The organism is Bremerella volcania, from assembly GCF_007748115.1.
In the GTDB taxonomy this organism is placed as follows: Bacteria; Planctomycetota; Planctomycetia; order Pirellulales; family Pirellulaceae; genus Bremerella; species Bremerella volcania.
This window is the reverse complement of sequence record NZ_CP036289.1, coordinates 4,496,457-4,554,127: the sequence shown is the minus strand read 5'-3', so window position 1 is coordinate 4,554,127 and position 57,671 is coordinate 4,496,457. Positions and strand designations below refer to the sequence as shown.

The following is a 57,671-nucleotide window of genomic DNA, read 5'->3' as shown; positions in this document are numbered from 1 at the left end:
GATCGGGGTAGTGAAGGCCGTACGAAGTGGGGCGTTGTTGTTCTCGACCAGCGGCGTCAATTCCAGCCGTTCGCAGACGTCCGGCAGGCAGGCCGTGCACAAGAGACCGCGTCCCTGCGTGATCATGAAATTCACCACTTCGGGGGTCGTTTTTTCTGCCGCGGCGACGAAATCCCCTTCGTTTTCCCGATCTTCCGCATCGACAACAATGATGACTTTGCCAGCTTTGATCGCATCGACAGCCGCTTGCACGGTGGAAAATCGGTGGCTCACGGGAAGCACTCTCCTGAATGACACGGGGCATCGCCGATGGAAAAAGGGATGCCCTGCACGATCCTCGGGGTTAATATTGGGCAACGTCGGCGGAATAACTCATTATAGAACCCGCACCTTTGCGGCATAGTTCACCTTGACGGAGTCCGTAGTGACTGCTTGGAAAACCATAATCGTTGCGTTTTTTGCTTTCGCGGTTTTAGCCGGCCCCGCGGTGGCGGAAACACCCTCCATTCGGAAGGTGCCTGACCTGATCTTCGCTCAGCGGGAAGACAAGACCCTTAAGGCAGATCTGTACCTGCCCCCAGGCGAAGGCCCCTTCCCGGCGATTCTCATGATTCATGGTGGAGCGTGGGCCGGAGGTTCGCGCAGCCACATGACGACGCACGCGATGTACCTTGCCAACAACGGCTATGCGGTTGCGGCAATTACATACCGTTTCGCACCGAATCATATATTTCCTGCTCAACTGGAAGACTGTCAGGCCGCTCTGAATTGGCTTGTCGATAACGCCAACGAGTTCCATATCGACACCGATCGAGTGGGCGGCTGGGGCTACTCGGCCGGTGGCCATTTGGCCTGTCTCGTGGCGGCCGTCGAAGCGGAAAAGGGACCTGGTGCTCCGCAGCTTAAAGCGGTCGTTGCTGGTGGCGCGCCGTGCGATTTCACCCGAGAACCACCCCGCAGCGAGAGGCTGAAGTTCTTCCTCGGTGGCTCGCGCGCCGATGTGCCTGGCACGTATGAAGAGGCCTCGCCGCTGAGCCATGTGACGGCCAAGTGTCCTCCGATTTTCTTTTTTCATGGCACCAACGATAGTGTCGTTCCCATGCGGAATGCCGAGGTCATGCACGACAAGCTTTCCTCGCTTGGCATTCCCACCACCTTCTACAAAGCGGAAGGACGCGGGCACCTGAGCACGTTCATCGATCCTCAAGCCAAGCAAGAGGCATTGAAATTCCTGGACGGACATCTCAAACTCGGGAAGTCATAAGTTTGCCGTTTCCGTCAGGGAGGCGGGTCATCCCGAGCCGAGAAAGTTGTCCGCAGAAGCATGAGTGACGACGCGCAGTCAGCCAACGAGTTGGAAGCCGAGGAATACGTCGAGCAGCGGCACTTCTTTGAAGGCCTTCAGGCAGGGCTGGCCGATAACCGCCCGATGCAAGAGATCTTGAAGTCGGTACGCGACGAGATTCTCGTGACGACCAAGCTGCCGATGGCGATCGACTTCATGGCGGCTGAACTGCGTCACAGCGGTCAGTTTCATCCCGCCATGAAACGTCTGTCGCACTACTTCACGGGCTTTCAAGCGTTTATCATCGAGTCTTCGGAAGACGACCGGGGGCGTTTCGACTTTCAGACAGGCCTCGAAATCTTGAAGTACGAGGTCAAACTGAGGGCCGAACATGCGACCCCGCAAAGCTTGTTTCTCTATCAGTTTGAAACGATCTGTCGTCATCGCCTGAAATACGATGCCGGCTTCACTGCGATGGCCTCGGATCCGATGTACGACGACCACTGGAGACGGTTCCTGGAGGTCAATCGACGGCGGATCGGCTTGATCGACATCGCCGACATGATCTACGTCCGTAGCGAGCATTACATCACGCAGCAGATTCGCCGTGGAGGTAAGCTACCGGGCGCGGACTTCCCACCGCTATTTGGCGAGCGGGAAGGTCGCATTGCGTTGGCCAATCGCAAGCGAGATCCACTCCTGCTGTTTTCTGCGCTGCAGCGGCAGCTTGGTTACCCGAAAGTGCCGTCGAAAAAGAAGATCGACGAAGAGCTGTTCCTGCTGCCGCAGATGATGCGGCGGATGGAACGTCTGGAGGCCCGGATCAAGCTGCTGGAGGAAGAGAATCGAGGAGGAATCGACCTCTCGAAGTTCTACGAAAAAGAGAGCCGCCCTCCGACGTTTGGTGACTTCGACGACTAAGGCAAAAGCTGACGGAATTTCTCGCTTTCTGACGGCGTTGCCATTTTCCTGGTAGGGGGCAGACCCAAAACTGGACAACATTGTCCAGTTTGGAGGTAAATTGCGGTAATTTCTCCCGGTTTTACCCAGGTTTCACAGGCCGGCTTGTTCTACCGATTGGGGGACATTGTTAGACTATATGGAGGTGTGAACCCCGAAAAATCGGCATAACCGGCAAAATTGCCTCATAAAAAGCGGGAACACCGTCGAAATTTCAATTAGTTAGCGCAGTTTTGCGAGGCGATTGGAAGTTCGGAAATCACTAGCGAGATTGAAGGCGGACCGCTGCCACTGATAGCAGCGGTCAATCGGCTTTTGCCATGTTGGCTATGAAGCACGAAGCAAAGTCCGTTCGGCCCAGGCGAGTTGACACGTTGGCAAACCCACGTGCAACCGTCAGCATTCGGCCGTGTTTGGCAGCCCCGATTGCACCCCATCGGTGGAACGCCAGCTTCGTCGACTTCCTTCAGCGAACCCGATTTGCAGTCGACCCCCAGCTGATGGGTTTGAATTTGTCTGCATCGGGAAAACAGCCTCTACTCTGCCAGCTGACTTCCCGTATTGGGAGGAATGCGAGCCCAATTTGCGTGGCAGACATTGATAACATTTGGTTGAGTAGTAAATCACAAAGTTTCGAATCGTTCCCACAGTGTCTGTCATCGCAGTACCAACCTGACTAAAAGTCGCGAGCCCCGCAAGATTTGCCGCAAGGACGCGCTTTCCCATAATTCCCATAGAAACCCTGTTGTTGCTCGGATTGCCCGATAAACCATGTCCACCACTACTGATGAAACCACGGTCGTAAAAGAGATTCAGCCCTTGGAAGAAGCGACGGTACGCTTCTGCGGCGACTCTGGCGACGGTATGCAATTGGCCGGTACGCAGTTCTCGAATACCTCGGCCCTGGCTGGTAACGACATCGCTACCTTCCCCGACTTCCCGGCCGAAATCCGTGCTCCACGTGGAACGCTGGCCGGGGTGAGTGGTTTTCAGATTCACTTTGCGTCGCACGACATCTTCACCCCCGGCGAAACGGTCGATGCGCTCGTGGCGATGAACCCCGCGGCCCTCAAGACCAACCTGGGCGACTTGAAGAAGAACGGCGTGCTGATCCTCAACAGCAACGCATTCGATAAGAAAGCCCTCGGTCAGGCAGGCTACGAAAGCAACCCGATCGAAGACGATTCACTCAGCGGATACCAGGTCTTCTCGGTACCCATGACCAGCATGACCCGCGGTGCTGTGGACGGGCTCGACCTGAGTGTGAAGGAAGCGGATCGTTGCCGTAACTTCTTCGCGATGGGCCTGGTCTTCTGGCTGTATGGCCGCTCGATGGAACCGACCTTGCGATTCATCGAAGCGAAGTTCTCAAAGTTGCCAGCGATCGCGGAAGCGAACCGCCGGGCACTCAAGGCCGGCTACAACTTCGGCGAAACCACCGATGCGTTCCGCAGCAGCTACTCGGTCGAAAAGGCCAAACTGCCGCCAGGCAAGTATCGCAACATGACCGGCAACCAGGCGCTGGCTTGGGGGCTGATCAGTGCGGCCCAGCTGAGCGACAAGAAGCTGTTTCTCGGCTCGTACCCAATCACGCCGGCCAGTGACATTCTGCACGAGCTGAGCAAGTACAAGAACTACAACGTGCTGACCTTCCAGGCCGAAGACGAAATCGCAGCCGTCTGTGCCGCGATTGGTGCGGCCTACGGCGGCGAAATGGCACTCACCACGACCAGCGGTCCCGGTATGGCACTCAAGGGCGAAGCCATGGGGCTGGCGATGATGCTGGAACTGCCGCTGGTAATCGTCGACGTCCAGCGTGGTGGCCCAAGTACCGGTTTGCCAACCAAGACCGAGCAGGCCGATCTGCTGCAGGCCATGTTTGGCCGCAACGGTGAATCGCCTCTGCCGATCATCGCGGCACGCAGCCCAGCCGACTGTTTCGACGTGGCGATCGAAGCATGGCGCATCGCAACCCGATTCATGACCCCGATCGTCATCCTGACCGACGGCTACATTGCCAACGGTAGCGAACCGTGGCGAATCCCCAATATGGCCGATCTTCCGAAGATCGAAGTCACGCATCCCGGTCCACGCAGCGAAGACGATCCTCCGTTTTTGGCCTACCAGCGGAACGAAGAACTGGCTCGTCCGTGGGCGATCCCTGGTACGCCTGGCTTGATGCACCGCGTTGGTGGTCTTGAGAAACAGGATGGTACCGGCAACGTCAGCTACGATCCACAAAACCACCATCACATGGTGCTGACCCGTGCCAAGAAGGTCGCCAACATCGCCGAAGCCGTCCCGCCGCAGGAAGTGATGGGCGCCGAAAGCGGCAAGGTGTTGGTCGTCAGCTGGGGCGGTACCTATGGTTCGTGCCGTACGGCGGTGGCTCGTCTACAAGCCCAAGGCCAGTCGGTCAGCCACGCTCACCTGCGATACCTCAATCCATTCCCGCGAAACCTGGGCCAACTGCTTGGAAGCTTCGACAAAGTCCTGGTTCCCGAACTGAACCTGGGCCAGCTTCGTATGTTGCTTCGTGACAAGTACCTGGTCGACGCGGTTGGACTGAACAAGGTGCAAGGCAAGCCGTTCACCACAACGGAAATTGCCGAAAAGATCGAGTCCATGTTGATGTAGAGTCCCCTCGCGCCTGAGGGGAGAGGGCCGGGGCGAGAGGGAGAACCAAGTACCCGCTTACCCTACCCAGTAAGAAGACAGAAACAAACCTATGGCCTGCTTAAATGGAAAGCAAAGCCGTAGAAAAATCCCTCACCCTAACCCTCTCCCTTCAAGGGAGCGGGGACCTTGGTGAACCCCACACACTTGATTGCCAAACTCCCATGATAGAGAAAAGATCCACCATGGCATCCGCAGAATTGCCTGTACTGAAGCCCGCGGACTACGGCACCGACCAGGACGTGCGTTGGTGCCCTGGATGCGGTGACTATTCGATTTTGGCCCAAATGAAAAAGGTCATGTCGAACCTCAACATGAGTCGCGAAGACACCGTCTTCGTCAGCGGGATCGGTTGCAGCAGCCGCTTTCCGTATTACATGAACACCTACGGCATGCACAGCGTGCACGGTCGTGCTCCGGCGTTCGCTACCGGGCTGAAGTCTTCGCGGCAAGATCTGACCGTCTTCGTCATCACTGGCGACGGCGACGCGCTTTCGATCGGTGGTAACCACCTGATGCACGTGCTGCGTCGCAATGTGAACTTGAACATCATCCTGTTCAACAATCGCATTTATGGTTTGACCAAGGGACAGTACTCGCCGACTTCCGAAAAAGGGAAGATCACCAAGAGTACCCCTATGGGCGCGATCGATAACCCGATTCATCCGCTGTCGGTGGCCATCTCGTGCGAAGCGACTTTCGTGGCTCGTTCGATCGACGTCTACATCAAGCATCTGGCCGACACGCTCGAACGTGCCGTGGCTCACAAGGGTGTTTCCTTTGTCGAGGTTTACCAGAATTGCAACGTGTTCAACGACGGCGCTTACAAATGGGCGACCGACAAGGACACCAAGGCCGACACGGTTCTCGAATTGGAACACGGCAAGCCGCTTATTTTCGGTAAGGATCGCGACAAGGGCATTCGCCTGAACGGCATGACCCCGGAAGTGGTCGAACTTGGCAAGGGGATCAGCGAAGACGATCTTCTCTTCCACGATGAGAAGACGAACGATCCGACGCTGGCCTACCTGCTGACCCGCATGTCGCACCCCGAGTTCCCCGAACCGATCGGTGTGCTGCGCGACGTCGACGCCCCGTGCTACGACGACGCCATCAACTACCAGGTCCAGCAAGCCAAGCAGTCGCGAGGCGAAGCAAGCCTCGACAAGTTGTTCAACTCCGGCGACACCTGGGTCGTCGAATAAGCGAAGCTCACCCCCTTTCCGGTCCCCTCGCCCCCACGGGAAAGAGGTCTAGGATGAGGGGGCGAAGCTGGTTGGATAATCCATACAAGACGCCGCGTGAATCGAATTTCATGCGGCGTTTTTCGTGTCTTGATCCCGATGCAAGAACGCTCTCCCTCAGGCGAGAGGGAACAAAATTTGGGTTATAACGGCTGCGCAGGCACCTTGGTTTTCACGCTAGCGGCACCCCACCTCCTGGCCGATAAGAAGGACAACGAATCGTTCGGGCGTGCAATCACGCCGCGATCTGACGTATTTCAGATCGAAGTGGAAGGCACGGAGGAAAGAAGGAATTTGCCATGTGGCGGTCGCTATTTTTGGCAGTCGGCATCACGTTGATCATCGTTGGGGCAGAGTGCCTGATCGTTGACTCGGCCATGATGGCCGCAGAGGGAGGCCCCAAGCCATTTACGCCTCCCGATTGGGCACCCTGGAGCATGATGTCCAGCGGAGCTATTGTCATTCTATACAGCTTTACCATCCCCAAGCGGATGCACGGCTAGAGCCGGTTTCGTCGCGCTGCCTGGCGTGTAAGGGTGCGCATAAAAAAACGGCGACCAAATCTCGGTCGCCGTCTTTGCTTCTCGCATGTTGCTCAGTGGGCTTATCGTCCTTCACGCACCATGTCGAAGTATTCTTGAGCGTTCTCTTGATGGTCCTTCGAGAGACGCGTTTCGGTCAACGCGTCGCTGCTGAGGGAAGACTCCGACTCCATGGCCGATTTGATTTCAATCAGCGTCTGGCCAGCTCGGTTCTTGCCGTCCACGTAATCGACGATCACGCCACGCCCTGTCTTAGGATCGGCACGAACTTGCGAGTCGTACGCACCGGTCTCGTTTTCCTCTTCCGGGCGATCCCCCTGGCCTTGCCCTTGTCCCAGGCCGTTGCCCGGCTGCTGGCCCATGCGGCCCATTTGTCCCATCTGGCCCATCATTCCGTTCTTTCCGCCCTGGCATGCTTTACACATCTGGTTGCGAGCCATTTCCATCTGGTCCATGGCTTCGTCCAGCATTTCCAGTTCGTCTAGCTGGGCCTGAAGGTCTTGCATCTCGTTGGCCATCTGATTCAACTGATCGGCGGCCTGCTTTTGCTGGCCGTTTTGCAGTGCTTCCGAGGCCTTCGACAGTTGGTTGCCCATCTGTTGCATCCGCTGCATTTGAGCGTCTTGCATGCCCATCTGGTCGAGTTGTTTCTGCAGCCGTTCGGCTTCGGCCTGGTTGCCGGCCTGTTGGGCCTGTTTGATCTGCTGCTGCAGGGCCTTCTTGGCGTCTTCATGGGCTTTGGCGATGTCTTCCATCTTCTTGCCCATCTCTTCCAACTGCTTCGCTAGTGCTTCCCGCTCTTCCTTCGAGAGGTCGCCGTTGTTCAGCTTGTTCTGCAGATCCTTCATCGCGTCCAGGGCCTTTTGCAGGTCTCCCTTCTGCATCGCTTTGGCGAGTTCTTCGGCAAGGCCCCCTTTGAGCATGTCCTTCAGCATCTCGAGCTTCTTTTTGAACTCTTCGCTGGAAGCCAGTTCGTCGCGGCGTTTCTTCAGCTCCTTGGCCAGGTCGTTCAGTTCGAGCAAGGTTTCCTTTTGGTCAACCTTGTCCTTCTTGGCGATATCCTTGGTCCCTTCTTCCAACTTCTTGAAGAGGTCTTCGGCTTCCTTAAGGCCTTTTTCCTCGGCCTTCTCTTTTCGTTCTTTCAGCTCTTTACGCAGTTCGTCGGCCGTCTTCTTCACGACCTTGGTTTGTTCGGGATCAAGCTGGGCTGGGTTCGCTTCGACCGTGTTCGGATCGAGTACGGCATCCGGAACGAACAACGCGATCAGCAGCGCACCAACGATGATGGCCACTGGTGCCAAACCATTCCAGCCGCTGCGTACTGGGAAGCGATCGTTGACGTCGATGCGTTCGACCTGCCGAGTGGCATCTTCCATCAGGGCCTGGCCCCATTGAGTCTGACGCGACTGTTCGTCCATCGAGAGCGAACTGGAAACGCGCTCCTTCAGGCCAAAGCGAATGTCCAATTCAATGGCGGCCGCTAGCGCCGAAGTATGACTCAGGTAGGTCCAAACGATCGTCGTCAGCAGGCCAACCGCAGCCCCGCCGCCGATCCAGCTCCACATCCAGACGCTGCGATCAATGCCCAAAGGCCAGAGCTTTGGCAGAATGACCGCGATGGCGGCCAGCGTCAGGCTCACCGACAGGCAGATGATCAGCCGCCCGACGAATTGCTGTAAGATCATACGCCACTGGGCTTTACGGATGTGCTTCTGGAGAGTTTCCATGGAACCAAGTCCTTTTGAAATCGATGCACGCGCTTGAGGAGCTACACAGGGAATTCGCCGTGTAGATTAGTTCATCGTTAAGTGTACCGGAAATTGCCCCCGAAATACCACTTATTTTCTCGGGAAATTGCAGGATTTGGGTGTCTAAGTTGCAGTGGTATTACACTGGAATTTACGGGTAGTATAGAAACATCGTAGGCTGCCTATGCCTGATATGACGAATTCCCCTTACCGGTGGATTCTTGAGTCAGGCCCACCAGGCAGTCCATAAATGGCAAATCATGAGCATCCCAACGCAAACCCAAGCTCGCAGCGACGAGAAGAGCCTGCCCAGCCCGAAAGATCGGCCCAAGACCGATGTCGTGATTTACGACGGTCACTGTCGAATCTGTACCGGCGGTGTGAGGATTCTTTATTGGCTTGACTTGGGCCGGCGGCTTTCGTTCCTCTCGCTTCACGACGCGAAGGTTGCTGAGGTCGCTCCGAACTTGACGTACGACCAGATGATGGAAGAGATGTGGGTCATCGACACACAAGGACGGCAGCACAGTGGTGCTGGGGCGTTTCGGTATCTCACACGCCGCATTGCGATGCTGTGGCCGGTGATGCCGCTGTTGCATATCCCCGGATCGCTTCCGCTGTGGAGTTGGCTCTATCAAAAAGTTGCCGCGGCAAGGTATCGATTCGGTAAGCGTACCGACGACGACTGCGGCGACGCCTGCGCGATTCATTTTGGGCCGAAAAAGAATTCGGAAACGTAAAACTCAACGCACTTGATCGTTGATTTCAGGAAAAGGAGTCCTGGCAATGTTCGATCTCCGCAAGCACACCGCCCACGGAACTGGGAAACCGAAGTCGATCCGACGCGCCGGCATGCAGAAGCCGCTGGTCGAGAGCTATCTCGAATATCAGATCGAAATCACGCAGCGACCGGCCAGCCCGATCTCGACGCGTATTCTGTTCAGTGTCCGCGTCGACGGCGGCGAACCGCTATTGCAGTCTTACATGACCGGTTTCCTTACCGAGAAATCAGCCCGCGCGGCCGCCCACGCTGAAATCCAGAAGTTGGAATTCAAGTATGGCCAAAACTCTTCCCCCATCGCCAGCATTCTGTCCAGTCTTAAGCGGCAACGAGCGGCGAAGAAGCTGCAAAGGAAGCAAGACTGACTCTTGACATCAAAGGCATGCCCTCTCCGTGGAGGGGTATTTTGCCCGCTGTTGTAGTGGCGGATTCTTTCTCAGGAAAAGTTTGCTTATTTGTCCAAAATTGTCGCATAGGTTATACTTAATGTGTTGATATGCACATCAGCACTCCTTCCTTACACTGAAAACCCCACTCGGTGCATCGACATCCCTCCAAATGCCAATTCTCCGCATTGGCTCCCTACCCCATTTCAAGGAACACCTTGCCATGAAACTTCATCGTGGGAAAGCGCGCGCGTTTACCCTAGTCGAACTGTTGGTTGTGATCGCGATCATCGGTGTATTGATCGCTTTGCTTTTGCCTGCCGTTCAACAGGCGCGCGAAGCAGCCCGTCGAATGCAGTGCACCAACAACTTGAAACAAATGGCGTTGGCGGTTCACAACTATGCTGACATCAACCTGGCCTTCCCGCCCAAAAGAGCTGGTACCACGCAAGGTGCCGACTGTACGGTAAAGAATGGCGCGTTCGGATCTGGCTGGATGCGTCTGTTGCCGTTTTTTGAACAGAATGCCCTCTACGATCAATGGTCGTCCGCATCGACATTCAACAGCACCAACTATCCTGCCTGGGGTCCTTGCCCATGGGATAGTACCGCCGGGAATTACACGCCGTATTCGGTCCAGATCGATTCGTTGAAATGTCCGTCAGACGGCGATGCCAGTTCGGCTACGGGACGTGGCGCGACGAACTATATGTTCAGTGTCGGCGACTCGATCAATAGCGGCGGCACCCGTGGCGTTAACGACGTCAACGAATCGCGTGGTATCTTCGGGAACCTGGGCGCGAAGATCACCTTCGCCAGCATCACCGATGGGACGTCGAACACCGCGATGCTTTCCGAACGTCTCTACGGCGGTACTAACAAGCAGTTGATTGGCCGTGGCGTTGCGTCCCCTGGTTACGACCCGATGACGGCTCCGAACGACTGCTACAACGCCGTTGATCCCAACAATCGCCGACAATTCGTATCTTCGGCAACGGTCACCAATTGGGCAGGCCGCTACGATCACGGTTCGGCTTCGCACATTGGCTTTAACACCGTCCTTCCGCCCAATGCACCAGCGTGTGGCAACGATGGGAACGACAACGCGACCGATGCCGTGCTTCCACCCTCAAGCCAACACCCAGGTGGTGTCTTGGTGGCTTATGGTGACGCCTCGGTGAGCTTTGTGGCCGAAACGATCGATACCGGTAATACCGGGGCCGCTCCGGTCAATAGTGGCCCAAGCCCCTACGGCGTTTGGGGTGCGATCGGTAGCCGCGATGGTGGTGAATCGGTTCAGATCCCATAAGATGATTCAGTCATCCGAAACTAATAAGCAAAAAGGCCTCTCACTAATAGAGAGGCCTTTTTCGTTTGGTCTTTGTGGTCGAAACGTTGACTACTTCACGTCGAAGTCGAAGTGGTTTTCTCCGTCGGCCGTAACCGTGACTTTCAGCGGAGAAGACGTGCTCTTGGTGTATTCTCGTGGCATGAGCTCTTTCGTCTTGGGAGACGGGATAGGGCGTCCCATCTCCTGCATCTTCAGTTTCTCTTCTTCGCTCAGCCCGCTCTCGACTTCCTTCTTACTGATCGTAACGACATAGTCTCCCGGCAAAGCACCATCGCCTGCGACATAGGTCGTCAGCGTGAATGTGCCGTCTGCTTTGGTTTGTCCGATAGCTCCTTGCGAGTTGTTTGCAGCGTGGAATTGGATCCGGGCATCTTCAACGGGTGAGCCCGCTAACGTGACCGTTCCAGTAACCTTCGATCGAGCAGGGCGATCATCCGGCGGTTCGCTGCTGCAGCCGAGAGACACGGCCAGCGTAATGGTGGCAAGAAGCAAAAAAATCTTGGCATGAAGGTGAGATCGCATGAGTTTTACCTCAGGTGTGCAGTAAAGGTGGGAATCTTCGGGAGGGGGTTACTTCCAGTTTACCGTGAACAAGGCAAAAATAGTGCGTTGGAAATAAAAAAAGCGACTTCCTAGGAGTCGCTTTCTTCAAAAAACAGGAAACTCATCGTTACGCGGCCGAACGCTTTTCAGCGGTGTTTCCCGCGTTCTCTGCTTCGTCCTCGACGTACAGCCGGCAGTAGGTGCTGCTAGTCTCGATTAGCTCTTCGTGCGTGCCGGTTGCTTCGATCTGGCCGTGATTCATCACGATGATCCGGTCGGCCAATTGCAGCGTGCTGGCGCGATGCGTGATGAGGATGGCCGTTCGCCCGGCGATGCAGTTTTTCAAACTTTCATGAATCAGACGCTCGCTGTCCAGATCAATCTGGCTGGTCGCTTCGTCCATGATGATGATGTCGGGGTCCCGCAGCAGAGCTCGGGCAATCGAGATTCGCTGCCGCTGTCCGCCCGATAGGTTCGAGCCACTATCGCCACATAGCGTGTTGTACCCATCGCTCATGTGCGTCTGGATGAACTGATCGACGTAAGCAAGCTTGGCCGCGGTGATGACTTCTTCATCGGTCGCGTCCATGCGGCTGTAGCGAATGTTCTCGAGAATGGTCTCGTTGAACAAAACGGTCGATTGGGTAACCAAGGCAATCTGCGATCGCAGGTCACTTTGCTTGAACTGGCGAATATCGGTTCCACCGAGTTCCACCGTACCCAGGTCTGGGTCGTAGAAACGCATGAGCAAGTTGATCAACGTGCTTTTGCCACAACCATTGGGGCCGACAATTGCGACCGTCTCGCCTTGCCGGATCGTCAGATCGAGGTTCTTTAGGACCGGTGTCTTGGGGACATAGCAGAACTGCACTTCGTTGAATTTGATCTCGCGGCCGACGCTATCGATCGGCACAGGACGCTCAGGGTCCTGAATTGGGACTTCTTGCTGCAGCAGGGGATAAACCATTTCCGCGGCGGCAATGCCGGCCTGGATCGAGCCGAACACATCCCCCAACTTCCTCAGTGGGTCGGTGCAGCCGATCAAAAAGGCGTAGAAGGCCAGGATCGAGCCGAGTTCCATCGGCTTATCTGCCAGGGGAATACCAAAAATCTGCGTTTCCTGGTTCAGCACCAGGTAACCACCGGCGATCATCGACAGGCAGACCATGCCCAGGCCCAGCACTTCGTTGTTGACGCGGACCATCGAATTGAAGAACTGGATCTTCACGCGTTCCCAATACGCTTCACGCGACTTGGCCTCGAAGCGTTTGCGTTCGTAATCTTCCGTGCCGTACGCTTTGACAACGTAATAGCCGTTCATAACCTGCAGGAAAAAACCGGTAATCCGGGCCTGAATTTTGATCGACGATTTGCTCAGGTCCTTGATCGTTCGAGCCAGTTTGTATAGGACGAAAGCCGCGATCGGTGCGATCAACAGCGAAAGGATCAGCAGCCGCCAGTTGATATAAGCGGCACCGGCCAGGCAGGCAAACATCTTGACTGGTTCGCGGATGGTCTTGCCGAACAAGATCTCAAGCGCCGCGCCGATCGAGCCGACGTCGCCGTTCATGCGGGTCGTCGAATCACCGGTTGAAATGTTCGTTTTGCCCAGCCGAATGTCGAGTAACTTGTCGAACACCTGGTGCTTCAAGTCGAGCGTGGTCAATTGTGTGGCTCGGGCAACGAGCATCATGCTCATTGAGAGGAACACCCCTTTCACCAGGGTGCCGACCATCAGAAAGCCGACCATCAGCAGCAGCGTATTGAACGGGCTGTTGGGTGCATACGCGTCGATCCACGGCTGAGACTTTTCGATATTCGCAAGCTTGTCTTCCCAGCCGTTCATCGCGCTGTCATCGCGGCGCAACATTCGATTGATTTCGGCCCGCTTGATTGGGTCTTCGGTCCGTGCGATTTCCTCGTCGTAGCCATCGATGTTTTTACGGAGCCGGGCAATCTGCTCCCGGCAATTGACCGTCTCGCGCTCGGCCCACTGGTGCAGACTTTGCCCGTCGAAAATGATTTCGGCGAATGGATAGACGGCGCCGATATTCGCGCCCCATAAGAACCCCACCATCAACGAGCAGATGATGGAGCCGACGATGGACCAGCGGTAGTGGGAAACACAATGGCGAATCGCGAGCAGCAGATACTTCATGCTTCGGGTCGTGCATTCTCGGAAAGCAGTACATCTCGCGGCTTTAACCACAGGGTGTACTCTTGGAAATCTCGCCGTCGCAAACGCACATCCATTGCGCAATAGCGGCACGGCGAATCAGGAACCGAAGAAAGCTACAACGATTCGCGGTTGCCAGCAATATCAGTCGCGTCTGGGAAGCAGATTCCAGCCGATGCTAGCAGCGATTATTCAGGATCGTCGTTGGCGGCGAGCATTTTCATCTGGTTCGCCGCTTCCAAAACCCCCAACGCGAAGGAAGTCCCGAGCATTAGCTGCCCGGTCGTGTCGTAGTGGACGGTGTCTGGTAGCAGCGGCATGCCATCGGTGGGGACGTTCCACACACCGAGAATTGCCAGTTCGGATCCGCTGCGCATGTCGGCATCGGCTTGGGCCTGGCGGATCTCGTTGCGGTGGGTGAAGCGTTCCATCCACGGAATATTAGGAAGGACCTGACCCATGGCCAGTGGTACCGGACCGCTCTGGCAGTCTTCTTCGATTCGCGACTTGAGCAGCGCGATCGACTGGTCGTACTTCGTGGCGGAAATCTCCTGCTTGGCATCCGCTTCCCCCTGCATCCAGGCAATCCCTTTCAGCTGAGGATTCTTCCCGGCCTCTTTCAGCGCGGCAAACGCTTTGGTGAATTGATCGCGCAGTCGTTTGTAATGATTTCCCATGTTCGGGTCTTCCGGCGAGGTGCCGGGATAAAACGTACCGCGGTTGGGGCCTGGCTCTTCACCCATCCACTTGCCTCCGTTAAACCCCGCATGCAGCGGTTGGCCGCTGAGTGCGAACTTGACGATATAGATCGTCTTGGCAGGTGCAAGGGATGCCATCGTCCCGGCGAAACCAACTTCCGGTCCGAATCGCCCGCCCCCGTTGAGGTTCAAAGTCATCGGATCGAAGTCGACAAACTGCTTGCCATCCCAGTATTGCACCGACGGCAGCGGCGTCTTCCACTTTTCGGGAAGCTGCGACTTCGTACCGCTGCCGGCCATGTTCGACTGGCCGGAAAGAATGTAAACGTCGACCGCCTCCTGAGCGGAAGCCAACGACGATGCCACAAGCAGCAGAGCGAAAAGGAGCAGGGCAGGCGTACGAGCGAGCATGGCGGTTCACCGGGGAAGTGTTCAATGGGCGGGACATGGGCCTAATTCCCATCGTACCTGGGAAACGCCTTCGAAACAAAAAACGCCGCGAAACGAGTGGACCTTTGCAGCGTTATTACTTCTAGAGCGGGTGAAGGGAATCGAACCCTCGTAACTAGCTTGGGAAGCTAGGGCTCTACCATTGAGCTACACCCGCACGGGCTTCTTCTAAATATAACGCGGAGAGAATGGCGAGCAAGGATCGGCCGTCGTGAATTTGAATTCTGGCGAAGCGGTCAACTTTTGATCGTTCGCTTGGGCAATGTGATCGGATCATAACGGTTTGCTGGGCTCTGCGGTTTGGGCAATGCCTGCGTGTCGGAAAAATGCGGCGGTATAAGACGCGTGTCGTAAGCCAGCGCGCACAATTGGGAAACTCTCCCGAGAACCAAATCCCGGCCGGTGGCGGTATGCTTCGAATTTGGAAGGAATCTGACCGCGTCCTTTGGATGCTGATTCTGCTTTACCTGGTGATCATGACGGTCGCCGCGCTGCCCACACTGCAGCGCCGGGCCGCGGCCAATCGCCCGGCAACTTTATTGGAAATGGCCTGGGCCGCCGAAGGCAACCTCAGCGAAGCCGATCGAGCCGCCGCCCAACAGCGCTTGACCAGGCACCTGGCTTGGATGGAAAACAATCTTCCTGCGCAGTGGGGACGCTACTCGATCCAAGAGCGGGCCGAGTGGGTCTTTCAGTCGATGCACGAGCACTTGCTGTTCGGCGAGTACGACGAAAACCAGAACACCCTCAGCAAGGCCCTGCTCGAAGGAAACTACAACTGCGTTTCGGCGACCATTCTGTATCAGATTCTGACCGATCGGGCAGGGCTGCCTACCGTGGCGATGCAAACCCGCGGGCATGTCTGGTGCCGCCTGTTGAGTCGTCCGGAGTTGGACGTCGAAACGACCTGTCCGACGTGGTTTCTGCTCGAGCCGCACGATCAAGGTCAATCCCCTGCGATACAAGCCGCGGATGAAGCACGAACGCTTTCGGCGCGTGGACTGGCCGCGAAGATTCCGTACAACAAAGCCAGCCTGGCCGCCGCGCAAGGAGACTACTCTGGCGCGATCGAATACTTGAACTTCGCCCTGTCGCTCGATCCGCAAGACGCGGCGGCGATGCGGAATCGCAGCGCTATTTTGAATAACTGGGCCGTGGCGTGCATCGGGGAGAAGGACTGCCAGACGGCGCTCGATATCCTCGAGCGGATGGAAGCCCAGCGTCCTCATGATCCTGACCTGGAAGGGAACCGCAGTAAGATCGTTGATGCGGTGATCGATCAGTGGTGCCACCAGGGGCGTTACTCCGAGGCATTACGCTTGTTGCAAATGCAGGGCGACCCGTCGCAAAGCCGGCACTCGGTCCGTTCGCTTTACCAGGCCTGGATTCAAGACGCCGCCAGCCGTGGCGATTGGTACGAGGCGAAGAACGCGCTGCGACTGGCCATCTCGGCCCATCAAGACGATCCGTTAACCGTCGCTCAACTTCGACGCCAGTACCGCCAGCTGATTTCCGGCTAAAGCATCCTTGTTTTCGTAATTCTTTTCACTTGCCAATCGTCGAATCGTGACCTATTTATTTCATTAGTTCTGGGGCAAGCGTTGTGAGGAAGGTCCGCGCAGACCGGTTATTCCGAATGCACGGCCAACAACGGCTCTTCTGAACATCCTCCTTATTCGCGTGCACCCTTGCGAGCGGTCTGCTTCGCAAGCCGAATCTCGTCTCCGACTCGTTCCTTATCAGGTTGAACCCATGGCAAGTTGCGCTATGACCACGTCTGAATTTGCATTCACCACGGTTCCCAATTGCTCCGACGAGAGCGATACCAAAGTGCGTGCAACCGTAGGTCAGCTCATCACCAGGATTCTGCCGAAGAAGATCACCAGCGAACGGCGGCGCGACTTTCGCTATCCCTATCCGCACTTGATCTACCTGACGCCGATCGATGCCACCGGCGAGCCGCTCAACGAGTTGTCGACGGTCGTGGTCGGAAAGAATATCACCGAACGCGGAATCGACTTCTTTCATCGCGAACCACTTCCCTATCGGCGCGTGATCCTGACGCTGGAAGCCGAAGATGGAACGCGGGCCTCGCTGGTGACCGACCTGCTATGGACGCGATTCACGCGACAAGGCTGGTACGACAACGGAGGCCGCTTCCTGCATGTGTTGACCCAAAACGGCCCGTGCTAACGATTCGATACCAGAGAAAATACTTAGATTTTCGGGTGGCCCAGAGACAACTCTCTGGGCCACCCCTTGAGTGTCTACTTAAGCATGCGCATCACGGCTGGATACTTCTGGAAGATGTCGATCAATTCCTGACGCGTCACCGTTTTGTCGGCGTTGGTGTCGAGGCGATCGAAGACGTTGTGCCCTTGCTCAGGCACCTCGGATCGAGCCACTTCTCCATCCTGGTTTTCGTCGAACTTGGTGATCAGTTCGTTCGCCTTGTTGAGCACCGCTTCAGGTACTTCGCCAGGCTCGGACTTTTTGGCTAAGGTCTTAGGATCGACCGGAACGGCGACGTCGAAATAACCGATCATCATCTCATCCCAGGTTTGATCTCCCCAGCGGACCGTCTTGGTCGGGTCGGGGTTGAAGAGGTTCTCTTCCGAGTTGTCGTAGTGGGCGATGGCCTGCACGTACGAGCCCTTGGGCATCTTCTTCGGCTCGGCCAGTTCGTAGGCGGTTTGCCAGTTGAAATCGTACGCCGGGATATCGATCAGAATCTCTTCTTTGCCATCGTTGACCCCCACGTACCGAAACGCTTTGCCACGCAGGTGCATGTGCGGCATAAAGCTGAGGATGACGGTGTCGTCACTCGGCGACGGCTTCGACCTGGCTTCGACTTTGAAATTGTTATCCCCCGGTGGAATCGCAAGGCGGTGATTGACCGCGCTGGTCGTTTTCACTTCGTACTTCACGTCCTTCGGGTCCATGAAGTTAAAGCCGATCTGGCTGAGGTCTTCCTGCGGCGATCCAATCGGCGTGTAGTGCATCTGGAAGACGAGCCGCGATCCGGCCGGAATGCGTTTGGCCATCCCTTCCGGGTAGTTTCTGGCCAGCTTGCCGGGAACGTAACCGACCAGGAACCCGCGTGCGCCCCCTCCCAGTTCACGACCGTCGGCACCCGGAGGCAAGGCGAAACAGAGGATGTGGTGAACTACCTGCAGGTTGCCGGCCTTAAGTTCGGCTCCCTTGATCCACTTGTCTTCGGTAAAGCCAGGATCAGTGACGAAGTACTTGTATTTGACTTCTCCTTCGGCCGGAACCTGGTACGGTTCTTTCGTGATGTCGAGGATCAACTCCGGCTTTTCCGGAAGAGTCCAACCTTCGACGTACTTAACCGGCTCTGGCAGTCGCTTGGGATCTCCTTCCGGGGCACCGGCCTCGACCCACTTCAGGATCGTGTCCTTCTCTTCTTTGGTAAGGTGACGATCGTTGGAGAAGTGTCCGTACTTGGGATCGGCGTGCCAGGGAGGCATGCGTTGGTCTTCCACCACTTCGGCGATCATCTCCGCCCAGCCAACCACTTCGTCGTAGTCGGTCAGCGCGAACGGAGCAATCTGACTTTCGCGGTGGCATTCGACGCAGCGCTTCTGGAAGATGCGGGCAATTTGATCAGAGTACGTTACCTGCGAGGTTTCGTCCGCCTCGAGTATGCGCCCGATGTGACAGCCGACCGGGTCGGTCTCGGGCACGCTCACCTTCTTGCCGGCTAAAACTTCCTGGATCGCGATCTTGAGGTCGTCGCGCGTCGCGCCGTCGCGAATGTTGCCAACCAGAAAGTGGTCGTCGATGCGTCCGCGATAGCGAATGGTTCTTTCCTGATCCAGCAGGACGACCTCAGGCGTTCGCTCGGCACCGACTTGGTCGGCCAGGCGATTGGCCAGATCTTTCAGGAAGGGGATCTCCAGCGAGTGAACCCTGGCAAACGAAGCCATCTCGGTGATCGAATCGTGCTGGTTGGCATCGACAGCCAGAATCGAGACCTTCTGATCTTTGAACTGGTCAGCCAACTGCCCAAGCGTGACGGTGTACCGCTTGGCAACGGGGCATTCACAACCAATAAACGCCAGGACGACGACTTCGCTGTCAGCGTAGTCCGAGAGCTTGTGTGTTTTGCCGCGGAAGTCCTTCAGTTCGAACCCTTCGATCTTCTTGCCGATCGGCTGCGGTTCGACTTTCGATTCACGAGCCCAGACCGGCGAAACCAGTAGGCAGCTGAGAGAAAAGATGAGGATGAGGCGGTACACGGCGTAAACACTCCTGAAAACCAAGGCCAGGCGAGAGATTCTCTACCTCATAAACTGTAGTGAACAGCCAGAAGTTTCGCCTACCCTAAAATTTTCAGGTTTTTGCCTGCCAATGAGAACGCTAGCCAGGTAGCTTGTGGTCGTAGCCGATGCCAGAAGTACCGATCGACGCAGATCCGCTCTTAAAAGTTGCTCAGGCGGTTGACGCTGATGTTGACCCCTTGGAAGGGTACCACCCCGTAAATCCCACGTGTGAAGACCAGTTCAATGAACTCGTCGGCCCACAAGACCGGGCTCTTGGGCACGATGACGATGTCGGCATCGCGAATCCAAAGTTCGTCCGACGGGGCAGGGCGTTTGCCGTACAGGGCACCCTTCAGGTCAAGCTTGGTCGCCATCAAACGCCAGTCTTCGGCGCGGCGGAAGACGACCACCTCGCGCAGGTTGGCCCCGACGTTCCAACCGCCAGCCATGGCGATGCTTTGAATGGCGGTCGTCGGACCGGTCAGTTCGTAGCGGCCTGGGTTGGGGACTTCCCCTAGCACGTAGATATACCGTGGAGCTCGGTCGATCAGGACCGGAGTGATTTCGATCCCTTCGATCTCCTGGGCATAACGCTGGTCGATCTCGCGTTTGAGTTCGTCGAGCGTCAACCCCTGGGCAGGCACGTTGCCGATCAGGGGAAGTTGAATGGTCCCTTCCGGCGTCACTCGGCTGCTGCGTCCCTGACCACCGGTGCCGTATCGACTATCGACCGACGCACGCAGGTCTTCCAGCTTGGTGCTCACTTTCAGCGGCGTGACGGTGATTGCGGGAACCTTGTAATACTGTTTGTATTCCTCTTCGAGATAGGTTCGCAGCTCATCGACCGTGCGTCGCGCGGCGTGAACCTGATTGAGCAGCAGCAGAGTAATCGTGCCGTCGGGTTGAATATCCTGCTCACGGTTGATATCAGGATCGGTCAGCGACTCGATGCGGACTTTGTCGCCAACCTCAAAACGGTAAGGGCTTGTCGTCTGTTGCCGCGTAAGTCGATAGACGAAGTCGAGATCGTCCCCCACGCGCAGTCGGTACTCCGGCACATGAGCCGTACGAGCCGGGCCGACGTATTCGCCTTGGGCGAAGACCTGCCAGGGGATCGGACGGCGTGCGTTCCAGTGCGGTTCCCCCTCGCAGACCGGGTCGGTCGAGTCGACGCCAACCAGAACCTGTCGTTCTTGAGGGTTGCACGAAGGGGCCATCATTTGGGCCCACGCCGACGAAGTTGCACAGGCGACGATCAAGCTGCAGAGAGTGAGTTTATAAGTACGCATCAGGTCGAATCCTTGACCAGGCTATCGAGTCGATCGTGAGGGGGAACGGTGACGCTGGGCAACCGGTTGGCTGTTGTCTTCCGGTTGCGACTGCTTGAGGCCGGCATCGGCGCGTCCGTTTTGTGCCATTTGCTCGGGCGAAACCCAACGAACGGCATCCAGTCCGGCGTTCGTCTTGGCGAATTGATGGGCCGCTTCCGCTTCGAGGGAAGCTCGTCGAGCCATCTCGACTTCACCCAACGATTGATGCACCGAAGCCAGGTTTTGCCAGATTTCGGCACGCGGCGAAGCCTTGATTCCTTGCAGCAGGGCCTGCTTGGCGTCTTCCAGTTGTCCATAGCGGGCCAATAGAACGCCCAGTTCGTTGGCGGCTTCGAAGTTCGAGCCATCAACGGCCAGAGCCGTCTGGAAAAAGGCGATCGAACGCGGGCCCACCAGCGTACGGTTGTCGCCGGTCGTGCTATTGAGGTACTGCTGAATGCGTCCCAGTCCAACCAGTGCCCGGGCCGTTTCCGGCATGCCGCCGCAAGCGACGTTCAGACGCTCTTGAGCGTAGGCGAAGTAGGCCTGAGCGGCCGTGAGCGCCGTTTCATATTCCAAGTTTTTGTTTTTGAGGACAGGAGTTCGATGAGCATCCACAACCAAATTCAAATCGACGTTGGCTTCCAGCTGCGCGCCAGCGGGAATGAATTCGCCCGCTTCGTCAAGAGCCGCGATGGCATCGGCCAGCGCGTCGCTGTGGTGATGCGACTTTTCGGCGGTGTCCAGCGTTTGCGTGGCCAGACGCAGGGCCTGAATGAATTCAGCACGTGCCGAGTAGTACGCACCACGCTGAGCCAGAATCAAACCATGATCCACCAGGGTGGCCATGCGTCCACGAACGGCCAACAGGGCATGATCAATCTGGGCCGGGCTTTGCGTAGCCGGCACAAAGCTGGGGGGCATTGAAACCGAGCGTGGCGTGCCGGTGCGCGACGGCAACGGCATGTCGGTGACGTCCACGACGTCCTCCTTGGCTGGGTTCAGCGTAATCCCTTCAGACGGCGCCGTCGGGGCGAGGCTCACGAACCTGGAAGTTGATCCTGCGGGTTGATTGGGTTTCTGCGGCGGCGACTGCTTCTCGACTTGTCGAGGCGAGTTTCCCAGGAAGTTGGGCATCACCGGCGATTGGGGAATCTCACGCATCGCGGGAGCTTTGACCGGTTCGTCTTCGACCTTGGGCAGAAGCTTCAGCTCAGGCTGCGCGCTGACCAGGGGCGCCTTGGCCGGCGGCGGTGGCAGCTTCACTTGAGGTGCCGGAGCGTTTTGCGGCGTTTCGATCTGAGGTGGATTGAGCGCGAGCGGTTCGAGCTGACGACTAGGGGCAACCGGCTGGCTGGGTTCAAGTACCGACCGCATGGTCTCCGGCGTCTTGGCGACGGGCTTATCAGCGATCGGCTTGACGGGTGCAGGCGGTGCGACTTCGGGCTTTTTTGGCGCAGAATTCGTCTCGGCGACATTTTGCTTTGGGCCGGGGATGTGAGTCGGAGGCTCAAGCAGAAGCTCTTCCGGCATCCGCGGCTTTGATGGCGCCGGCTTTGCGGGAGGTTCGACCTGGGGTGACTTTTCCGATGCTTCCGATTTTTCGATTTTCAACGGGAAACGGATCGTTTCGAGCGACGTTGGTTTATCCGCTGGATTGGGCTTGGTGACGGGAGGAAGACGCTTGGGATTGGCGTAGGGATTGTTGACGATGTTCTCGTGGGCTTCGCTGATTTCCAGATGAGCGGCCAACTGAGCCATGGGGCGAACGTCTTCGGGCGCATGAAAGAGATTGGGTGCGCTAGCCGGCGCTTCGGCGTCGTTGGCCACCTTCGAATTGCGCCCACAGCCGACGATCACTAACATCGTCAAACTCAGTGCAATCCCAACTCGGCTGGTTGAGGGCAGAGGTCGATCCATCGGTCCATCCATGAAGTGTCAAGGGATGCGGCGCATTGCCATCCGTGCAACGGCGCATCGATTCCTAAACACGAAATCGACCAATCGATTTCAATGCAATCACTCAAACCGCGCACACGAGTGATGCTCGTCGAGGGGGCGGCACTCATACCTGATACATGCCTCAGGAGGGGAACGTTCCGGATAATCGTTACAGACAAACTTAGCCTGCGTGAGGTTTACCGAAAGTTGAGGGGAAAGGAATATGGTTTTCGTAGTAATTAATCATTAGCACATCGTGAAACGTAATCTAACTTTGGTTGAACTGAAAGAATCAGTGGCTTAGCCCCCAAGCCTTGGAAAGAACGTTATCTTGACCTTCAGCAAAACAAGTCAGCCCGAACTTCCTCCGACTCGCAGCCGGGTATTGGTTGTTGACGACGATAGGCTCATTCGAACTCTCATTCGCGAGTTTCTGACGCGCGAAGGGTACGAAATCGTTACGGTTGAAAACTGCCGGCAGGCCTTGGAAGTGTTGGAAGAGGAAAAGAACGAGTTCAAGTTCCTGGTGACGGACTGGGAATTGCCGGACGGTTCAGGGATCGATCTGATCCGGCACGTGCGACATGTCGTCAGTTCGCATTACATGTACATCGTGATGGCCACGTCTCACGGCAATCGTGAGAACTTGACCCAGGCCCTCAACGCTGGGGCCGACGATTTTTTGGCCAAGCCGATCGATCGTGGTGAACTGGTCGCGCGCATGCGATCGGGTCAGCGAATTCTGGCCTTGGAAACGCGCCTGACGCACCTGGCCAACAGCGACCCGCTGACCAGCCTGCCGACGCGCCGTGTGTTTGAAGAGATGGTTTCCAAGGAATGGAGCCGTTCCAGACGCCATCGATTGCCACTGTCATTCGTGATTTTCGATATCGATTATTTCAAACGAATCAACGACGTCCACGGTCATGTTTCCGGTGACCAGGTCTTGCGGGAAATCGGTCGGATTCTCTCCGATTCGGTTCGCAAGTCGGATATTATCTGCCGCTACGGTGGCGAAGAGTTCTGTGCCGTGTTGCCGGAAACCTCTTCCGCCCAGGCATGCATCTGGGCCGAGAACCTCCGTAAGCGAATCGCCGAAACCGAAATCATCCTCGACTCGGCAGTGGTCAACGTAACGACCAGTTTCGGCATCGTCGAAGCGATGGCCGAAATGGAAGAATTGGACGACCTGATCGAGATCGCCGATCAATGCCTGATCGAAGCTAAACAAAAAGGGCGCAACCAGGTCGTCTCGTTTAATAACCTCCAAAACGCCGTTTGCTGTGGCGATACGGGGCACCTTGACCTGGTGTTCGGTGGAGCCGTCGCGGCGGACGCGATGACTCCGGTGGTCAGCACGGTGACGCCTGATTCAAGTGTTATCGATATCAGCCAGTTTTTCTTGAACTATCGAATTCCGTCCGCACCGGTCGTCGATCACGAAGGTAGCCTGGTCGGGATCGTTTCGGAGAAGGATCTGATGTCGGTCGCCTGTCGGCCGAACCCTCACGAGATCACGATCGCCGAAGTGATGCGAAAAAACCTGATCTGTTATCCACCAAACATCCCCCTGCGGATCGTCTGGGAATTCCTCAACCGTGTTTCCATTCGCACAGTCTTGATTACCGAGAACAGCAAGACGCTGGGCGTCCTCAGCCGACAAAGTATCCTGCGTTGGCTGGCCAACACCACATGGAACCAAAACGGACCGATGGGACATGCTGGTGATGTCAGCAACACATCGTCGCAACGGCTCGAGGTCGCTGCCAAACTGCTGGCCGAAACTTCGCGTCAGTTGACCAACGACGTTGAAGTGCGTACCGAAGACGAACACGCCGCCATGGTGATTGGTACGGTCTCGAAGATGCAAGATCTCATGACCGATCTCCTGGAAGCCGTTCGAGGTGGTTCCGGTTCGGGAGCCATGTCCTTGGGGACCGCGTTCAACACGACCGACTTCTAAAAGGGGCGGCCGCTTCCGACGTTAGCGAACCCAGATTTTGTAAAGCCACTGAATCGTCTTGGGGAAAGGCTCTCCGTCGAGCGATGCGTTCACCTCGAACCCACTCGCCGAGGCAGGGATCTCCGGGGTGGGAAATCGCTCTTGGGGAATCACGTCGACACACACCTCGCTGCCTTTGACGCTCCAAACCCATGGGCCGTCCCGTTCCAGTTTGGGATCGATCATCTCCTCCATCACGCAGCCGTAGTGACTGCAGATCCGCATCGGGTAGTCCTTCATGCGGCAGGCCACCGAGAAGTGAATCCCGCCTGGCTCGGCCATCGGCTCGACGGCGGCCGACCAGTGGCTGTCGCCCGCCATGCCCACCAACAGAGCCACGGTCCCTTCCTGGCGCTGTTCCAGATGGATCTCTTGTAACGGAGGGCTTTCCGGCCACGGCTGCTCGTCGTCTCCTTCGATCGAAACGAACAACGGAATGCACTCGTCCCCCTGGACCAGCGCGATGATGTGGCCGAAGCGGTCCTTCTGCTTCACGAAATTGATGAACAGCCCGACGCCGTCTTCGCGAATCGATTCCACGAAAAAGGCTTCGGCAGGGGATGAGGATGATTCTGACACGAATGAGTTTCCTGGTGGTTAATTCTGCGGCGATTCCTGGCCGACTCGCCAACGCAAGTAGGCGTCGAGAAAGCCTTGGATGTCGCCGTTCATGACGCTATGGAAACTGCCCATATAATAGCCAGTCCGGGCATCCTTCACGCGTTGATCGGGGTGCAGGAAGTAATTGCGAATCTGCGAGCCGAACCCTACCTTGGCTTGGGTCTTGTACTTTTCGGCTTGCTGGCTTTCGCGGCGTTCTTCCTCTACCCGAGCGATCCGCGAACGCAGCATCTTCCAGGCCTGGGCTCGGTTTTTATGCTGGCTGCGTTCCTGTTGACACTGCACGACGATCCCCGTGGGAATGTGCGTCAGGCGAATCGCACTGTCGGTCTTGTTCACGTGCTGACCCCCGGCTCCGCTAGCCCGGAACGTGTCGACGCGGACGTCGTCTTCATCGATATCGACTTCTTCACTGTCGGGAATCTCCGGCGAAACGTCGACCGCGGCGAAGCTCGTCTGACGTTTGCCTTCCGAGTTGAACGGACTGATCCGCACCAGGCGGTGCATGCCGGTTTCTCCTTTCAGGTAGCCGTAGGCCATCGGACCGCGAACGACGAAGGTCGCGTTGTTGATGCCGGCCTCTTCGTTGTCCGTTCGATCGATCAGTTCGACGTCGTACTCGTTTTGATCCGCCCAGCGGCCATACATCGTGAGCATCATTTCCGCCCAGTCGTTGGCATCGGTACCACCGTCACGGGCATTGATCGTCACGATCGCGCCGCAGTTGTCGTATGGCCCGTCGAGAAGCGCTTTCAGCTCCAACGTCTCCAGATCGGATTCCAGCTTCTCGAGCGTGCCGGGCACTTCGTCGGCCAGGGATTTATCTTCCTCGGCCATCTCGAGCATCACGTCCAGGTCTTCGATGCCGGACAGGCACTCATCCAACGGTTCCACAAGGCTCTTGAGCGACTTCATCTGGCCGACCGTCTCCTGGGCTTTCTCTTGATTGTCCCAGAAGTCAGGGGCCGACATCCGCTGCTCGATATCCTTCAGCTGCTGCTGCTTGGCAGCGTAGTCAAAGAGAGTCCTTTAACTGAAGGAGTCGCTGACGGATGCTCTCTGCTCGATCGTAAAACTCGCGTTCCATGGTGGATCCGAGAAAAGTTCGTGGGGTGCTCTTTAATGTCGTGCTCAATCTCTCTTGTCCCCTCTCCCTTTGGAAGGGAGAGGGGACAAGATTTTGTCTAATCCTTCAACTCGAAGATCGCTTCGACTTCGACGGTCATGCCGGCGGGCAGCGCGTTCACGCCGATGGCGCTGCGCGCCGCGATGCCGCAGTCTTCGCCGAAGACTTCTTTCATCAACTCGCTGAAGCCGTTGATCACCGCCGGTTGTTGGGTGAAGGAGTCCTGGCAGTTGACCATGCCGAACGTTTTCACCAGGCGTTTGATTTTGTCGAGGCTGCCCAGGTGGGCCTTCAATGTCGCGAGCATGGCCAGGCCCGTTTGGCGAGCGGCCGCGTAGCCCACTTCCTGATCGACGTCGACCCCCACTTTGCCCAACTGAAGCGTACCGTCCGGGCTCAGCGGACCGTGACCCGAGAGGTAAACAAGGTTCCCGACTGTGACCGCAGGCTTGTAAAGCCCCATGGCCTTTGGCGCCGGCGGCAATTCCAAGTTCAAAGCATCCAGGGCGGCATCAAAGCTCATGATGTTTCTTTCGGTTAGGGTTTTTCCGGTCCCCTCTCCCTTGGAAAGGGAGAGGGGACTAGAGGATTGGTTATTTCTTATAAACGTCGTCTGGGTCGACTAGACGTTCTGCGACGATTTTGGTTTCGGTGGGGCCGACTTCACGAAAGAAACAGGTTCGGAATCCTTCGTGACAGGCCGCCCCTTTTTGGTCGACCTTCAACAGAACCGTATCGGCGTCGCAGTCGACCAGAATCTGCCGGACCTGTTGCTGGTGACCACTCTCTTCCCCTTTCCGCCACAACTTGCCGCGGCTGCGACTGAAGTAGACGGCTCGGCCGGTAGCGAGCGTTTCCTGGAACGCCTCGCGGTTCATCCAGGCCATCATCAATACCTCGCCATTGTCGACATCTTGGGCAATCGCCGGTACCAGACCGCCGGCCTTGTCAAAGTCAGGCTCGCGGGGCAAGGAGATGGACATCGCTGGACTCTTATTTCATTGGCCGGGCAAAAGGGAATCAATTCGGTTTAGTGTGGCTTTTTCCGCGACAATCGGCAACCGGGCACACCCATTCCGATCCCCTCGCACGGCGAGGGGATCGGATTTCTTAAAGCACCGGGTAAGCGGTAGATCTGGCGCGGGATGATCAATCGGTCTTTCCCGAAGACCCCGTACATTCGGACTGAGTTCGCTAGCGGTGTAGTCAATGGAAGCAGGATGCCGAATCGATAACTGTTGGGCCGCCTCGGCGGCGTTTTGGGACCACCCCTTGCCAGCTTTCGTCGATCTCCCCCATGTCCTGCTGAGGTTCCGTCGTGAAGAAGTCACTAAGTATTGTCATTCCGGTTCACAACGTTCAGTCGAGCATTGTTGCCGAAGTGGATCGTTTGCTGGAGATCGTGGCCGATCTGACGAGCGATTTCGAACTGATGATCGTGGACGATGGTTCGACCGACGGTACCGAAGAAGTTCTGTACGAAATCTCGTGCCGTTATCCGCAGGTCCGCTCACGCCGCTATACGCCGCGACAAGGCCGAGCTACGGCGATCGATCTGGGCCTGGCCGCTGCCGCCGGCGAGATCGTCATGATTCAGGACATGGATCACAAGTTGACGACCGAAGACATCCAATCGCTGTGGGCGATGCACTTCGACGCGTCGGCCGCTCACTCGCGTAGCGTGGTCCAGCGTCCAGCAGCACCAGTTGTGAAACCGCAGCCAGCGACGCCACAACCGGCCAAACCGCTGCTGCCCAGCGACCCGCAGCCACTCGAGCAAGATCTGCTCTCACGTCTATCGAATTGGGGTGCCGACATCAGCGAGATGGAATCGCTTACGGAACTTTCTTTGCCCGAAGAAGAAGTCTCTGCGGCGACCAACGAAGCCGTTCAACCACCGGCACCGCGTCTGAAAATGCCTCGTTTTCTCAGGCGGATCCACGAATTCGCAACTGGCGAATAACAGGCAATCTGAGAAAAGTTTTCCGTTCGTCCAGATGCTGCCCCTTACAGATGCAGTTGCGGCGAATTATTTCCCGATAAATGTGGTAAACTCTTGATTCGGTCGGAACCATTCGATAGAATCAGCCAGTGCCTTCAAAATGTTTCAGGTAATATTTTCCTCATTTTCCCTCCAAGGTGAACTTTCCGGCATTGATCGCTGGGGAGTGAACCCCGGGCAGCTTCGGAATCATTCCGATGCTTGAAGCGTTTTCAGGCACACTTATCATGAAGTTCGGTCGCGTCCTGTTTCTCCTCGAGGGCGTAACTAGACTTCCAAACTAGGCTTGGCAGACGGGACTAGGCACCCCAGCCAATTGGCCTTAGATCGCGGTAAACGGAACAGACAAGAAGCATTCCAACAACCCTCGCTAAATGTGCCCGCGCGCTGATCGGTGAGGTTGATGTCGTGTTGTCTCTACGTTGCTAACGACTACGGCCCAGCGGCAGTCGGTTAAGCCTCCGGAACAAGGGAGGACTTCTCATGGCAACGGTTCCATTCACCATGGACCCCGCGGTTTACGCGTACGCGCCTTCCGAGATGGGCAACAGGTCCCCTCGTAAGTTGCATCGCATCCGCGAACTTCGCAAGCAGCAAGGCGTTTCACTTCGCACCGCCTCGAGAAAGTTGGGCATGCCCGCTTCTCAGGTTCGTGAAGAAGAGAAACCCGACACCGACCTTTTGGTCTCGCAACTCTCGCAATGGGCCGACATCCTGGATGTGCCCATCGCTGACCTTCTGGAAGAGCCCCAGAACAACCTTTCGTCCCCGATTCGTGAACGTGCCAAGCTGGTGCGGATCATGAAGACGGTCAAAGCGATTTCCGAGCGGACTCAGGAAGCCAACATCGGAATTCTAGCCGAGGTGCTGGTCGATCAACTGGTCGACTTGATGCCGGAACTGGCCGACATCAATGCTTGGAACAACGTAGGCCAGCGTCGTTCACTGGACGATCTTGGCCAGATCGCCGAGCGGCGTATTTCCTGTGATTCCATCATCGGCGCGATGCGAGACTAAGAGTTTTCAATCGCGCTTCAGATAAACAAACTCCCCCTGGTGCCCAGGCTGCTCGGATGCGGCCTGGGTCCGTTTATTTCTTGCCCTGGTCAGACAAGATCTTTCAGATGGAAGTGAAACTTGCCGAGCTTTCCTCCATAGTTGCCGGCTGAGATGACCAGTACTCCCTCGATGGCCGCGGCGTGCATGGCCGTTTTCATCCCCTCGGCAACGGCTTGTTCACTGGCACCATCTAACACGATTTCCAGCACGCAGTGGGCCCCTTCAACCACCTGCGACTCGACGCGTCCCCTCAGGGTGGGGCAGTTGGTGTCGGAGGTCGATGCCATTAGGCTTTTGTATTTCGAGCCCACTTTACTACCGCTGCGAGCCACACCGCCAGGAAAGGGGGCGATCACGTTGGCCAGCGGCGCGATGGCCTCGACGGCCTGGCGAGCCGCGGTGAGCGCGGTGGATTGATCGACGGCCTGAAAGATGATGTTGCCGCCGGCGACTCCCTTTTCGATGCCAAGCGATTCGACGCAGAAGAACTCTCCGTCCATGACCGGAATTCGCCAGTAGCGAGTGCCGTCGATCACTTTGCTTTTCTGAAAGCCGTCGCCAAAGTAGCGGAGCGACTTACCGAGCGGCATTCGCTTTTCGGCATCGGGCAGACCATCAAACACGGCCGTCGACGCGCAGGTCATCACGCATTGACCTACCCGCTTGGTGATCGCTTTGGCCAATGCATCGGCCGAGAAGCCAAAGGCCAGGACCGACGCGCCCGGGCGGCCGTCTGGGGTTTCTTCGGGGGAAAGCAGCCGCTCGACGCCCACCTCGGCATCGCAGGCAATCACGCTGCTGCCGTAGCCGCTCACTTCGTTGGTCGCGGCGCGCAGCCAGTGGTCGTCAAAGGCTGTGATCATCAGCCGCGTGTAGACCATGCCAAAGGCTTCGGCGAAGGTATCAACGATCTGCGTGTTGCCAATCTGCACAGGTGCATTCCCCGGGATCCATGTGAGTACGAGACCTTCTATCTTCCCCCGACCCGCGCGCATTGCCAACCCCGCACCGCCATCTGCCTGGGTAACCAAATCGGCGTCGGGGATCTACAATAGGGTATTCGTGTTGCATCGTGTCTCGCAGAACTTCCGAAGGAATGATGGACGAACAAACGCCCAGGCCCCGTGTTGCCGTGATCGGTGGTGGTATCTCCGGACTTGCCGCCGCGCATCGGCTCGTGGAATTGAACCCTGCGTACGACGTGCACGTCTTCGAAGCGGATGACCGGTTGGGTGGCGTTCTGCAAACGACGACGACCGCCGATGGTTACTTGCTCGAAAACAGCGCGGACAACTTCATCACCAACATCTCGTACGCGCTCGACCTATGCCGCCGCTTGGGGATGGAAGAAGATCTGCTGCCGACCAACGAGGCTTTGCGTAAGGCGTACGTCGTTCGCCGCGGCAAGTTATATCCGGTGCCTGAGGGCTTCGTGTTGATGGCCCCCAGCAAGATGTGGTCGGTGATCACGACCCCCATTTTGAGTTGGGCCGGCAAGCTGCGTCTGGCCAGGGAGTACTTCGTCGCGAAGCGGGAAGATCCTTCGGACGAGTGCCTGGAGTCGTTCGTCACGCGCCGCTTAGGTAGGGAAGCGTACGAGCGTCTCGTGCAGCCGCTGATCGGCGGGATCTATACGGCCGATCCCACCAAGCTCAGCATCCAGGCCACGCTGCGGCAGTTCGTCGAGATGGAGCAAAAGCACGGCAGCCTGATCAAAGCCGCCCAGCGTAAGGAAGCCAATGGGCAGAAAAATGAGAGTGGCGCCCGGTACTCGATGTTCGTCGCGCCCAAGCAGGGGATGGGGCAACTGGTGCAAAACCTTCAGCAGCATCTTTCCGCGCAGACGATTCATCTCGGCACGCCGGTTTTCTCGATTGAAAAAACAGACGATCGTTGGACCGTGCGAACATCCAGTGAGAAACACGCCTTCAATGCGGTGATCATGGCGTTGCCGGCCCCTGCGGCGTCGAAGGTTCTGCACGCGTTTCCCGTTCTGGCTGAGAATCTGGAAGCAATTCCTTATGCAGGCTGCAGCGTGGCGATTCTTGCGGTGGATGAAAAGCAGATCACGCGTCCGGTGGCTGGCTTTGGGTTTGTCGTGCCAGAGATCGAGAACCGGAAGATCTTGGCCGGTAGTTTTTCCAGTGCCAAATTCCCCGGGCGTGCCCCGGACGGAAAGGTGATCATACGCGTGTTCGTCGGTGGTGCGTGTCATCCGGAACTGGCCGATCTTTCAGACGACGAGATGAAGCAAGTGGCGATGCAGGAACTGGGCGAACTGATCGGCCTGCGAGGCGAGCCAGAGAAGTTTCTCGTCACGCGGTGGATGGGCAAGATGCCGCAGTATCATCTGGGGCATCTCAATCGCGTGGCGATGCTCGAGGAGGAAGCGGCCCGACTGCCCGGTTTGGAACTGGCCGGCAATGCTTACCGAGGCGTGGGGGTGCCGCAGTGCATCCAAAGCGGCGAACAGGCAGCCCAGCGAGTGTGCGAATACTTAAGCGTCAAGCGGCCGCCAGGTTGATGCTCGCGACTCGGCCTTCGAGGAACGTCAGGTCGAGGCCGGCGTGTTCTTCTTTTGCCTGATGCAGCGCGCTGAGTGCGGCTTCGGGATCGTCGTTGTACTGCCGGGCAAACGCTTGCTGATCGGTGGCCGCTTGAATGGCCGCTGTCTGCGCGGCGATTTGCGCGAGCAGTCGCTGGGCTTCTTCCGATTGTTGCAGTAGACCTTTGGTTTGCTGGGCGAACGCATCGGCACCATTCACGGCGATCTCGCCGTTGGGGTCGATCCGCAGTTGAAACGACTCCGGCAGGTCTTGTCCGGCTTGATGGAACGTGCGACGCAGAAGGTCTTCCAGGTCTTCCAGCGAACGCCCCAACTGATCTTGAAGCTCGTCAACGTTGCCGCCCAGTAGACCGCTGGCGGCGAGCAAGGATTCGAGAGAGGTGTCATCCGGCGTATTGGTTTCCGCCGTCTTTTCCGCTTCTCCTTGAAGCAGCGAGAAAACGCCATCCGAAAGTTGCCGGGCCGCTCCGGCCGCCATCGAAGCCGCGCCGATTCCCAGTGGTATAGCGGTTGCAATATTCATCCGCGCATTCCTGCAGGTGTGACAGCCCCCCGTCTCTCTTGGTATCGACTCCGCAGGCATGCCGACTTTAACGATTAGAGCAATTGTGGCGAGGGAAAAGAGACGTGTGCCCCTGCATGGTCAAGAAGAAGAAAAAGTTCCCATTACCTACGATCGCCAGGCAATCCAACCTCTTTTCTGGTATCTCAGGATACCCTGCCCCGGGATGAGGTTACCATTAGGTAATGGGAACAAATTCTATGTTCGGTGAATCGATTTTCACATCGATGTCATTGGTTCGTCAGGTGTCACGGCTTGGAACTGGTGGAATCGACGCCGTTACAAAGTAATATCGTGTAAACTATTCCCCGTCTTGAGCGGCGTCAAGAAAAATCCCCCGGAAATAGTATCTCAAATGCCCCGTCCAGCGTTGGCCCCGGATGAGGGGCAGCTTGCTTTAGGCAGCGGCTAGTGTCGGCTGAAAAGATTCGATCTTTTCCAGTTCCAGAATGCTGCGGTAGAGATCGACATATTGGCGTGCGGCTTCCTGCCAGCAGAATCGCGCGGCGGCCTGTTGCAGTAGCTCGGCGTACTCAGGCGAAGCGTTGAATGTCTGCATGCCGCGATGATAGACGTCGAGCATATGGTCCGGTGAGAAGTCGTCCCAATAGAACGCTCTCTTACCGCCGATCTCCGGCAAGCTCGTACGTCGGGCGAGGAAGACTGGTTTGCCAACCGTCATCGCTTCAATCGGAGGCAATCCGAACCCTTCAGTCAGGGATGGAAAGACGAACGCCTCGCAGTTTTCGTACAGCCACTGCCGCTCTTCATTACTGACGGGACCTGGCAGGGAAACGCGATCGGCGAGATGTTGCTCTTCGATGATGCGTCGCATTTCGCAGGCATACTCGGAACCGTTCTGTCCGGCGATCACCAGTTGATGATTCGGCAGGCGTTGAATCAGATCCAATAAGACGTGGAAGTTTTTCTTCCGGTCGATAATCCCGATGCTGAACAGGTAAGGCCGGCTCGCGTTGAGCCATGCCGGCTGTTGGGCGGGCAGTTGAGAAATATCGGGTCGTCCGTTGTAAATCACCTGCAATGGCTTGTTTTGCAGATCGAAATACGACTTCACTTCCCCTGCGACGAACTTCGAGATAACTGTGACGGCATCGGCGCGTCGAATCAACCGAGCGATACGGCGATGCTCGCGTTCGATCTTGGGGCCCTTCTTCTCGCGCAAATAGTTCAGATCGTGAATCGTCAGCAAGACGCGCGTCTTGGGGTTCAGGGGCAGGTACTTCGCTTGTTGATGCGTCGCATGCCACAGGGCATAGTCCGGCGAGCGCCCCATTTGCGTCCAGCGATACCAGCGTTGGAAGATCTCTTTCCGCCACAGCTTGGCTTCCAGGGCATCGGGCGTACCGAATTCATTGACCTGAGCCGAGGTGACGAAGGGAATCGGTCGGAGGCCGCGGTTGCTCATCTCGGTGGTCAGCGCACGTCCGAGATTGCGGGCAAATTGCCCCAGCCCGGAACAAAAGTTCCGAGATTTCTCAAGATCAAGGACGATGCGTGGTGGTGGATTGAGCATGAAGTCGCGTAGTTGGGAACGACAGGTAAGGTCGTTCGCTTCTCCTGAGATAGCAGAGCTGGTGTGGTTTCACCGCTGGCAGTCTCGTTGTCTGGAAAAGGAGGTGCAACATCCACAAAAGTTGATGATATCGCATCCCCCAGACGACGAGAGAGTACCTGTTTCATCGGTGCCGTGGAATACCGATCTGAGATAAGAGATTTGTGCCCGCAGGACCCGTAGATTCGGACGGCAATCACAATAACTGTAAGAAGTTAACAACCTGAGCCGGAGGAGACCCCCATATGCTTGGTTCTGCCGGGAAAATAGGGCAGAATAGGGCCTTCTACTCGTCTTAATCCCTGAATACACGCCCCAACATATCAGCTCTCTTTGAGGATCAGCCCCTGTGAATATCTACCTGGGAATCGATATTGGTACTTCCGGAACCAAGACCATCGCCATGGCCGAAGATGGCTCGATTTTGGCGGAAGCCTCTGCTAGCTACCCGGCCGAGCACCCGAAACCCCTCTGGAGCGAGCAAGATCCGGAGCACTGGTGGAAAGCGACCGTCAAAACGGTCAAGAAGGTGGTGCAGTTGGCCAAAGCGAAGCCGGAAGACGTCAAAGCGATCGGTCTCTCGGGGCAGATGCACGGATCGGTCTTTCTCGATAAGAATGACCAGGTGATTCGCCCGGCGCTACTTTGGAATGACCAGCGTACCGCGGCCGAGTGTGAAGAAATCGAATCGCGTGCCGGCGGTCGTAAGAAGCTGATCAAGATGGTCGCCAACCCGGCCCTGACCGGATTCACGGCACCCAAGATTCTGTGGCTGCGCAACAACGAGCCGAAGAACTTCGAGCGTCTCAAGAAGGTGCTGCTTCCCAAGGACGATATCCGCCGTCGTTTGACCGGCGAGTACGCCACCGAAGTGAGCGATGCGAGCGGCATGCTGCTGCTGGACGTCGCGAAGCGGGCCTGGTCGACCGAACTTCTTTCCAAGCTCCAGCTTGATTCCGATCTGCTGGGCAAGGTCTACGAATCGGAGGATGTGACCGGCAACCTGACCAAGCAGGCCGCCAAGCAGTTGGGCCTGACGACCGATTGCGTGGTGGTTGGCGGGGCAGGGGACTGCGCCGCCAATGCCCTGGGAAATGGGGTCGTCAAGAAAGGGATCCTGGCCAGCAGCCTTGGAACGAGCGGCGTGATGTTCGTTCATAGCGATGAAATGGCCGCCGATCCGGAAGGACGTTTGCATACGTTCTGCCATGCGGTTCGTGGCAAATGGCACATGATGGGGGTCACGCTGTGCGCAGCGGGCACCCTGGAATGGTTCGTGCAGAAGTTATGCGCCGAGATGCGTGGACCACGCGGCAAGAGCGATCCTTACACGGCGCTGATGAAAGCAGCGGAAGCCATTCCGGCAGGGAGCGAAGGCTTGATGGTTCTGCCGTACCTGGCCGGCGAACGGACGCCGCATGCCGATCCCGATGCTCGCGGCTGCTTTATTGGGATCACGCTGAAGCACGAGCGTGCGCATCTCACCAGGGCCATCATGGAAGGGGTGACCTACTCGCTGCGGGAAAGCTTGGAAGTGTTGGACCAGATGAACATTCCCGTTCGCCAGGTTCGCGCCGGCGGCGGTGGTGCCAAGAGTGCGTTCTGGCGGCAGATGCAGGCCGATGTATTTGGCAAGAAGGTTGTTAAGCTGAATGCGGAGCAAGGGCCAGCGTTTGGTGTCGCGTTGTTGGCGGCGACCGGTGCCGGGGCTTATAAAAACATTCAGGAGGCCTGTGCGGCGACGATCAGCGAAGTGGCGGAAACGAAGCCCGATCGCGCAGCCAAGAAGGTCTACGACAAAGCATTTCCGGTGTATCAAGATTTGTATCAGTCGCTCAAAGCAGACTTCAAGAAGCTCGGGAGCCTCAGCGACTGATCCCGTTTGACATGAGGTGGCGACATGACGTGCCGATTTTACCGTGAGCAGGAAGTAGGCCAGCTGCTCGATATGGCGACCGCCATTGAAGTGGTGGACGAAAGTTTCCGGCAACTCGGCACGGGGGGCGCTGAAAACGTCCCTCGGCATCGTGCCCGTGCCCCTGGTTTCGTCCTGCACGGCATGCACGCTTCGGCGGAATACCTGGGAACCGCCGGCTGGAAGATGTACACCACCACGCGGATCGGAGCCAAGTTCATGGTCGGTATCTACGATATCGACAGTGGGCAGATGGTCGCGCTGATCGAGGCCGATAAGCTCGGTCAGATGCGCACTGCCGCTTCGTCCGCGGTGGGGGCACGCTACCTCGCCAAAAAACCGTTGACGCAGTTAGGCCTCTTCGGTACCGGTTGGCAGGCCGAGTCGCAGCTGGAAGCGATGGCGACCGAGTTTCCCCTAACCCAGGCGTTCGTCTACTCGCGCGATCAAGAGAAACGCGAATCGTTCGCCGAACGCATGGCCGACAAGTGCCAGATCGAGATCGTGCCGGTCCACGATCCGAAAGACGCCGTGGAAGACCTACCGCTGGTCATCACGGCGACGACCAGCAAGCACCCGGTCTTCGATGGCAATCAGCTTGCCGAAGGAGCCCTGGTCTGCGCGATGGGTGGCAACTGGGCCTACAAGCGGGAAGTCGACGTGGTGACCATTCGCCGCGCCGACAACTGGGTGTGCGATTCGATCGAAGCGTGCCAGGGAGAAGCCGGCGACTATCTGCTGGCTCAGGAAGAAGGGTACTTTGACTGGGACGTGGCCGTTTCCCTGTCCGATGTGATCGCAGGTACCGTCATCGGGAGAAACAACGCCGACAGCATTGTGGTGTATAAGACCGTTGGCCTGGCGATTCAAGACGTGGCCCTGGGAACGAAGTTTTTGCAGCGAGCGGCTGAAAATCCGGCAGTTGGCACCGACTTGCCGTTTTAGCGGTCGTCACCATCTGTGTCTTTCGAGTCGGCCTCGATATTCCGCTGCTGGGCATCTTGCTCCCCTTCCTCCACGATTTCCTTGGCCTCAACTTCATCTTCCGAAGAGGCCGTTTCAGGCACGGCGTTGCCGGCGACATGGAATTCTGCCAGCACCGCGAAGTGATCGGAGCCGGGGAGCCGTACCCGCTGAAATTTGCCGACCGTTGAGCCTTGGGACAGGAACACGTGATCGATGGGATAACGAAGTGGCGGATAGTCGGCGTGATAGGTGGTCAACAGCGCGCGTCCGACCCGGGGATCGCCCAATCCGCTTAGACGTTTGAAGAGACGCGTGGTGTGGGACCAGGCGACATCGTTGAAGTCCCCCGTTACCAGCCAGGTAGCGTCCGCGTCGGCTTGAACTTCTTGGGCGACCAGCACGAGTTCGGCATCTCGCACGCGACTGTCGCGCCGGCCCCCTGGCGTGTCATCCTTCAGCCCCGGCGGGGTTGGGTGCAGGCCTGCTACTTGGACGGTTTTGCCGTCGGGAAGGGCAAGGGTCGCGAAGATCGACGGCCTCAGCTTTGAGACAAGGTACTTCACTTCCTCATTGAGAATCGGCAGCTTACTCCAAAGCGCCAAACCGAGCCCCTCGTCGCGGATGACTTCGACGTGGTGCGGGTATGCTTGGCGAAGCGGATCGAGCTCGGATTTCCACTTTTGGTTGATTTCAATCAGCAGCAGGAGGTCCGGATCCTGCTGCTGGATCACCTGCGACACCTCGTCAAATTGGGTGTTGCTGTATTTGATGTTGGCTACCATCAGCCGAAGATTCTTTTGCTCGCTCGCATCTGCCAGCTCTTGCGGCCAAAGGGGCGTGAAAGGGAGCACGTGCGCTGCTTGCCAACACGCCGCGGCGAGGATGCCACCGCCAAGTATCCAGTGTTCCCTTCGGAAACCGCAGGCTCCCCACGCATGAGCCACTGTCGCCAAAGTTGGTACCAACAGCAAAAACAACAGCTGAACACGAGGGAAATCACAAAGGCGCACGACCCAGTAGCCAGTGTTTACCAAAGGAGCCAGCGACACGATGACCAACACGGCAAGGGTAATCCTTGCCAACCAGATCAGTGCCGAATTGAGAGTTTTAGGGAAATTCGACACGTGCGAAATTCTGCCTTCGGAGATGCAACCGCGAGGAACCGGCATTTTACATCACGGCTCGAGGGATGGCAGCCCGTAACCAACCATCGCGCTGAGAGGAGAAAAAGGGGCAGGTCTCTTTTCTTGGGGTTTAGGAAAAAAGATGCTTACCCCCCCCATTTGGCTCAGCGGATCTCTCTGGCCGGGTTTTGAGGGATTTCCGCGATTGATTGCTTGGGTTGCGCGGTTTCCACTTTGTTCTTTTCAGCTTCCGCCGAGATCGATTCCGCGGCGGCGACGCGAAGCTGGACTTCGGTTGCGTAGCGGGTTTCAGGCCGGCCGCATTGCAGTTCGGGGCGAATCAGGAACTGGCCTGTCTCTTTGGTCTCGATGGTCACGGTCAGGCGAATGCTCTTGCCGGCTTCGATGGTCAGCGGATCGAACATGGCCTGACCCGGGGCGATGCGACCAGTGTGCCCTTCCACTTGGATAGGCTCGATTCCTTCCGAGAGATTGACCACGGCCTGGACCAGATCGCTCGGCTTGTCGCTTAGGTTGGTGATTTCGATGCCGTATTTGACCGGCTTCCCTTGGATTGCGACGGCCGAAGGGGTGAAGATCTCCATCTTTAAAGCATCGACTGGCTCTTGCGGCTCCTCGGTAACGGCCGGCGTCTGCATTTCCTGTTTGGGAGGCTCAACGGCTGCGATCGCTGGAGGGGCAGCAGGCTTGGCGATATCGGTCCAGGTAACCTCAACCGACTCGCTGGCGAGTGATCGCAGAAGCTTCCAATCTTCCGCCGTGACGAGCAATGAGTTGGCTTCAGGGACTTTATTTTCCGTGTCGATGACGACGGCGACGTCCCCCAGCGAGAGTTTGGTCACCTCGTCAAGGATTTCGGCATTAAGCGTGGCGGTTTCTGGAATATTGATCGAATGCTGCCCGATGGCCATGCGTCCGGCGTAAAGATCACCGACGGCCACACGGATCGATTTCGACGGCAGATCGACGTGCAGTTTGATCGGGCCTTGAAGCACTTTGATCGAATCGCCTGGGGTGGGGTTGTGGTCGTCGGCCCAGTGGTTGATTGAGCGCAGGAAGGTTTCGGGGATTGCGTGCTTGGCGGAGACTTCCTCCAGGTTCATCCCTGGCAGAAAGGTCAGCGCAGGCTTGGCCAGGTGTTTGTTCGGAGCGAAGATCACCGTCTTGGCGAGTTCATCCCCTTTGGCCAGCACTTGCTCGCGCTGCGCTTCGGTGAGATCCTCGCGGTAGGCCAGACGCTCGATTTGCGAAAGCGCGGTGGCCCAGGTAAACGCGGCTTCGGATGCTTCGATTTCTGCCCAGGCATCGTCAAACGAAAGGATCTTCGGCGTGATGTCTTCGGCCGAGGGAGCTTCCTGCTGTGCGGCTGGTTCCTCTTGCGCTACGGTGTCGGTCGAGAAACGGCTGGTTGGCTTGGTGGTTGGACCGCTCGTGGAAACTGGGATGACCGGCAGGGAAGCGGTACGATTCTCGAGGACCGGGTTGGCGACGTACTCGTCTTTCGGAGTCGCCTGTTCGGCCGTTAATACCGTGGGGACTTGCTGCACGGTGACCTGGCTTCGATTCTCGGCGAGTTCCGTAAATGCTTCTTCCGAAAACAACGGTGCTTCGTCGGGACCTTTGGTGTCGGCCGTAGGGGATGAGGCCATTTGATTGCGGTAGATCACGTATCCGTTGTACGCAACACAGACTAAGAGTCCCACGATCAAAAGATTACGAAGTACGGCCACGGCATCCTCGGCTGGAGCGAGTTTTATCGAAATAATTGCGCAAGTTGGTTGTGCTGTATCAAATCTCCCGAAATGCATCCAGGCCAATTGGGGGAGAAAATGCCGGCAAATTCGGACAAGCCTCAACGCGGGTGAGAAAATCGATGGCGGAAAATGGCATCTTCTTCTAGGATTAAGTAGTTAACAATCACGTATCCTTCCTTCCTGACCGGTAAGCATGCATCGACCTGCCCCCACCGCCGACTGGTCTTCTCCGCAATTGCCTGAGGGGCAAGCTCCGCTAGCAGAGCACGCAGGCCACGACACCTCACCGGGGTGGCTGCGTTGGGAAACGATCCAGAACTCGGCATCGTTCCTGGTTTCGTTGATCGTGCATTTCTCGTTGGTCATGCTGATGGCCATGTTCACGATCATCGACCCGCCTGATCGGCAGATCGAACTGGTGGTGCTCGAGCCGGAGATCGAAGACCGCGAGCGACCGCTGGAAATCGAGCTGGACGAGTCGGATAAGATCGCCAAGGAGATGACCCTGGCGAACCTGACCACCACCGAGCAAGGGATGGAAGGCATGGTCGAAGCATCGCTGAAAGCGCCCCAACTGGAGATGCCGCCGACCGACTTCGCCAACGCGCCACTGGTGGCTCTGCAAGCCGAAGCGCTTCTGACCAAGGACGTCGACTCGCTGATCGAGGATATGCCGGTCGGAACGGTGGGTTCGGTTCAAGCCGTCGTCGGAGACTATCAGGAAGCCATGGACCAGATCTCGCAAGAGTTGATCTGGATGCTTTCCAAGAACAAGGTCCTGGTGATCTGGCTGTTCGACCAGTCGGAAAGCATGAAGGACGATCAGGCTAAGATTCGCCAGCGGATCCATCGCATCTATGGCGAAGTCGGACTGAGCGAGCATGCCAAGGGGGATGCCCTCACGACCGGGGTGGCCAGCTTCGGGCAAGGATTCCAACTGCATACCAGGGCACCCACTGCCGACCCTGTCGAGGTCGACGAGGCGATCGCCGCGGTGCCGGTCGACCCATCGGGGGAAGAGATGTTCAGTTCGGCCGTGGCGGAAGTGCTGACGCTGCATCGCCGTTACGCGAAGATCGCCGATCGTAAGATCGCGCTGATTGTCGTGACCGACGAGAGTGGCAACACCGAGGACAACGAAGGGCGGCTCGAGAAAGCGATCTCGATTGCCAAGGCGACCGATACGAGGGTGTTCATCCTGGGGCGTGAAGCGGTCTTCGGGTATCCGTTCGCCCATGTGCGGTGGATGCATCCCGAAGAAGGGACGATCCATTTGCTGCCGGTCGATCGTGGTCCGGAAGCCGCCTTGGTCGAACAGCTGCAGACCGACGGCTTCGGCAAGCGGACCGATGCGCTGACCAGCGGTTTCGGCCCGTTCGAGCAGGTCCGCATGGCGAAGGAAACAGGCGGTATCTTCTTCATGCTTCCCGGCGAAGAAACGAACATCAACAACTCGATCGATCGCCGCTACGAACCGAAGACGATGGACATGTATCGGCCGAACTTGAGTTCGCGGATGGAGCAGGTCGGCGAAGTCAAAAACGATCCTCTCAAGACGCTCGTCACTAAGATCATCTACGACCTGAATCCGTACCAGGAAAGCGTCGCGGACGTGATCGAGATTCAGCAGGTCTTCAGTGGCGACCTGCAGCGATTCCGGCAACAGGTGCGCGAGCAGCAAGCCAAGATGATCACCTACATCACGTACCTGGACCGGGCAATCGAAGCGGCCGAAAACAACCGCAACCTGCGCGACGAGTCGAACTCGCTGCGCTGGAATGCCAACTACGATCTGCTGTACGGCCAACTGCTCGCCTATCGGGCACGTGCGTTTGAGTACGGTGCTTACCTGACGAACTTCGCCGAGAATCCGCCCACTCCACCGCAGATGCCGGCCTACATGGAGTTCCGCGGTTGGCGGCTCGCGACGACCGACGAGCTATCGGCCCCCGAAAAAACCGAAGCCGACATCTCCCTCTCGCGCGATGTGCTTCAGTTCGTCATGCAGGAACACGAAGGGACCCCGTGGGCCACGCGGGCAAGCTGGGAGATCAAACGCGGTTTCGGCGTGAAGCTCGAACCGATCTTCTTTGATACCCGCCGGATCAATCGCCCGCGGCCCGCCCCACCTGGCGGACCACCTCGGATGCCGGTTCAGATTCCCAAGCTGTAGCTCAGCTTAGCTGCGAGATCGCCTTCCACAGCTTGGGTGGCGACATGGGAAGCTCGAACATCCGGGCACCGCACGCTTGATAGATGGCTGACTGGACGGCTGCCGGCGGAGGGACGATCGGGGTTTCGCCCACGCCGCGAACGCCATACGGATGATCGGGGTTGGGGACCTCGACGATGATCGTGTCGATCATCGGCAGGTCGTAACAGGTCGGCATGCGATAGTCCAATAGCGAGGCGTTGGCCATCGTGGCGTCGTCTCGATAGAAGTACTCTTCGTTCAGCGCCCAGCCGATCCCCTGCACGGCGCCCCCTTGCATCTGGCCTTCGACGTAGCTCGGATGAATGGCCTTGCCGGCATCTTGAATGGCCGTGTAACGCAGTACGCGAACCTTGCCCGTTTCCGGATCGACTTCCACGTCGCAGATGTGAACTCCAAAGCCGTTGGTCGAAACATCCTTCGAGATCGAAGCCCGACCGACGACCGGCTCGCCGATCTCAGGAAGTTTTTCGGCAAGTTCGCGAAAGGTAATCCTCTTATCGCCACGGACGACCGCGCCGCTCTCGTAGCGGACGCCTTCCACGTCGCACTCCCAGAGTACGGCCGCGCGCTGGCACAGTTGTTTCCGTAAGTCGAGTCCCACCTCGTAGGCGGCCAGCCCGGTGGCAAACGTCGTGCGGCTGCCGCCGGTGACGTCGGTGTAGCCGACGCTGTCGGTATCGACCACCTTGGGATGCACGTCTTCCGCCGCGATCCCCAGCGTTTCGGCCAGTTGCATGGCAATGGACGTGCGCGTGCCGCCGATGTCGGTCGATCCTTCCAAAAGGTTGACCGTGCCGTCGGAGTTGACCGTGGCCGAGACGCTTGACTTCAGGCCGATGTTGAACCAGAAACCAGCGGCGATTCCGCGACCGCGGTGGTCCCCTTCCAGCGGCGCGTTCCAGTGATCGCTATTCTTGGCCGCCTCCAGGCACTCCACGAGCCCTACTCGCGGATAGATCGGACCATCGACCCGCCGCGTTCCTTCCTTGGCCGCGTTCTTCAGACGCAGCTCAAGCGGGCAGATGCCAAGCGTTTCGGCAAGTTCGTTCATGACCGACTCGAACGCGAACGCCGCTTGGGTCGCGCCCGGGGCGCGATAAGCCTGGGTTTTCGGTTTGTTCAAGCAGACGTCATATCCGTTAACCCGGGCATGGGGGAGGTCGACACAGCTGAAGACGCACATGCAGCCGGGGCCGATCACGCCGTCTCGGTAAGCCCCGGCGTCGTAGGCCAGGTAGGCATCTCCGGCGACCAGCTTTCCATCCTTGGTCGCGCCCAGCTTGATCCGCATGTACGAACCAGGCGTAGGACCGGTCGCTTCGAACACTTCGTCGCGCTGCATGACCATCTTGACGGGGCGGCCACACTTGCGGCTAAGAAGCGCTGCGACCGGTTCCAGGTAGACGGCAATCTTCCCCCCGAAGCCGCCGCCGATCTCACATGGCGTGACGGTGACTTGCGAAAGGGGAAGTTGCAGCAGTTCGGCGACCTGTTGGCGACAGGTAAACGAACCTTGCGTGGAAGTCCAGATTTTCAGCTTGCCATCTTCGTTCCAGTGGGCGATCGAGTTGTGGGGTTCGATGTAGCCTTGGTGGACGGTGGCCGTTTTGAACTCGCGCTCGATGATGACGTCGGCGGAAGACCATGCCGAGTCGACGTCTCCTTTTTCGAACAGAAGATGCTTCGCGATGTTGGTCGGTTTGTCTCCCTGGGCACCCATGTGGTCGGTACGCAGATCCGCATGCAAAATCGGGGCATCGTCCCGCATCGCATCCTGCACCCACAGTACGGCGGGAAGGACTTCGTACTCGACCTGAATCAGGGCCAACGCTTCTTCCGCGAGATGAACCGTGCGGGCCGCAACCGCTGCGATGGCATGACCCTTGTACAGGGCCTTGTCGATGGCCATGCAGTTTTCGCTGAGGTCGGAAAGATGAACCGCACCTTCGCCCAGGTTGGCGATCTTATCTTTTAAGTGCGGCCAATCCTTGCCAGTGATGACGGCGAGAACGCCATCGAGGGCTTGGGCGGCCGAGGTATCGACCGACTTAATCTTCGCATGCGCGTGAGGGCTGCGGAGAATCTTGCCGTGTACCATGTCCGGGAAATGGACGTCGTTAGTGTAGATGGCCCGGCCGGTGACCTTGTCGGTTCCGTCATGCCGGATTGGTCGCGTGCCCAGGACCTTGTACTGTTTGTCGCTATAGGAAATTGGCGATCCGTTCATGGCTGGGCTTCCCTATTGTTGCTGCTGGGCTTGCTGTTGACTGGTTTGGGTCGGCTGTGGATTTTGCTTGAGCGAACCGTTGCCACTCATGCGTTCGGCGGCGGCCTTCACGCTGCGGACGATCTTGTCGTACCCGGTACAGCGGCAAAGATTGCCGGCGAGGGCAAAGCGAATTTCCTCTTCGCCCGGATTGGGCTTCTTATCGAGCAAGGCCTTCGCCGCCACGATGAAGCCTGGCGTGCAGATCCCACACTGGAGTGCCGCGCCTTCCAGGAAGCACTGTTGAATCGGATGCAGGTGGCCTTTGTCGGCGATCCCTTCGATGGTCGTAAGCTCGTGCCCGTGGACTTCCACGGCAAGCACAATGCAACTGTTGACCGGCTCGCCATCGAGCAGCACCGTGCACGCACCGCAGTTGCCGTTGTTGCAGCCTTCCTTGGCACCGGTCAATTGCAGCGTATCCCGCAGTACTTCGAGCAAGCTTTGCCGAGGCTCGCAGAGGAAATCGTAGGTCTGGCCATTGATGGTGGTCGAGATGGCCATTTTCGCTGGGGCTTTACCTGACATGTTGGGGTCTTTCCCGTGATGGTGAATCAGCGTGGATGCGTGACGACGACTTGGCCAGCGGCTCGACTCAGGGCCGTGTGAAGCGTTCGTTTGACAAGCACGTAGGCTAACTGTTGGCGAAACTCGATGGTGCCCCGCATGTCGTTGATCGGGGTCGCCAGCGTGGCTGTCTGGCGGGCAACGTCTTCGATCAGGTCGTCGCTGGGGGACTGGCCTGTTAACGCGCTGGCAGCATTGGTGGCAAGGAAGGCCTTGGGCCCGACCGCCCCCAGGGCGATCCGAGCGGTGGCGACGGTGCCATCTTCCGCGAGTTCGACGTACGAGCCTGCACAAGCGACCGCGATATCCATTTCATAGCGAGGGATGAACCGCTCGTAAGCCGAGCCTGACGTGGTGCCCAGTGGTGGAAGGGTCAGCGAAACGAGCAGCCCCTGACCGTTCATGACGTTCTTGCCAGGGCCGGTGCAGAACTCGCTGACACAGCAGGTTTGCTTGCCGGTAGGGGTTGCGTACTGGACGCTTGCTCCCAAGGCCATCAAAGCGGGTACGCTATCGGCAGCCGGCGAAGAGTTACACAGGTTTCCGCCGATGGTCGCGCGGGACTGGATCTGCCAGCCACCGATGATCTGGGCGGCGTCGCGCAGGGCCGAAAACTTTTCCGTCAACGGGCTCTCTAAAACTTGCGAGCACGTGACCGTGGCACCTAAGTGAAGACCGCCCTCGGAGGTGATTTCCAGCCGGGAAAGTTCCTCGATCTGTTTGACGTCGATGACATGATCAGCATGTCGGAGGTTCTCGCGGAGTTGAACCAGGATATCGGTCCCGCCGGCCAACAGCACGGATTTTTCGCTGGCGGAAGAGAGAAGCTCAACCGCTTCCGATATCGTACGGGGCGCATGGTACGTGAAAGCTTGCACGCGAACTCCGTTTCTTGACAGAGAAAGTGGGGGCGAAGGAGCAGGGCAGGGGCCGCAGTCCGTGAGGTTTCGCCCTCAATATCGAGGGTTCCCGATCGAGTGTCAAGCAAACGAGCCGCAGGTCAGCGAGATCGACCGATTACTCGTCATCGTTGATTAAGAACCGCGCCGAGGTGAGTCCGTAACGCTGCTGATTCGCTTCTTCCCGCGACATGCCGCTGTCGGCGATCTCTTCTTGTTCGCTCGGAAGTTCGGTCATTGTGGCGTTGGCGGTTGTGTAGTCTTCTGAGTAACCCATTTGCTGTCGGTAATATTCGTTGGACATTGGGATCGGATCGCTGCGGGTCACGCCCAGCAGGCAGGCAACATCCAGCAGCGTGCCGGCGATGAAGCGTCCAGGTCCGAGAACGGCATGGAAGAACATCAGCGAGCGATTCCAATCGTCGGAGATATGAAAGGGATCGTCGACCATCCCGCCAAGCCAGCCCATATTATCGGTGTTGGCCTGGGGGACGAAGAAGAAGGCCAAACCGACGTAGATCAACGCGATACCTACGGCGACAACCACACTGTGCCAGCCGGTCAGTGGCAAAAAATGAAAAGGGACCCAGAACAGCCCTGCCGTCATCAGGACAGCCGCGATCAGCTTGAAAAAGACGACCCATTCGCTTTGCTGGGCGACGTGCTCGGTGTTCAACTCGACGTTGCCGACCGGTTGGGGATCGTATTGTTCGCACCAATATTCGTAAAAACTCATCGCGCTGTGGTCCTCTGGGGGCCCTTGGACGTGTCTGTTTCTTATGGCAAGCCTAACCTACAAATGGTGGAGTGGCTGGTTTCTCATTGCTTTTGAGAAGCGGTCTCAATCCGCCGAAAGTTGGGCTATTTCGGGCTGCGATAGGGGAATTTTGATTTCCGGAAGATTACTATGGGGCGGATTGGGCGGAATCGAGCGATTTTGCCGACTTCCTGTTGGGCTACCATGTGCTGGAGAATGTTGAGATGAAGCGTGTTTTGCTCGTGCTGATTGGCCTGGTTTCAGTTTCTCTCGTCAGTGGCGTTGCCATGGCGGATAAGGGAAAAGACTCCAAGTACAGCACCGAAGACATCATGAAGAAAGGCTTCAAGGGGGGCTTGGTCGCTAAAGTCGCCAAGGGAGAAGCAAGCGAAGAAGACCAGAAGCTTGTGATCGAGATGCTCGAATCACTGGCGAAGAATCCGCCTCACAAGGGAAGCGAAGAAAGCTGGAAAGAAAAGACGTCAGCCCTGTTGGCCGCGGCCAAAGGCACCGTCGAGGGAAAAGAAGGTGCGGACGCCAAGTTGAAGAAAGCGATGAATTGCAAGGCTTGCCACGATACGCACAAATAAGCAATCAGCAACAAGTTTATTGAGATTCCGGATAGGGCCCTGGGCGATGTTTGCCGAGGGCCCTGTTTCGTTGGTTGCGAATCTTTGCGGTGTGCTGTAGCCTAAACGGATTACCTATCCTCCGTTCGTCCCCGCCATAGACATAAGGAAGTTGTTGTCCATGAATCGTTTTTGGATTCTCGGTATTGTTCTCGTTGCTCTCCCGCTTTGTGTCGGATGTCCGACGAGCACTCCGACCGAAGCACCTAACGGCAATGGCGGAGCAGCCGCAGCACCCAAGCCAGCAGCGGACGATCCGGAAGCGGTCGCGGCACTGGAAGCGCTGGGTGGCAAGCTCACCAAGGATGGCAACGGGAACGTAATTCGTGCCGACTTTTCAGCCGTGGTGGTCGAGAACGACGACGTGTTCGAGCCGATCTCGAAGCTGAAGCAGCTTCAGGTAGTCAAGTTTTATGGCGCTGAAATCACCGACGACGTCACTGTTTTCATGAAAGAGCTGACCGAGCTTCGCGACGTGGATTTTTCCAACTGCGTGATCGAGGATGCCGGCATTTCCAATTTGACCAACTCGAAGAACCTCTCGGCGTTCGGCCTGCGGCGTACCAATATTTCCAACAAGGCGTTGGAAATCATCGCGACTGAATTCCCCAAGGTACGTTATCTCGACTTTCGTTACTGCAACATCGACGACGAAGGGATGAAGTCGGTCGGCAAGATGAAGGGTTTGGAAGTGCTGCGAACTGAAGGTGCTTTGATCAGCGACGAAGGGGTGGCCTACCTGGCCGACCTGACCAAGATGCGTTTCCTGAATCTGCGTGACAAGAAGATCACTGACAAGGGGATGTCTTACCTGGCGGGCATGAAGAACCTGGAAACGCTGGAACTGAACGAAGTGGCCTGCTCGAACGAAGGCCTGGCGCACATCAAGGATTGCGTCAAACTGAAGAAACTGCACCTGTTCCGCACCAAGGTGACTGACGACGGCATGCAGTACCTGACCGATATGAAGGAGATGGAAGACCTGAAGTTCCGCCAATCGCCGGTCCGCGGCGAACAGATGGATAAGCTCAAAGGGATGACCAAGCTGAAGGAGTTAGACGTGAGCGAAACCCCGTTCGTCGACGACGGCGTCGCCGTGGTGGCCACGTTTGAAACGCTCGAGTCGCTCAATCTGTGGAATACTTTCATCACCGATGACGGCCTGGCACCGATCAGCAAGCTGAAGAACTTGAAAGAACTGGACCTGCAGAATTGTGCCCTGAGCGATGCCGGCGTGAAGCACCTGGAAGGGATGACTTCGCTGACCAGCTTGTCGCTGAAAGAGAACAGTTCGATCTCGGACGAATCGATTCCTGTCCTCAATTCGCTGACCAACTTGAAGAAGCTGACGCTGAACTTCACGCAGATCTACGACGACGGCGTCGAAAAGCTGAAGGAAGCCAATCCGAAGCTGGAAGTGAGCTTCTAAGCTGCTGACTTTCCCAATGGAAAGAAGCCTCCGCGAACGATCCGCGGGGGCTTTTTCATGCGCTAAGGTTCCGCTTTCTTTCGCAGCGTCCGCAGGGCTCGGTGGGCGATCCGCTGGGTGTGCTTCGAGTTGGTCTCGGAGAGCCAACGATCACAAAGGCTTTCCACAAAGTCAGGCCGCGTCTTGCTGGCATCGTTCAGCCAGTTGGCGACCGAATCTTGGACGTACTTGGTTTCGTCTTCGCGGCAAAGCTCCAGCAGCGGCTCGGCGATCTCCGGGCGTTCTTTCAGTGTGGTAATGTGTCTGGTCCACACGCCGCACGGCCGAGATAGTTCGATCGCGAATCGCCGCATGAGATGGTTCTTATGCCGCGCAAACGGGTGCAGCTTTTCAATCTGGGAAACGATCGCGTCGGCAGCTGGCACGCGCACGCACATCCAGGCAATTTCTCGCACGCCCATATTAGCGTCGGTGGCAAACGGTTTAGCCCGTTTCAGCCGCTGGGCGAAGGTTAACTTCACGTTGGCGGCATCCATGTAAGCAGCCCAGTTGCGAAGGATATCGCTAGGATGCGAGGCAAGCTGCTGGTAGACCGCTTCCCGGTTGTCGTACCCTTCCAGCACGTGGTGAAATGCCTGGCCGGTGTCCGCCAGCCGCTGCATTACCCCTTCGCCGGATAGCTTCTTGATCGTGGAAGCGATTTGTTTCGCCGACTTCTCATCGAGCGAGAGATGCGATTTGGTATGGCGAAACAGCTTGGCGTGATCGACGGCGAGAAACTCAACCAGATTGACCGTTTCGATCTGGCCACGGTTGAGCGCCGTCAGAACGTTCGACGGAATCTCGCTCCGTCGAACGGCCCCTTTGCGGGCTTTGAGACCTTCGAGGTCCGCCATCGCTTGGCCTCTTGGGGGTTAGCTACCGACGGTTGAATCGAAGACGCGAACCTTTTCCCAGTTCTCTTTGTTCTCTTCGATGAACTGCAGGTGACGCTCGGCAACCTGGTAGGCATTCTGCGATTCGAGGCAATCGAAGATCACGTGCAGGGCCACTTGGAATTCACGGTCGTTCACCGGGCGATTCAGTTCGTCGGTCAAAATACCGGCGCCGAAATAAAGCGTACCAGGATGACCAGTAAGGTACTTTTTGCAAGCGGCGATCAGCTTCTCTTGAGCCTCAGGCGATTTGTCTTTCAGGGTGAAGTAAACGTTGTGGGCGATCTGCTTCAAGTTTTCCATGGCAGTCAATCGTCTTCTAAAGCGAACAACTAAGGGGTTGGGTGAAGCAGTGCAATGTACCTAGCCGCTTGCCCCATCACAACGCAGGCGCATGAAAAAGGCCGCGGTAAAAACCACGGCCTGGGTAATTTTGCTAAAGGCATGTCGCACCAGACTTAGTCTTCCCCGCGACGGCGTGAAGTACCGATGCCGGCACGTTCCAAGAGCGACTTGCCGAGGATCTCTTCGGCAACGTTCACTTCGGCCGGTGGTGGCCCGGTTGCGCCGAGTTCGATCGGATCGTAATGCAGTTCGTATTCGTGCTTGGCGATCGAGATCGTGTTGCCTGGATCGATACGTTTGTCGGTGTCGCGAACGCGCTTGCCGTTGACTTTCGTTCCGTTGCGACTGTTTTGATCTTCGACGAACCAATATCCCTGTTTGATGTAGAGCTGGCAGTGATTACTCGAGACGTTGGCGAATCGCAGGACGACGTCGTTCGACTCGCGGCGACCAACTAAAAGCGTCTTCTTCAGCAGAGGAATCGGATCTCCCCCGCCAACGGGGATTAGCTCCCCAAATTTCTGGGACATTCAAGTGCCTCGTTCCGGTTGTGGCTAGATGATAAGCCTAAAATCGATAAGAATGGCCATCTCTCACTTTATCAATTCCTTAACACGAGTCAATATTCATCAACAAGGTTTGATTTGTCCACGACGGTTCAGCACGGGTGGCGCGAGGCGGGGCTTCGTTACTATGCCTACAGTTGGTATCTTCGGCAGCGATTTGGCGAGCGCATTCAGAAGGTAAGCCTCGACGCGAAGTTTACTTGCCCCAATGTCGACGGCACGGTCGCTAAAGGGGGGTGCACGTTCTGCGACAATCGCAGCTTCAGCCCAAGTCGCCGCGAGCCGATCCGCGACATTACCGATCAACTGGCCAATGGCATGACTCGCCTCAAGCGGCGGTACAAGGTCGACAAGTTCATCGCCTACTTCCAGCCAGCCACCAACACGTATGCGGCCGTCGATCGGTTGCGACCGCTCTACGAACAGGCCATCGATCACGAGAAAGTGGTTGGCCTAAGTATCGGGACGCGGCCCGACTGCGTCGAGCCCGACGTGATGGACTTGTTGGAAGAGTTCGCTGGGCGAACCTATCTGACCGTCGAATACGGCATGCAGACGATCCATGATCGTTCGCTCGATTGGATGAACCGCGGGCACCATCACGACGCGACCGTCGACGCGATCGAGCGCAGCCGGGGACGTGGTTTCGAGATCTGCCTGCACGTCATTCTGGGGCTGCCGCACGAGTCGCATGACGACATGATGGCAACCGCCGCGGAGGTCGCTCGGCTCGATATCGATGCCGTGAAGATCCACAATCTGTACTGCGTGAAGAACACCAAGATGGCCGACCAGGTCGCTTCCGGCGAAGTGACGCTAATGGAGCGGCAAGACTACATCACCACGCTGGTCGATTTCCTGGAACGAATTCCCGCCAATGTGCTTGTAGAGCGAACCATCGGAGACGCCCCGCCGGATTACTTCGTCGGGCCAAGCTGGTGCCTGGATAAGTCGGCCGTTCTGCGGGCCATCGATGACGAACTGGTCCGCCGCGATACGTGGCAAGGAAAGCTGTGCGATTAAGTGGTGTGGTACTTATCCCGCTTCGCGAGGCATCGCGCATAAAAAGACCCGAGTGGATCGGTAAGCCGGGTTCTGTCCTGCAGCGAGTGCAGGGATAGTCATTCCTCTACGGCGTGAATTGCTCCACGTCTCTAGCAGCGTACCCGGCGGTAGATGACGGGCCGGACGAGCCCGTGCCACGCTGCGAGCAGCGCGTTTTCCGCCTGTTTGCCTTGCTCCGGGTGGGGTTTACCAAGCCAGCTGAGTCACCTCGGCTGCTGGTGCGCTCTTACCGCACCATTTCACCCTTACCGTTCCCCGAGGGGACTTAGGCGGTATCTTTTCTGCGGCACTTTCCCTGATCTCACGACCGGTCGACGTTATCGACCACCCTGTCCTATGGAGCCCGGACTTTCCTCCCGCTGGCGGCAAAAATGTCGTCAGCCGGCGACTATCTGATCCACTTGGGTCAACGCTTAGCATAGGTCAGCGACCTCAAATTGGCCACGTACCTGTACCCAAAGCGACCACTTTACGACGTAAGTAACGGGAAAAAGTTCGCCCATCTACGAAAATTACCCGCGAAAAGATGTTCCGACTTCATTAGAATAAAGGTCTCGGACCCTCCTCACACTCCTCCTTTTCTCGGGACAGTTGCACGATGCGCGCGATCCACCAATCGTTTGGGCTGGCTAGTCTGTTGCTTGCCGTCGTCTTTATTTCTTCCGCCGATGCCCAACAGCGTGTGTACGAGCTTCGTACCTATACCACCAACGAAGGGAAGCTGGAAAACCTGCATGCCCGGTTCCGCGATCACACGATGGAACTGTTTGAAAAGCAGGGTATGCAGAACCACGTTTACTGGGTGCCCACCGATGGGGAACGAGCCGATAACACGCTGGTTTACATCATTTCGCATGAAAACGAGGAAGCCGCCAAGAAGAGCTGGAAGGGGTTCCTGGATGATCCTGAGTGGAAGAAGGTTGCCGCCGAATCGGAAAAGGATGGCAAAATCCTGGCCAAGCGTCCCGATGCCATCTACATGGAGCCGACCGACTTCTCGCCACAAGATTTCGAGTCGGCCGAACAACCACGGCTGTTCGAACTGCGTACGTATACCACGGCGGAGGGCCGTTTGCCGGCTCTGTTGCAGCGGTTTCGTGATGGTGAATTGAAGTTGTTTGAAAAACAGGGCATGACCAACGTGGCTTATTTCACCCCGGTCGAAATGCCGAATACATTGATTTACGTCGTGGCCCATAAGGACGAAGCGGCCATGAAGAAGGCCTGGGACGGTTTTCGCAACGATCAAGAGTGGCAACAATTGTGGGAGCAGTCGACTAAGGACGGAAAGATCGTCATCAAAGTCGATCGCCAGATCCTGCGCCCGGTCGATTACTCGCCGATGAAATAAGATGGTAAACACTCCCCCAGGATGTAGGGAAAGGGGGTGTCAGAAGTCCTGAACTCAGGCAGAATTAAACCAGTAGCGTCTTTTCTCCGGGATTGTCGGACACTGTCTGGCTACCACAAGCGAAGGTTCACGAGCAGATGAAGATAGGATTTCGCTGCCGTCATTGCCATCAAAAGCTGACGATTTCGGTATCCGCCGCAGGGAGCCGCCAAAAGTGTCCCCGCTGTCTGGAAGAAATCGTCGTTCCGTCTCCTCCTTCCCAGTCCGTGAGCGATCACGCAGGTGCCACGCAGCACCAGGGAGATCCGTTGAGCGAAGCGACGTCGACCGAGACGTGGAAGTCGACTCCGCAAGGCAAGTTACGTCTCCCCTCCCAACGAGCCGAGCACTTTGAAAAGTGTTCGCCTCTCAGGGTCCCCAACTTTCCGGAAGATGGTCTGCGAATTCTTAAGGCGTTCGGCCCGCCCGTCGAGAAGACCAAGCCGACGTGGACCTACAAACTAGGCGTGGCGATCGTCGCCCTGGTGATGATAACGCTGCCGATGGTCTATTTCACGTTTATCGGCAGTATTTGCTACGCGACCTATTGGTACTTTTCCCAAGGGCAATACTTACTCTTCCCAGGCATGGTCGGGCCGCTTCCTTACTTTGTGGGAACGACGATCGGTACGATTAGTACCGTCGTGGTCTTCTTTCTCCTCAAGCCGATTCTGGCACGACCCGCGAATGTGGCTCGCACGCGAAGCATCACTTCGCAAAGCGATCCGATGTTGTTCGCGTTCGTCTCGCGCGTGTGCGACGTGGTCGGTGCGCCGTTTCCCTCACGGATCGACATCACGTACGACGTGAACGCGTCGGCCAGTTTTCGGCACGGGCTGGGAAGCATCCTCAACGGAAACGACTTGGTACTTACCATTGGCGTTCCGTTGGTGGGCTCGCTGACGATGCGGCAGTTCGCTGGCGTGCTCGCGCATGAGTTCGGTCACTTCAGCCAAGGGACCGGCATGCGGCTGACCTACATCATCCGTTCGATCAGTGAATGGTTTGCCCGCGTTGTCTTTCAGCGCGACGAATGGGACAAGTGCCTGGACATGCTGTGCGGGCCCGAGTTCCTTCCGCTATCGGTCATCACCTGGCCGGCCCGATCGTGCGTGTGGCTGTCTCGGCAGTTGTTGCGAATGCTGATGAACATCGGCCTGTTGGTGGGCGGTTTCCTGCTGCGTGAGATGGAATACGACGCCGACCGGTACGAGGCCCGCGTTGCCGGAAGTAACGAGTTCGCCGAAACCAGCTGGCGTATTCAGCTTGCCAGCTATGCCTGGCTGCACGCCCAGTCGCAGATTTCGCAGTTAGCCGAACGCGATATTTTGATTGACGATGTGGCACTTTTGGTACGCCATCATATCGCGAGCATGTCGGACGCCATCAAAGAGCAGATCCACCGCGACATCAAGTCTGGCAAAAGCGGTCTGTTCGATTCGCATCCTTGCGAAGCGGCTCGTTTTCAAAACGCGCAACGCGAGAACGCTCCCGGCATTTTTACCTTGGAGGACGACGCCACGAAACTATTCGCCGACTTCGAGACGATGGCCAAGAACGTCACGTGGGACCTGTATTGTCAGTACCTCAGACGCAGCGTGAAACGGACGAATTTGCAAGATACGCAGAGCGTGCTTATGCGGTATCGAATTGGGGTGGGCACCGTTCGGCCGTGGAATGAACCCGACTACTATTAGTCCTCCGTGTGGCCTACAATCGTATCAGTTTGAGGTTGCTTGAAGCGTTCCTCTTGATTGTCGACTGAGATCTCTTCCACGAGTCAGGCATGCCTTCGAAAGCACAACCGGTCAAGCTGCCCATCATCGGGTGGCGCGAGTGGGTTCAACTTCCACAACTCGGGATCGCCAAGATCAAAGCCAAGATCGATACCGGTGCCCGATCGTCTTCCCTGCATGCGTACGACTTGAAGTATGAAGAACGGGACGGACAGCAGTGGGTGCTGTTCAAAGTGCACACGCGCCAACGAAGCACCGCCGAGAAGGTCATCGCCGAAAGCCAGGTGCTTGAGTTTCGCAAGGTTCGCAGTTCCAATGGGCAGGTCACCAAACGGCCAGTCATTCTGACGAAGGTCGAGATTCTTGGCCAATTGTGCGAAATTGAGCTGACATTGGCCAATCGCGATTCGATGGGCTTTCGCATGCTGCTGGGGCGTGAGGCGATTCGCGGCCGCATGCTGGTCGACTCAGGGGCTTCTTACTTGTCCGGCGTGCCGAAGCGACTTAAGGGGAAGCGAAGTGCCAATCCCAACTCTACGGCGGTAAAACGCCCCTCGCTTAAAACCGAGCACGATGCCACCTAGCATTTCGGTTGCCTCACGTCAAAATGTCTTTACGATGACGTTCAAGGGGATCTACTTTCCCGGCGTCGAGTCGCCCCCAGGGGTGGCCCAAAACTAAACTCCCCTCGAGATGGAATCGCGACGCAATGAAGTTAGGAATTCTTTCCTGTAACCGGTTTTGTTACAGCACGCGCCGCTTGCGTGAAGCCGCCGTCGAGCGTGGTTGACCTGCCCCCTTCAACCGCATCCATTCGGTAAATTAGTTTTTGCTGAATGCATGCCCATTTGAAGGGAGATTTCTTATGCCTAGAAGAAGATTCACGCCTGAGCAGATCATCCAGCATCTCCGCGAAGCGGAGGTGCTTCTCTCTCAGGACAAGACGATTGCCCAGGCCTGCAAGGCGATCGGCGTCACGGAGCAGACTTACTATCGCTGGCGGAAGGAGTACGGCGGTGTTCGTACCGATCAGGCCAAGCGTTTGAAAGAGCTCGAGAAGGAGAATGCTCGCCTGAAGCGACTGCTGGCTGATGCCGAACTCGACAAGGCGATCCTGAAGGAAGCCGCTTCGGGAAACTTCTGAGCCCGGACAAGCGACGGCGAATCGTCGAGCACGTGCGAGATACTTTGGGACGCGAGCGAGTATCAGAACGGAGGGCCTGCCGGGTGCTGGGACAGCCTCGTTCCACTCAGCGCCGTGTTCGCTGGGTCCCCGACGACGAGCCTCGCCTGGTCCGGGAGATGATTGAACTTGCTGAACAGTATGGCCGTTATGGCTATCGGCGAATCACTGAGATGTTACGCCGGAAAGGTTGGCAGGTGAACCATAAACGCATCGAACGCTTATGGCGTCGCGAGGGCTTGAAAGTACCAAAAAGGCAGCCGAAACGACGTCGCCTGTGGCTTAATGATGGTTCGTGCGTTCGCCTGCGGCCGAGTCATCGTGATGAGGTCTGGAGCTATGACTTCGTGCATCACCGAACGCACGATGGTCGAGCCTTCCGTATGCTGACGCTGATCAACGAGTATACTCGCGAGTGCTTGGCGATCGATGTGGCTCGTCAACTGACCAGCGAGGATGTCTTGGAGCGTCTTAGCGACCTGTTCGTTCGCCGTGGCGTGCCAGACTTCATTCGCAGCGACAACGGCTCAGAGTTCACCGCCACTAAGGTCCGTGACTGGCTGGAGCGAGTCGAGGTGAACACCCTGTACATCGAACCTGGCAGCCCGTGGGAGAATGGCTACATCGAATCCTTCAACGGGAAGCTGCGAGATGAACTACTCGATCGAGAGATCTTCGACACGCTGCTGGAGGCAAAAGTGTTGATCGAACGGTGGCGAGTCGAGTACAACACGGTACGCCCGCACAGTTCGCTGGGGTACCGTCCACCGGCACCGGAGGCAATTCTTCCAGGGGAAGCTGCTTCCGCTACGCTCCAGCACCTTCCCCTGGAAGAATCCTTGAAGACTACAACTTAAAGACTGGTTTCATTCGTGGGGGCAGGTCATGGTCACGAGGCCAAAGTCCTCAACACGCTGAAATTCGCCATCGATCTCGAAAAGGGAGAGCCGGACCTCTACTTCCGCTCGAAACAGCTCAGCTCGTACGATGCGGTCCTGCCCCGGATCGGCGCTTCCATTACTTACTTCGGCACGGCCGTCGTGCGGCAGTTCGAGCAAATGGACGTCTTCCCAGCCAACAGTTCGTGGGGGATTACCAACTCGCGTGACAAGCTGCGGAGCCTGCAGATCCTTAGCCGCCATCACATTGGCATTCCACAAACGACCTTCGTCCGCGACCGGGCGGACATTCTGCCTGCGATCGAACGTGTGGGCGGGGCACCAGTGGTAATCAAGCTGATTGAAGGAACCCAGGGGGTCGGCGTGATTCTGGCTGACTCGGTGAAGATTGCCGAGGCGATCATCGAGACGCTGCACAGCACGCGGCAAAACGTGCTGGTGCAGAAGTTCGTCAAGGAAAGCCGTGGCCGTGACGTGCGTGCGTTCGTCGTCGGCGATCAGGTCGTGGCTGCCATGCGGCGGATTGCCCAGGGAAGCGAATTTCGCAGCAACGTTCACCGCGGCGGCCTGACCGAGGCGGTCGAGCTGGACGAAAAGTATCGCGAAACGGCTGTCCGCGCCGCCCAGATCATGGGCTTGCGGATCGCAGGCGTCGACATGCTGGAAAGTGATTCCGGCCCCCAGGTGATGGAAGTGAACTCATCGCCCGGGCTGGAAGGGATCGAACGCTGCACGAAGCTCGACATTGCCGGAGCGATCGTCGATTACATCGCCGCCCAGGTCGATTTCCCCGAGATCGACATCCGCCAACGCCTGACCGTCAGCCGCGGCTACGGCGTGACCGAGATTCACATTCCCGAAGGCTCGGAATACTGCGGCAAGTCGATCGACGAGTCGGGCTTGCCCGACCATGACATCAACGTGCTAACCCTCTACCGCGGCACGTCGGTGATCCCCAACCCCCGCCTGAAACGAGTCCTGGAACCAGGCGACCGCCTGCTGTGCTTCGGCAAGCTCGATGCGATGCGCGGGCTGATCCCCGAAAAGATTATCAAGCAGCGACGCCCGAAGGTGAAGAAGCTTTCCAAGGCGGCGCTGGAAGGGGGCTAGGTCGAAGCGTTCCGC

Annotated in this window: 49 protein-coding genes, 1 tRNA gene and 1 other RNA gene (1 of these 51 only partly in view); 25 read left to right on the top strand and 26 right to left on the bottom strand. The window is 57.3% G+C overall.

Going from position 1 to position 57,671, the window contains the following annotated elements:
* Nucleotides 1-273: the beginning of a GTP cyclohydrolase II gene (gene ribA / locus Pan97_RS18040; RefSeq protein ID WP_144974960.1), read on the bottom strand. It extends 933 nt beyond the left edge of the window; only the first 273 of its 1,206 coding nucleotides appear in the window; the start codon lies at nucleotides 271-273; its stop codon lies beyond the left edge, outside the window.
* A 151-nt stretch (nucleotides 274-424) separates the two neighbouring features.
* Between ribA and Pan97_RS18035 the strand changes: the two genes are divergently transcribed.
* The 5 genes from Pan97_RS18035 to Pan97_RS18015 all read left to right on the top strand — a co-directional run bounded on the left by Pan97_RS18035 (nucleotide 425) and on the right by Pan97_RS18015 (nucleotide 6,668).
* Nucleotides 425-1,264 (top strand): alpha/beta hydrolase, encoded by an 840-nt coding sequence (locus tag Pan97_RS18035; protein WP_165698831.1) that lies wholly within the window; start codon nucleotides 425-427, stop codon nucleotides 1,262-1,264.
* A 60-nt stretch (nucleotides 1,265-1,324) separates the two neighbouring features.
* Nucleotides 1,325-2,206: a hypothetical protein gene (locus Pan97_RS18030; RefSeq protein ID WP_144974956.1), complete on the top strand. Its 882-nt coding sequence runs from the start codon at nucleotides 1,325-1,327 to the stop codon at nucleotides 2,204-2,206.
* An 810-nt stretch (nucleotides 2,207-3,016) separates the two neighbouring features.
* The gene (locus Pan97_RS18025) at nucleotides 3,017-4,882 is read left to right on the top strand and encodes a 2-oxoacid:acceptor oxidoreductase subunit alpha (protein WP_144974954.1); all 1,866 of its coding nucleotides are present in this window, start codon (nucleotides 3,017-3,019) and stop codon (nucleotides 4,880-4,882) included.
* Nucleotides 4,883-5,106: 224 nt separating this feature from the next.
* The gene (locus Pan97_RS18020; RefSeq protein ID WP_144974952.1) at nucleotides 5,107-6,126 is read left to right on the top strand and encodes a 2-oxoacid:ferredoxin oxidoreductase subunit beta; all 1,020 of its coding nucleotides are present in this window, start codon (nucleotides 5,107-5,109) and stop codon (nucleotides 6,124-6,126) included.
* Nucleotides 6,127-6,464: 338 nt separating this feature from the next.
* A complete protein-coding gene (locus Pan97_RS18015) occupies nucleotides 6,465-6,668 on the top strand; it encodes a hypothetical protein (RefSeq protein ID WP_144974950.1) in 204 nt (67 codons plus the stop codon).
* Between the two features lie 101 nt (nucleotides 6,669-6,769).
* Here the strand turns inward: Pan97_RS18015 and Pan97_RS18010 are convergent, their stop codons facing one another.
* On the bottom strand, nucleotides 6,770-8,434 hold the full coding sequence (locus tag Pan97_RS18010) for a hypothetical protein (protein WP_144974948.1): 1,665 nt from the start codon (nucleotides 8,432-8,434) through the stop codon (nucleotides 6,770-6,772).
* Nucleotides 8,435-8,715: 281 nt separating this feature from the next.
* Here Pan97_RS18010 and Pan97_RS18005 point away from each other — a divergent pair, with 281 nt between their 5' ends.
* From Pan97_RS18005 to Pan97_RS17995, 3 genes are all read left to right on the top strand, one after another.
* Entirely contained in the window at nucleotides 8,716-9,195 is a 480-nt protein-coding gene (locus Pan97_RS18005) for a thiol-disulfide oxidoreductase DCC family protein (RefSeq protein ID WP_144974946.1), read from the top strand.
* Between the two features lie 46 nt (nucleotides 9,196-9,241).
* Nucleotides 9,242-9,601, top strand: a complete 360-nt coding sequence (locus tag Pan97_RS18000; RefSeq protein ID WP_144974944.1) for a hypothetical protein — start codon at nucleotides 9,242-9,244, stop codon at nucleotides 9,599-9,601.
* 244 nt (nucleotides 9,602-9,845) lie between these two features.
* Nucleotides 9,846-10,931, top strand: a complete 1,086-nt coding sequence (locus tag Pan97_RS17995) for a DUF1559 domain-containing protein (protein WP_144974942.1) — start codon at nucleotides 9,846-9,848, stop codon at nucleotides 10,929-10,931.
* A 90-nt stretch (nucleotides 10,932-11,021) separates the two neighbouring features.
* On the opposite strand, the gene Pan97_RS17990 is transcribed toward Pan97_RS17995, so the two are convergent.
* The 4 genes from Pan97_RS17990 to Pan97_RS17975 form a co-directional block, all read right to left on the bottom strand.
* Entirely contained in the window at nucleotides 11,022-11,495 is a 474-nt protein-coding gene (locus tag Pan97_RS17990; RefSeq protein WP_144974940.1) for a carboxypeptidase-like regulatory domain-containing protein, read from the bottom strand.
* 148 nt (nucleotides 11,496-11,643) lie between these two features.
* Complete coding sequence (locus Pan97_RS17985) at nucleotides 11,644-13,674, bottom strand: ABC transporter ATP-binding protein (RefSeq protein WP_144974938.1); 2,031 nt, start codon at nucleotides 13,672-13,674, stop codon at nucleotides 11,644-11,646.
* 206 nt (nucleotides 13,675-13,880) lie between these two features.
* Nucleotides 13,881-14,801: a sialate O-acetylesterase gene (locus Pan97_RS17980; RefSeq protein WP_144974936.1), complete on the bottom strand. Its 921-nt coding sequence runs from the start codon at nucleotides 14,799-14,801 to the stop codon at nucleotides 13,881-13,883.
* A gap of 125 nt (nucleotides 14,802-14,926) precedes the next feature.
* Nucleotides 14,927-14,997 (bottom strand) — tRNA-Gly (locus Pan97_RS17975).
* 253 nt (nucleotides 14,998-15,250) lie between these two features.
* Here Pan97_RS17975 and Pan97_RS17970 point away from each other — a divergent pair.
* Nucleotides 15,251-16,360 carry a tetratricopeptide repeat protein gene (locus tag Pan97_RS17970; RefSeq protein ID WP_144974934.1) on the top strand — a complete coding sequence of 370 codons (1,110 nt, stop codon included), beginning with the start codon at nucleotides 15,251-15,253 and terminating at the stop codon, nucleotides 16,358-16,360.
* 232 nt (nucleotides 16,361-16,592) lie between these two features.
* A complete protein-coding gene (locus Pan97_RS17965) occupies nucleotides 16,593-17,033 on the top strand; it encodes a hypothetical protein (protein WP_144974932.1) in 441 nt (146 codons plus the stop codon).
* 74 nt (nucleotides 17,034-17,107) lie between these two features.
* Here the strand turns inward: Pan97_RS17965 and Pan97_RS17960 are convergent, their stop codons facing one another.
* From Pan97_RS17960 to Pan97_RS17950, 3 genes are all read right to left on the bottom strand, one after another.
* Entirely contained in the window at nucleotides 17,108-19,099 is a 1,992-nt protein-coding gene (locus tag Pan97_RS17960) for a redoxin domain-containing protein (protein WP_144974930.1), read from the bottom strand.
* A gap of 182 nt (nucleotides 19,100-19,281) precedes the next feature.
* Nucleotides 19,282-20,412, bottom strand: coding sequence for a polysaccharide biosynthesis/export family protein (locus tag Pan97_RS17955; RefSeq protein ID WP_144974928.1), 1,131 nt, complete (start codon nucleotides 20,410-20,412; stop codon nucleotides 19,282-19,284).
* Nucleotides 20,413-20,433: 21 nt separating this feature from the next.
* Complete coding sequence (locus Pan97_RS17950; RefSeq protein WP_144974926.1) at nucleotides 20,434-22,353, bottom strand: hypothetical protein; 1,920 nt, start codon at nucleotides 22,351-22,353, stop codon at nucleotides 20,434-20,436.
* 352 nt (nucleotides 22,354-22,705) lie between these two features.
* Between Pan97_RS17950 and Pan97_RS17945 the strand changes: the two genes are divergently transcribed.
* Nucleotides 22,706-24,337, top strand: a complete 1,632-nt coding sequence (locus tag Pan97_RS17945; protein WP_144974924.1) for a diguanylate cyclase — start codon at nucleotides 22,706-22,708, stop codon at nucleotides 24,335-24,337.
* Between the two features lie 21 nt (nucleotides 24,338-24,358).
* Here Pan97_RS17945 and Pan97_RS17940 read toward each other — a convergent pair whose 3' ends face one another.
* From Pan97_RS17940 to hisI, 4 genes are all read right to left on the bottom strand, one after another.
* Entirely contained in the window at nucleotides 24,359-24,955 is a 597-nt protein-coding gene (locus Pan97_RS17940; protein ID WP_144974922.1) for a hypothetical protein, read from the bottom strand.
* A gap of 18 nt (nucleotides 24,956-24,973) precedes the next feature.
* Nucleotides 24,974-26,084 (bottom strand): peptide chain release factor 2 gene (gene prfB / locus Pan97_RS17935; RefSeq protein WP_196782144.1). Its coding sequence is split into 2 segments (ribosomal slippage): nucleotides 24,974-26,014 and nucleotides 26,016-26,084, totalling 1,110 coding nucleotides; the frame shifts between segments, so codons are not numbered across the junction.
* A 97-nt stretch (nucleotides 26,085-26,181) separates the two neighbouring features.
* Nucleotides 26,182-26,646, bottom strand: a complete 465-nt coding sequence (locus Pan97_RS17930) for a RidA family protein (RefSeq protein ID WP_144974920.1) — start codon at nucleotides 26,644-26,646, stop codon at nucleotides 26,182-26,184.
* 70 nt (nucleotides 26,647-26,716) lie between these two features.
* On the bottom strand, nucleotides 26,717-27,106 hold the full coding sequence (gene hisI / locus Pan97_RS17925) for a phosphoribosyl-AMP cyclohydrolase (RefSeq protein WP_144974918.1): 390 nt from the start codon (nucleotides 27,104-27,106) through the stop codon (nucleotides 26,717-26,719).
* A 335-nt stretch (nucleotides 27,107-27,441) separates the two neighbouring features.
* Between hisI and Pan97_RS17920 the strand changes: the two genes are divergently transcribed.
* Together Pan97_RS17920 and Pan97_RS17915 are read left to right on the top strand one after the other, a co-directional pair.
* A complete protein-coding gene (locus Pan97_RS17920) occupies nucleotides 27,442-28,086 on the top strand; it encodes a glycosyltransferase family 2 protein (RefSeq protein WP_144974916.1) in 645 nt (214 codons plus the stop codon).
* A 522-nt stretch (nucleotides 28,087-28,608) separates the two neighbouring features.
* Entirely contained in the window at nucleotides 28,609-29,142 is a 534-nt protein-coding gene (locus Pan97_RS17915) for a helix-turn-helix domain-containing protein (RefSeq protein ID WP_144974914.1), read from the top strand.
* Nucleotides 29,143-29,231: 89 nt separating this feature from the next.
* On the opposite strand, the gene fhcD is transcribed toward Pan97_RS17915, so the two are convergent.
* Complete coding sequence (gene fhcD / locus Pan97_RS17910) at nucleotides 29,232-30,116, bottom strand: formylmethanofuran--tetrahydromethanopterin N-formyltransferase (RefSeq protein WP_241676318.1); 885 nt, start codon at nucleotides 30,114-30,116, stop codon at nucleotides 29,232-29,234.
* A 140-nt stretch (nucleotides 30,117-30,256) separates the two neighbouring features.
* Here fhcD and hemG point away from each other — a divergent pair, with 140 nt between their 5' ends.
* On the top strand, nucleotides 30,257-31,708 hold the full coding sequence (hemG, locus tag Pan97_RS17905; RefSeq protein WP_144974910.1) for a protoporphyrinogen oxidase: 1,452 nt from the start codon (nucleotides 30,257-30,259) through the stop codon (nucleotides 31,706-31,708).
* Here the strand turns inward: hemG and Pan97_RS17900 are convergent.
* Nucleotides 31,689-32,273, bottom strand: coding sequence for a hypothetical protein (locus Pan97_RS17900; protein WP_144974908.1), 585 nt, complete (start codon nucleotides 32,271-32,273; stop codon nucleotides 31,689-31,691). The genes hemG and Pan97_RS17900 overlap by 20 nt on opposite strands.
* 436 nt (nucleotides 32,274-32,709) lie before the next feature.
* The gene (locus tag Pan97_RS17895; RefSeq protein ID WP_144974906.1) at nucleotides 32,710-33,846 is read right to left on the bottom strand and encodes a glycosyltransferase family 4 protein; all 1,137 of its coding nucleotides are present in this window, start codon (nucleotides 33,844-33,846) and stop codon (nucleotides 32,710-32,712) included.
* Nucleotides 33,847-34,288: 442 nt separating this feature from the next.
* On the opposite strand from Pan97_RS17895, the gene xylB reads away from it, so the two are divergent.
* On the top strand, nucleotides 34,289-35,761 hold the full coding sequence (gene xylB, locus Pan97_RS17890; RefSeq protein WP_391529990.1) for a xylulokinase: 1,473 nt from the start codon (nucleotides 34,289-34,291) through the stop codon (nucleotides 35,759-35,761).
* A gap of 24 nt (nucleotides 35,762-35,785) precedes the next feature.
* Complete coding sequence (locus Pan97_RS17885) at nucleotides 35,786-36,745, top strand: ornithine cyclodeaminase family protein (protein WP_144974902.1); 960 nt, start codon at nucleotides 35,786-35,788, stop codon at nucleotides 36,743-36,745.
* Here Pan97_RS17885 and Pan97_RS17880 read toward each other — a convergent pair.
* On the bottom strand, nucleotides 36,742-37,890 hold the full coding sequence (locus Pan97_RS17880; protein ID WP_165698829.1) for an endonuclease/exonuclease/phosphatase family protein: 1,149 nt from the start codon (nucleotides 37,888-37,890) through the stop codon (nucleotides 36,742-36,744). The two genes, Pan97_RS17885 and Pan97_RS17880, sit on opposite strands and share 4 nt — an antisense overlap.
* Before the next feature lie 164 nt (nucleotides 37,891-38,054).
* A complete protein-coding gene (locus tag Pan97_RS17875; protein WP_144974898.1) occupies nucleotides 38,055-39,641 on the bottom strand; it encodes a hypothetical protein in 1,587 nt (528 codons plus the stop codon).
* Nucleotides 39,642-39,858: 217 nt separating this feature from the next.
* On the opposite strand from Pan97_RS17875, the gene Pan97_RS17870 reads away from it, so the two are divergent.
* Complete coding sequence (locus tag Pan97_RS17870; RefSeq protein WP_144974897.1) at nucleotides 39,859-41,838, top strand: vWA domain-containing protein; 1,980 nt, start codon at nucleotides 39,859-39,861, stop codon at nucleotides 41,836-41,838.
* A 1-nt stretch (nucleotide 41,839) separates the two neighbouring features.
* Here the strand turns inward: Pan97_RS17870 and Pan97_RS17865 are convergent, their stop codons facing one another.
* From Pan97_RS17865 to Pan97_RS17850, 4 genes are all read right to left on the bottom strand, one after another.
* A complete protein-coding gene (locus Pan97_RS17865) occupies nucleotides 41,840-44,107 on the bottom strand; it encodes a xanthine dehydrogenase family protein molybdopterin-binding subunit (RefSeq protein WP_144974895.1) in 2,268 nt (755 codons plus the stop codon).
* A 12-nt stretch (nucleotides 44,108-44,119) separates the two neighbouring features.
* Complete coding sequence (locus Pan97_RS17860) at nucleotides 44,120-44,674, bottom strand: (2Fe-2S)-binding protein (RefSeq protein ID WP_144974892.1); 555 nt, start codon at nucleotides 44,672-44,674, stop codon at nucleotides 44,120-44,122.
* Nucleotides 44,675-44,700: 26 nt separating this feature from the next.
* A complete protein-coding gene (locus Pan97_RS17855; RefSeq protein WP_144974890.1) occupies nucleotides 44,701-45,591 on the bottom strand; it encodes an FAD binding domain-containing protein in 891 nt (296 codons plus the stop codon).
* A 139-nt stretch (nucleotides 45,592-45,730) separates the two neighbouring features.
* Complete coding sequence (locus Pan97_RS17850) at nucleotides 45,731-46,348, bottom strand: hypothetical protein (RefSeq protein ID WP_144974888.1); 618 nt, start codon at nucleotides 46,346-46,348, stop codon at nucleotides 45,731-45,733.
* Nucleotides 46,349-46,593: 245 nt separating this feature from the next.
* Between Pan97_RS17850 and Pan97_RS17845 the strand changes: the two genes are divergently transcribed.
* On the top strand, nucleotides 46,594-46,959 hold the full coding sequence (locus Pan97_RS17845) for a hypothetical protein (protein WP_144974886.1): 366 nt from the start codon (nucleotides 46,594-46,596) through the stop codon (nucleotides 46,957-46,959).
* Nucleotides 46,960-47,119: 160 nt separating this feature from the next.
* Nucleotides 47,120-48,427 (top strand): leucine-rich repeat domain-containing protein, encoded by a 1,308-nt coding sequence (locus Pan97_RS17840; RefSeq protein ID WP_144974884.1) that lies wholly within the window; start codon nucleotides 47,120-47,122, stop codon nucleotides 48,425-48,427.
* Nucleotides 48,428-48,489: 62 nt separating this feature from the next.
* On the opposite strand, the gene Pan97_RS17835 is transcribed toward Pan97_RS17840, so the two are convergent.
* From Pan97_RS17835 to Pan97_RS17825, 3 genes are all read right to left on the bottom strand, one after another.
* Nucleotides 48,490-49,323 carry a DNA alkylation repair protein gene (locus Pan97_RS17835; protein WP_144974882.1) on the bottom strand — a complete coding sequence of 278 codons (834 nt, stop codon included), beginning with the start codon at nucleotides 49,321-49,323 and terminating at the stop codon, nucleotides 48,490-48,492.
* Between the two features lie 18 nt (nucleotides 49,324-49,341).
* Nucleotides 49,342-49,665 (bottom strand): Dabb family protein, encoded by a 324-nt coding sequence (locus Pan97_RS17830; RefSeq protein ID WP_144974880.1) that lies wholly within the window; start codon nucleotides 49,663-49,665, stop codon nucleotides 49,342-49,344.
* Between the two features lie 155 nt (nucleotides 49,666-49,820).
* Nucleotides 49,821-50,237, bottom strand: a complete 417-nt coding sequence (locus Pan97_RS17825) for an FHA domain-containing protein (RefSeq protein WP_144974879.1) — start codon at nucleotides 50,235-50,237, stop codon at nucleotides 49,821-49,823.
* A 114-nt stretch (nucleotides 50,238-50,351) separates the two neighbouring features.
* Here Pan97_RS17825 and Pan97_RS17820 point away from each other — a divergent pair, with 114 nt between their 5' ends.
* Nucleotides 50,352-51,296 carry a TIGR01212 family radical SAM protein gene (locus Pan97_RS17820; RefSeq protein ID WP_144974877.1) on the top strand — a complete coding sequence of 315 codons (945 nt, stop codon included), beginning with the start codon at nucleotides 50,352-50,354 and terminating at the stop codon, nucleotides 51,294-51,296.
* A gap of 45 nt (nucleotides 51,297-51,341) precedes the next feature.
* Here Pan97_RS17820 and rnpB read toward each other — a convergent pair.
* Nucleotides 51,342-51,742: RNase P RNA component class A (gene rnpB, locus Pan97_RS17815), an RNA gene on the bottom strand.
* Between the two features lie 194 nt (nucleotides 51,743-51,936).
* On the opposite strand from rnpB, the gene Pan97_RS17810 reads away from it, so the two are divergent.
* The 5 genes from Pan97_RS17810 (at nucleotide 51,937) to Pan97_RS17790 (ending at nucleotide 57,656) form a co-directional block, all read left to right on the top strand.
* Entirely contained in the window at nucleotides 51,937-52,689 is a 753-nt protein-coding gene (locus tag Pan97_RS17810; protein ID WP_144974875.1) for an NIPSNAP family protein, read from the top strand.
* Between the two features lie 137 nt (nucleotides 52,690-52,826).
* Nucleotides 52,827-54,425, top strand: a complete 1,599-nt coding sequence (locus tag Pan97_RS17805) for a M48 family metalloprotease (RefSeq protein WP_144974873.1) — start codon at nucleotides 52,827-52,829, stop codon at nucleotides 54,423-54,425.
* Between the two features lie 89 nt (nucleotides 54,426-54,514).
* Nucleotides 54,515-55,048, top strand: coding sequence for an ATP-dependent zinc protease family protein (locus Pan97_RS17800; RefSeq protein ID WP_144974871.1), 534 nt, complete (start codon nucleotides 54,515-54,517; stop codon nucleotides 55,046-55,048).
* A gap of 281 nt (nucleotides 55,049-55,329) precedes the next feature.
* A protein-coding gene (locus Pan97_RS17795) for an IS3 family transposase (RefSeq protein ID WP_144970036.1) occupies nucleotides 55,330-56,504 on the top strand; the annotation gives its coding sequence in 2 pieces (ribosomal slippage) (nucleotides 55,330-55,594 and nucleotides 55,594-56,504; 1,176 coding nt in all).
* Nucleotides 56,505-56,519: 15 nt separating this feature from the next.
* Nucleotides 56,520-57,656: a RimK family alpha-L-glutamate ligase gene (locus Pan97_RS17790; protein WP_196782143.1), complete on the top strand. Its 1,137-nt coding sequence runs from the start codon at nucleotides 56,520-56,522 to the stop codon at nucleotides 57,654-57,656.
* The last annotated feature ends 15 nt before the right edge of the window (nucleotides 57,657-57,671 follow it).

What these genes read in the sequence shown, in the direction of transcription:
- Pan97_RS18030 (WP_144974956.1), top strand. Translation starts at nt 1,325, where the DNA reads ATGAGTGACGACGCGCAGTCAGCCAACGAGTTGGAAGCCGAGGAATAC.
- Pan97_RS18025 (WP_144974954.1), top strand. Translation starts at nt 3,017, where the DNA reads ATGTCCACCACTACTGATGAAACCACGGTCGTAAAAGAGATTCAGCCC.
- Pan97_RS18020 (WP_144974952.1), top strand. Translation starts at nt 5,107, where the DNA reads ATGGCATCCGCAGAATTGCCTGTACTGAAGCCCGCGGACTACGGCACC.
- Pan97_RS18015 (WP_144974950.1), top strand. Translation starts at nt 6,465, where the DNA reads ATGTGGCGGTCGCTATTTTTGGCAGTCGGCATCACGTTGATCATCGTT.
- Pan97_RS18010 (WP_144974948.1), bottom strand. Translation starts at nt 8,434, where the DNA reads ATGGAAACTCTCCAGAAGCACATCCGTAAAGCCCAGTGGCGTATGATC.
- Pan97_RS18005 (WP_144974946.1), top strand. Translation starts at nt 8,716, where the DNA reads ATGAGCATCCCAACGCAAACCCAAGCTCGCAGCGACGAGAAGAGCCTG.
- Pan97_RS18000 (WP_144974944.1), top strand. Translation starts at nt 9,242, where the DNA reads ATGTTCGATCTCCGCAAGCACACCGCCCACGGAACTGGGAAACCGAAG.
- Pan97_RS17995 (WP_144974942.1), top strand. Translation starts at nt 9,846, where the DNA reads ATGAAACTTCATCGTGGGAAAGCGCGCGCGTTTACCCTAGTCGAACTG.
- Pan97_RS17990 (WP_144974940.1), bottom strand. Translation starts at nt 11,495, where the DNA reads ATGCGATCTCACCTTCATGCCAAGATTTTTTTGCTTCTTGCCACCATT.
- Pan97_RS17985 (WP_144974938.1), bottom strand. Translation starts at nt 13,674, where the DNA reads ATGAAGTATCTGCTGCTCGCGATTCGCCATTGTGTTTCCCACTACCGC.
- Pan97_RS17980 (WP_144974936.1), bottom strand. Translation starts at nt 14,801, where the DNA reads ATGCTCGCTCGTACGCCTGCCCTGCTCCTTTTCGCTCTGCTGCTTGTG.
- Pan97_RS17970 (WP_144974934.1), top strand. Translation starts at nt 15,251, where the DNA reads ATGCTTCGAATTTGGAAGGAATCTGACCGCGTCCTTTGGATGCTGATT.
- Pan97_RS17965 (WP_144974932.1), top strand. Translation starts at nt 16,593, where the DNA reads ATGGCAAGTTGCGCTATGACCACGTCTGAATTTGCATTCACCACGGTT.
- Pan97_RS17955 (WP_144974928.1), bottom strand. Translation starts at nt 20,412, where the DNA reads ATGCGTACTTATAAACTCACTCTCTGCAGCTTGATCGTCGCCTGTGCA.
- Pan97_RS17950 (WP_144974926.1), bottom strand. Translation starts at nt 22,353, where the DNA reads ATGGATCGACCTCTGCCCTCAACCAGCCGAGTTGGGATTGCACTGAGT.
- Pan97_RS17930 (WP_144974920.1), bottom strand. Translation starts at nt 26,646, where the DNA reads ATGAGCTTTGATGCCGCCCTGGATGCTTTGAACTTGGAATTGCCGCCG.
- hisI (WP_144974918.1), bottom strand. Translation starts at nt 27,106, where the DNA reads ATGTCCATCTCCTTGCCCCGCGAGCCTGACTTTGACAAGGCCGGCGGT.
- Pan97_RS17915 (WP_144974914.1), top strand. Translation starts at nt 28,609, where the DNA reads ATGGCAACGGTTCCATTCACCATGGACCCCGCGGTTTACGCGTACGCG.
- Pan97_RS17900 (WP_144974908.1), bottom strand. Translation starts at nt 32,273, where the DNA reads ATGAATATTGCAACCGCTATACCACTGGGAATCGGCGCGGCTTCGATG.
- Pan97_RS17895 (WP_144974906.1), bottom strand. Translation starts at nt 33,846, where the DNA reads ATGCTCAATCCACCACCACGCATCGTCCTTGATCTTGAGAAATCTCGG.
- xylB (WP_391529990.1), top strand. Translation starts at nt 34,289, where the DNA reads ATGGCCGAAGATGGCTCGATTTTGGCGGAAGCCTCTGCTAGCTACCCG.
- Pan97_RS17885 (WP_144974902.1), top strand. Translation starts at nt 35,786, where the DNA reads ATGACGTGCCGATTTTACCGTGAGCAGGAAGTAGGCCAGCTGCTCGAT.
- Pan97_RS17870 (WP_144974897.1), top strand. Translation starts at nt 39,859, where the DNA reads ATGCATCGACCTGCCCCCACCGCCGACTGGTCTTCTCCGCAATTGCCT.
- Pan97_RS17865 (WP_144974895.1), bottom strand. Translation starts at nt 44,107, where the DNA reads ATGAACGGATCGCCAATTTCCTATAGCGACAAACAGTACAAGGTCCTG.
- Pan97_RS17860 (WP_144974892.1), bottom strand. Translation starts at nt 44,674, where the DNA reads ATGTCAGGTAAAGCCCCAGCGAAAATGGCCATCTCGACCACCATCAAT.
- Pan97_RS17850 (WP_144974888.1), bottom strand. Translation starts at nt 46,348, where the DNA reads ATGAGTTTTTACGAATATTGGTGCGAACAATACGATCCCCAACCGGTC.
- Pan97_RS17845 (WP_144974886.1), top strand. Translation starts at nt 46,594, where the DNA reads ATGAAGCGTGTTTTGCTCGTGCTGATTGGCCTGGTTTCAGTTTCTCTC.
- Pan97_RS17840 (WP_144974884.1), top strand. Translation starts at nt 47,120, where the DNA reads ATGAATCGTTTTTGGATTCTCGGTATTGTTCTCGTTGCTCTCCCGCTT.
- Pan97_RS17835 (WP_144974882.1), bottom strand. Translation starts at nt 49,323, where the DNA reads ATGGCGGACCTCGAAGGTCTCAAAGCCCGCAAAGGGGCCGTTCGACGG.
- Pan97_RS17830 (WP_144974880.1), bottom strand. Translation starts at nt 49,665, where the DNA reads ATGGAAAACTTGAAGCAGATCGCCCACAACGTTTACTTCACCCTGAAA.
- Pan97_RS17825 (WP_144974879.1), bottom strand. Translation starts at nt 50,237, where the DNA reads ATGTCCCAGAAATTTGGGGAGCTAATCCCCGTTGGCGGGGGAGATCCG.
- Pan97_RS17810 (WP_144974875.1), top strand. Translation starts at nt 51,937, where the DNA reads ATGCGCGCGATCCACCAATCGTTTGGGCTGGCTAGTCTGTTGCTTGCC.
- Pan97_RS17805 (WP_144974873.1), top strand. Translation starts at nt 52,827, where the DNA reads ATGAAGATAGGATTTCGCTGCCGTCATTGCCATCAAAAGCTGACGATT.
- Pan97_RS17800 (WP_144974871.1), top strand. Translation starts at nt 54,515, where the DNA reads ATGCCTTCGAAAGCACAACCGGTCAAGCTGCCCATCATCGGGTGGCGC.